At 59.5% G+C, this 55,487-nt stretch carries 54 protein-coding genes, 1 other RNA gene and 1 pseudogene (2 of these 56 only partly in view); 27 read left to right on the forward strand and 29 right to left on the reverse strand.

Features of this window, described 5'->3' with window-relative positions; genetic code table 11:
• The 3 genes from KDX39_RS11625 to KDX39_RS11635 all read left to right on the forward strand — a co-directional run.
• Positions 1-1,509: the 3' portion of an ATP-binding cassette domain-containing protein gene (locus KDX39_RS11625; protein WP_099228921.1), read on the forward strand. The gene continues 402 nt to the left of window position 1, outside the view; the window shows 1,509 of its 1,911 coding nt (coding positions 403-1,911); its start codon lies off the left edge, out of view; its stop codon occupies positions 1,507-1,509.
• Positions 1,509-2,102 (forward strand): mechanosensitive ion channel family protein, encoded by a 594-nt coding sequence (locus tag KDX39_RS11630; protein WP_231660537.1) that lies wholly within the window; start codon positions 1,509-1,511, stop codon positions 2,100-2,102. Before KDX39_RS11625 ends, KDX39_RS11630 begins: the two co-directional genes overlap by 1 nt.
• A 67-nt stretch (positions 2,103-2,169) precedes the next feature.
• Positions 2,170-2,796 carry a LysE family transporter gene (locus tag KDX39_RS11635; protein WP_083183531.1) on the forward strand — a complete coding sequence of 209 codons (627 nt, stop codon included), beginning with the start codon at positions 2,170-2,172 and terminating at the stop codon, positions 2,794-2,796.
• 31 nt (positions 2,797-2,827) lie between these two features.
• On the opposite strand, the gene KDX39_RS11640 is transcribed toward KDX39_RS11635, so the two are convergent.
• From KDX39_RS11640 to KDX39_RS11655, 4 genes are read right to left on the reverse strand one after another with little or no spacing between them, the layout of a single operon-like run.
• Positions 2,828-3,568 (reverse strand): penicillin-binding protein activator LpoB, encoded by a 741-nt coding sequence (locus KDX39_RS11640; protein ID WP_231660465.1) that lies wholly within the window; start codon positions 3,566-3,568, stop codon positions 2,828-2,830.
• A gap of 3 nt (positions 3,569-3,571) precedes the next feature.
• Positions 3,572-4,159, reverse strand: coding sequence for a penicillin-binding protein activator LpoB (gene lpoB / locus KDX39_RS11645; protein ID WP_231660466.1), 588 nt, complete (start codon positions 4,157-4,159; stop codon positions 3,572-3,574).
• Positions 4,160-4,197: 38 nt separating this feature from the next.
• Positions 4,198-4,569 carry a YcfL family protein gene (locus KDX39_RS11650; protein WP_099228863.1) on the reverse strand — a complete coding sequence of 124 codons (372 nt, stop codon included), beginning with the start codon at positions 4,567-4,569 and terminating at the stop codon, positions 4,198-4,200.
• A 13-nt stretch (positions 4,570-4,582) separates the two neighbouring features.
• Positions 4,583-5,980 (reverse strand): COG3014 family protein, encoded by a 1,398-nt coding sequence (locus tag KDX39_RS11655; protein ID WP_231660467.1) that lies wholly within the window; start codon positions 5,978-5,980, stop codon positions 4,583-4,585.
• Between the two features lie 349 nt (positions 5,981-6,329).
• Between KDX39_RS11655 and KDX39_RS11660 the strand changes: the two genes are divergently transcribed.
• Positions 6,330-8,240 (forward strand): cytochrome c/FTR1 family iron permease, encoded by a 1,911-nt coding sequence (locus tag KDX39_RS11660; protein ID WP_231660468.1) that lies wholly within the window; start codon positions 6,330-6,332, stop codon positions 8,238-8,240.
• A 153-nt stretch (positions 8,241-8,393) separates the two neighbouring features.
• Here the strand turns inward: KDX39_RS11660 and elbB are convergent, their stop codons facing one another.
• A complete protein-coding gene (elbB, locus tag KDX39_RS11665) occupies positions 8,394-9,062 on the reverse strand; it encodes an isoprenoid biosynthesis glyoxalase ElbB (protein WP_231660469.1) in 669 nt (222 codons plus the stop codon).
• A gap of 153 nt (positions 9,063-9,215) precedes the next feature.
• Positions 9,216-9,875 carry a DedA family protein gene (locus KDX39_RS11670; protein WP_231660470.1) on the reverse strand — a complete coding sequence of 220 codons (660 nt, stop codon included), beginning with the start codon at positions 9,873-9,875 and terminating at the stop codon, positions 9,216-9,218.
• A gap of 230 nt (positions 9,876-10,105) precedes the next feature.
• Between KDX39_RS11670 and hemB the strand changes: the two genes are divergently transcribed.
• Both hemB and ppk1 read left to right on the forward strand, forming a co-directional pair.
• Complete coding sequence (hemB, locus tag KDX39_RS11675; protein ID WP_004886850.1) at positions 10,106-11,116, forward strand: porphobilinogen synthase; 1,011 nt, start codon at positions 10,106-10,108, stop codon at positions 11,114-11,116.
• A 16-nt stretch (positions 11,117-11,132) separates the two neighbouring features.
• The gene (ppk1, locus tag KDX39_RS11680) at positions 11,133-13,343 is read left to right on the forward strand and encodes a polyphosphate kinase 1 (protein ID WP_442964534.1); all 2,211 of its coding nucleotides are present in this window, start codon (positions 11,133-11,135) and stop codon (positions 13,341-13,343) included.
• On the opposite strand, the gene ppx is transcribed toward ppk1, so the two are convergent.
• The 5 genes from ppx to KDX39_RS11705 all read right to left on the reverse strand — a co-directional run bounded on the left by ppx (position 13,330) and on the right by KDX39_RS11705 (position 17,857).
• On the reverse strand, positions 13,330-14,832 hold the full coding sequence (gene ppx, locus KDX39_RS11685; RefSeq protein WP_099228858.1) for an exopolyphosphatase: 1,503 nt from the start codon (positions 14,830-14,832) through the stop codon (positions 13,330-13,332). The two genes, ppk1 and ppx, sit on opposite strands and share 14 nt — an antisense overlap.
• A gap of 175 nt (positions 14,833-15,007) precedes the next feature.
• The gene (locus KDX39_RS11690) at positions 15,008-15,742 is read right to left on the reverse strand and encodes an amino acid ABC transporter ATP-binding protein (protein ID WP_073170856.1); all 735 of its coding nucleotides are present in this window, start codon (positions 15,740-15,742) and stop codon (positions 15,008-15,010) included.
• The gene (locus tag KDX39_RS11695; protein ID WP_032633167.1) at positions 15,729-16,379 is read right to left on the reverse strand and encodes an amino acid ABC transporter permease; all 651 of its coding nucleotides are present in this window, start codon (positions 16,377-16,379) and stop codon (positions 15,729-15,731) included. The genes KDX39_RS11690 and KDX39_RS11695 overlap by 14 nt, the downstream gene beginning before the upstream one ends.
• Positions 16,376-17,041, reverse strand: a complete 666-nt coding sequence (locus KDX39_RS11700) for an amino acid ABC transporter permease (protein ID WP_231660471.1) — start codon at positions 17,039-17,041, stop codon at positions 16,376-16,378. Before KDX39_RS11700 ends, KDX39_RS11695 begins: the two co-directional genes overlap by 4 nt.
• Positions 17,042-17,071: 30 nt before the next feature.
• Positions 17,072-17,857 carry a transporter substrate-binding domain-containing protein gene (locus tag KDX39_RS11705; protein WP_099228855.1) on the reverse strand — a complete coding sequence of 262 codons (786 nt, stop codon included), beginning with the start codon at positions 17,855-17,857 and terminating at the stop codon, positions 17,072-17,074.
• 251 nt (positions 17,858-18,108) lie between these two features.
• On the opposite strand from KDX39_RS11705, the gene KDX39_RS11710 reads away from it, so the two are divergent.
• The 6 genes from KDX39_RS11710 (at position 18,109) to KDX39_RS11735 (ending at position 24,196) form a co-directional block, all read left to right on the forward strand.
• Complete coding sequence (locus KDX39_RS11710) at positions 18,109-18,813, forward strand: FadR/GntR family transcriptional regulator (RefSeq protein ID WP_099228854.1); 705 nt, start codon at positions 18,109-18,111, stop codon at positions 18,811-18,813.
• Between the two features lie 121 nt (positions 18,814-18,934).
• A complete protein-coding gene (trxA, locus tag KDX39_RS11715) occupies positions 18,935-19,264 on the forward strand; it encodes a thioredoxin TrxA (protein WP_004886824.1) in 330 nt (109 codons plus the stop codon).
• A gap of 231 nt (positions 19,265-19,495) precedes the next feature.
• Positions 19,496-20,755, forward strand: coding sequence for a transcription termination factor Rho (gene rho / locus KDX39_RS11720; protein ID WP_004886821.1), 1,260 nt, complete (start codon positions 19,496-19,498; stop codon positions 20,753-20,755).
• 129 nt (positions 20,756-20,884) lie between these two features.
• Positions 20,885-22,351, forward strand: a complete 1,467-nt coding sequence (gene ubiD / locus KDX39_RS11725; protein WP_210070530.1) for a 4-hydroxy-3-polyprenylbenzoate decarboxylase — start codon at positions 20,885-20,887, stop codon at positions 22,349-22,351.
• Positions 22,351-23,319 (forward strand): CDP-6-deoxy-delta-3,4-glucoseen reductase, encoded by a 969-nt coding sequence (locus tag KDX39_RS11730; protein ID WP_231660472.1) that lies wholly within the window; start codon positions 22,351-22,353, stop codon positions 23,317-23,319. Before ubiD ends, KDX39_RS11730 begins: the two co-directional genes overlap by 1 nt.
• 208 nt (positions 23,320-23,527) lie before the next feature.
• Positions 23,528-24,196, forward strand: a complete 669-nt coding sequence (locus KDX39_RS11735) for a gamma-glutamylcyclotransferase (RefSeq protein WP_099228851.1) — start codon at positions 23,528-23,530, stop codon at positions 24,194-24,196.
• 1 nt (position 24,197) lies between these two features.
• On the opposite strand, the gene glpT is transcribed toward KDX39_RS11735, so the two are convergent.
• On the reverse strand, positions 24,198-25,547 hold the full coding sequence (glpT, locus tag KDX39_RS11740; RefSeq protein ID WP_025996719.1) for a glycerol-3-phosphate transporter: 1,350 nt from the start codon (positions 25,545-25,547) through the stop codon (positions 24,198-24,200).
• A 307-nt stretch (positions 25,548-25,854) separates the two neighbouring features.
• Here glpT and KDX39_RS11745 point away from each other — a divergent pair.
• Positions 25,855-26,343: pseudogene (locus KDX39_RS11745) on the forward strand (energy transducer TonB); the annotation flags it as partial.
• A 253-nt stretch (positions 26,344-26,596) separates the two neighbouring features.
• Here the strand turns inward: KDX39_RS11745 and KDX39_RS11750 are convergent.
• The 5 genes from KDX39_RS11750 to KDX39_RS11765 all read right to left on the reverse strand — a co-directional run bounded on the left by KDX39_RS11750 (position 26,597) and on the right by KDX39_RS11765 (position 30,714).
• Complete coding sequence (locus KDX39_RS11750) at positions 26,597-27,388, reverse strand: hypothetical protein (protein WP_231660473.1); 792 nt, start codon at positions 27,386-27,388, stop codon at positions 26,597-26,599.
• A 66-nt stretch (positions 27,389-27,454) separates the two neighbouring features.
• Positions 27,455-27,733, reverse strand: coding sequence for a bacteriocin immunity protein (locus tag KDX39_RS11755; RefSeq protein ID WP_231660474.1), 279 nt, complete (start codon positions 27,731-27,733; stop codon positions 27,455-27,457).
• On the reverse strand, positions 27,730-28,593 hold the full coding sequence (locus KDX39_RS26425) for an S-type pyocin domain-containing protein (RefSeq protein ID WP_331462077.1): 864 nt from the start codon (positions 28,591-28,593) through the stop codon (positions 27,730-27,732). Before KDX39_RS26425 ends, KDX39_RS11755 begins: the two co-directional genes overlap by 4 nt.
• A gap of 476 nt (positions 28,594-29,069) precedes the next feature.
• Positions 29,070-29,606, reverse strand: a complete 537-nt coding sequence (locus KDX39_RS26430; protein ID WP_331462078.1) for a hypothetical protein — start codon at positions 29,604-29,606, stop codon at positions 29,070-29,072.
• A gap of 121 nt (positions 29,607-29,727) precedes the next feature.
• Complete coding sequence (locus KDX39_RS11765) at positions 29,728-30,714, reverse strand: NADPH:quinone oxidoreductase family protein (RefSeq protein WP_231660475.1); 987 nt, start codon at positions 30,712-30,714, stop codon at positions 29,728-29,730.
• A 142-nt stretch (positions 30,715-30,856) separates the two neighbouring features.
• On the opposite strand from KDX39_RS11765, the gene KDX39_RS11770 reads away from it, so the two are divergent.
• Complete coding sequence (locus KDX39_RS11770; RefSeq protein WP_025996713.1) at positions 30,857-31,261, forward strand: flagellar basal body-associated protein FliL; 405 nt, start codon at positions 30,857-30,859, stop codon at positions 31,259-31,261.
• A gap of 6 nt (positions 31,262-31,267) precedes the next feature.
• Here the strand turns inward: KDX39_RS11770 and KDX39_RS11775 are convergent, their stop codons facing one another.
• On the reverse strand, positions 31,268-31,717 hold the full coding sequence (locus tag KDX39_RS11775) for an EVE domain-containing protein (RefSeq protein WP_231660539.1): 450 nt from the start codon (positions 31,715-31,717) through the stop codon (positions 31,268-31,270).
• Positions 31,718-31,902: 185 nt separating this feature from the next.
• Here KDX39_RS11775 and KDX39_RS11780 point away from each other — a divergent pair, with 185 nt between their 5' ends.
• A complete protein-coding gene (locus KDX39_RS11780; RefSeq protein WP_099228848.1) occupies positions 31,903-32,055 on the forward strand; it encodes a hypothetical protein in 153 nt (50 codons plus the stop codon).
• Positions 32,056-32,119: 64 nt separating this feature from the next.
• On the opposite strand, the gene KDX39_RS11785 is transcribed toward KDX39_RS11780, so the two are convergent.
• From KDX39_RS11785 to KDX39_RS11800, 4 genes are all read right to left on the reverse strand, one after another.
• Positions 32,120-32,731: a 5-formyltetrahydrofolate cyclo-ligase gene (locus KDX39_RS11785; protein WP_231660476.1), complete on the reverse strand. Its 612-nt coding sequence runs from the start codon at positions 32,729-32,731 to the stop codon at positions 32,120-32,122.
• 103 nt (positions 32,732-32,834) lie between these two features.
• Positions 32,835-33,013, reverse strand: a non-coding RNA gene (ssrS, locus tag KDX39_RS11790) — 6S RNA.
• A gap of 30 nt (positions 33,014-33,043) precedes the next feature.
• Positions 33,044-33,373, reverse strand: a complete 330-nt coding sequence (locus tag KDX39_RS11795) for a cell division protein ZapA (RefSeq protein WP_004886792.1) — start codon at positions 33,371-33,373, stop codon at positions 33,044-33,046.
• Positions 33,370-33,579: a TIGR02449 family protein gene (locus tag KDX39_RS11800; protein WP_099228846.1), complete on the reverse strand. Its 210-nt coding sequence runs from the start codon at positions 33,577-33,579 to the stop codon at positions 33,370-33,372. The genes KDX39_RS11795 and KDX39_RS11800 overlap by 4 nt, the downstream gene beginning before the upstream one ends.
• A gap of 149 nt (positions 33,580-33,728) precedes the next feature.
• Between KDX39_RS11800 and KDX39_RS11805 the strand changes: the two genes are divergently transcribed.
• From KDX39_RS11805 to gcvH, 8 genes are all read left to right on the forward strand, one after another.
• The gene (locus tag KDX39_RS11805) at positions 33,729-34,283 is read left to right on the forward strand and encodes a YecA/YgfB family protein (RefSeq protein WP_004886783.1); all 555 of its coding nucleotides are present in this window, start codon (positions 33,729-33,731) and stop codon (positions 34,281-34,283) included.
• A 71-nt stretch (positions 34,284-34,354) separates the two neighbouring features.
• On the forward strand, positions 34,355-35,689 hold the full coding sequence (gene pepP, locus KDX39_RS11810; RefSeq protein ID WP_231660477.1) for a Xaa-Pro aminopeptidase: 1,335 nt from the start codon (positions 34,355-34,357) through the stop codon (positions 35,687-35,689).
• On the forward strand, positions 35,686-36,873 hold the full coding sequence (gene ubiH / locus KDX39_RS11815) for a 2-octaprenyl-6-methoxyphenyl hydroxylase (protein WP_231660478.1): 1,188 nt from the start codon (positions 35,686-35,688) through the stop codon (positions 36,871-36,873). The genes pepP and ubiH overlap by 4 nt, the downstream gene beginning before the upstream one ends.
• 49 nt (positions 36,874-36,922) lie before the next feature.
• Entirely contained in the window at positions 36,923-38,143 is a 1,221-nt protein-coding gene (locus KDX39_RS11820) for a 2-octaprenyl-3-methyl-6-methoxy-1,4-benzoquinol hydroxylase (RefSeq protein ID WP_231660479.1), read from the forward strand.
• A 197-nt stretch (positions 38,144-38,340) separates the two neighbouring features.
• Complete coding sequence (locus tag KDX39_RS11825; protein ID WP_231660480.1) at positions 38,341-39,342, forward strand: extracellular solute-binding protein; 1,002 nt, start codon at positions 38,341-38,343, stop codon at positions 39,340-39,342.
• Positions 39,343-39,481: 139 nt separating this feature from the next.
• Entirely contained in the window at positions 39,482-41,098 is a 1,617-nt protein-coding gene (locus KDX39_RS11830; protein WP_231660481.1) for an ABC transporter permease, read from the forward strand.
• Positions 41,099-41,252: 154 nt separating this feature from the next.
• Entirely contained in the window at positions 41,253-42,335 is a 1,083-nt protein-coding gene (gene gcvT / locus KDX39_RS11835; protein ID WP_231660482.1) for a glycine cleavage system aminomethyltransferase GcvT, read from the forward strand.
• Between the two features lie 47 nt (positions 42,336-42,382).
• Positions 42,383-42,769, forward strand: a complete 387-nt coding sequence (gene gcvH / locus KDX39_RS11840; protein WP_231660483.1) for a glycine cleavage system protein GcvH — start codon at positions 42,383-42,385, stop codon at positions 42,767-42,769.
• Positions 42,770-42,821: 52 nt separating this feature from the next.
• Here the strand turns inward: gcvH and KDX39_RS11845 are convergent, their stop codons facing one another.
• From KDX39_RS11845 to KDX39_RS11855, 3 genes are all read right to left on the reverse strand, one after another.
• The gene (locus KDX39_RS11845; RefSeq protein ID WP_004880598.1) at positions 42,822-43,142 is read right to left on the reverse strand and encodes a DUF2388 domain-containing protein; all 321 of its coding nucleotides are present in this window, start codon (positions 43,140-43,142) and stop codon (positions 42,822-42,824) included.
• 142 nt (positions 43,143-43,284) lie between these two features.
• Positions 43,285-45,069 (reverse strand): GspE/PulE family protein, encoded by a 1,785-nt coding sequence (locus KDX39_RS11850; protein WP_099228839.1) that lies wholly within the window; start codon positions 45,067-45,069, stop codon positions 43,285-43,287.
• Positions 45,070-45,179: 110 nt separating this feature from the next.
• On the reverse strand, positions 45,180-45,527 hold the full coding sequence (locus KDX39_RS11855; RefSeq protein WP_099228838.1) for a hypothetical protein: 348 nt from the start codon (positions 45,525-45,527) through the stop codon (positions 45,180-45,182).
• Positions 45,528-45,654: 127 nt separating this feature from the next.
• Here KDX39_RS11855 and KDX39_RS11860 point away from each other — a divergent pair, with 127 nt between their 5' ends.
• Positions 45,655-46,122 carry an Lrp/AsnC family transcriptional regulator gene (locus tag KDX39_RS11860; protein ID WP_029242932.1) on the forward strand — a complete coding sequence of 156 codons (468 nt, stop codon included), beginning with the start codon at positions 45,655-45,657 and terminating at the stop codon, positions 46,120-46,122.
• A 91-nt stretch (positions 46,123-46,213) separates the two neighbouring features.
• Here the strand turns inward: KDX39_RS11860 and KDX39_RS11865 are convergent, their stop codons facing one another.
• Positions 46,214-47,581, reverse strand: coding sequence for a CYTH domain-containing protein (locus KDX39_RS11865; RefSeq protein ID WP_231660484.1), 1,368 nt, complete (start codon positions 47,579-47,581; stop codon positions 46,214-46,216).
• A gap of 161 nt (positions 47,582-47,742) precedes the next feature.
• Here KDX39_RS11865 and argE point away from each other — a divergent pair, with 161 nt between their 5' ends.
• Positions 47,743-48,891: an acetylornithine deacetylase gene (gene argE / locus KDX39_RS11870; protein ID WP_099228836.1), complete on the forward strand. Its 1,149-nt coding sequence runs from the start codon at positions 47,743-47,745 to the stop codon at positions 48,889-48,891.
• A 120-nt stretch (positions 48,892-49,011) separates the two neighbouring features.
• Entirely contained in the window at positions 49,012-50,310 is a 1,299-nt protein-coding gene (argA, locus tag KDX39_RS11875; protein WP_231660485.1) for an amino-acid N-acetyltransferase, read from the forward strand.
• A 111-nt stretch (positions 50,311-50,421) separates the two neighbouring features.
• On the opposite strand, the gene gshA is transcribed toward argA, so the two are convergent.
• The 3 genes from gshA to KDX39_RS11890 form a co-directional block, all read right to left on the reverse strand.
• Entirely contained in the window at positions 50,422-52,011 is a 1,590-nt protein-coding gene (gene gshA / locus KDX39_RS11880) for a glutamate--cysteine ligase (RefSeq protein ID WP_231660486.1), read from the reverse strand.
• A gap of 245 nt (positions 52,012-52,256) precedes the next feature.
• Positions 52,257-52,640 (reverse strand): PaaI family thioesterase, encoded by a 384-nt coding sequence (locus KDX39_RS11885; RefSeq protein ID WP_231660487.1) that lies wholly within the window; start codon positions 52,638-52,640, stop codon positions 52,257-52,259.
• Entirely contained in the window at positions 52,640-54,961 is a 2,322-nt protein-coding gene (locus KDX39_RS11890; protein ID WP_231660488.1) for a Tex family protein, read from the reverse strand. Before KDX39_RS11890 ends, KDX39_RS11885 begins: the two co-directional genes overlap by 1 nt.
• A gap of 299 nt (positions 54,962-55,260) precedes the next feature.
• Here KDX39_RS11890 and ompR point away from each other — a divergent pair, with 299 nt between their 5' ends.
• Positions 55,261-55,487 carry the 5' portion of an osmolarity response regulator transcription factor OmpR gene (ompR, locus tag KDX39_RS11895; RefSeq protein ID WP_004880573.1) on the forward strand. It continues 514 nt past the right edge of the window, so the window shows 227 of its 741 coding nt (coding positions 1-227); the start codon lies at positions 55,261-55,263; its stop codon lies beyond the right edge, outside the window.

Consider the following 55,487-nt stretch of genomic DNA (forward strand, 5'->3'; position numbering starts at 1 on the left):
GGCCTCGGGTTCACCAACGAACAGATGGAGCGTCAGGTCGGCAGCTTCTCGGGTGGCTGGCGCATGCGCCTGAACCTGGCGCAGGCCCTGATGTGTCCATCGGATCTGCTGCTGCTCGATGAACCGACCAACCACTTGGACCTCGATGCGATCCTGTGGCTCGAAGACTGGCTGAAAAGCTATCCCGGCACGCTGCTGCTGATTTCTCACGACCGGGACTTTCTCGATGCCGTGGTCGATCACATCGCGCATGTCGAGCAACGCAAGATCACGCTCTACCGCGGTGGCTACAGCGCATTCGAGCGCGCCCGTGCGGAGCGTCTGGCCCAGCAGCAACAGGCCTACGAGAAGCAGCAGGTGCAGCGTGCGCACATGGAAAAATACATTGCGCGCTTCAAGGCCCAGGCCACCAAGGCCCGTCAGGCGCAGAGCCGGATCAAGGCGCTGGAGCGCATGGAAGAGCTGTCCGCTGCGCATGTGGATTCGCCTTTCAACTTCGTTTTCCGTGAGTCCGACAAGATCTCCAGCCCATTGCTGGATCTGTCCGAAGCGCGTCTGGGCTACGGCGACAAGACCGTCCTGGAGAAGGTCAAACTGCAACTGACGCCGGGCGCACGTATCGGTCTGCTGGGGCCTAACGGCGCTGGCAAGTCGACGCTGATCAAGAACCTGGCAGGCGAGCTCTCCCCTCAGAGCGGCCGACTGGTCCGTGGCGAGAACCTGACCGTGGGCTACTTTGCCCAGCATCAGCTTGACTCGCTGGACGCCAAAGCCACGCCGTTGCTGCACTTGCAGCGCCTTGCGCCGACCGAGCGTGAGCAGACCCTGCGCGACTTCCTCGGAGGCTTCGACTTCCGGGGCGCGCGTCTGGACGAGCCGGTACTGAATTTTTCGGGTGGCGAAAAGGCGCGTCTGGCGCTGGCCCTTATTGCCTGGGAAAAGCCCAATCTGTTGCTGCTCGACGAACCCACCAACCACCTGGATCTGGAAATGCGTCTGGCGCTGACCATGGCGCTTCAGGAGTTTGGCGGCGCGGTACTGGTGGTTTCCCACGACCGGCACTTGCTCAAGAGCACGACCGACGATTTCCTGCTGGTGGCTGACGGCCGCGTCCAAGAGTTCGATGGCGATCTGGACGACTACACGCGCTGGCTGGCTGACTATCGATTGCGCAATGCGCCGGTCAGCAATACACCGGTCAATGCCGACAAGACCGACAAGAAGGCCCAGCGTCAGCAAGCTGCTGCCCTGCGTCAGCAATTGGCCCCGCATAAGCGCGAGGCCGACAAGCTGGAGCGTGATCTGGGTGCGCTGCACGAGAAGCTTGCCAAGGTCGAAGAGGCCCTGGCCGACAGCGGCAACTACGACGCCGCGAACAAGGACAAGCTGCGCGACCTGCTGGCCGAACAGGCAAAACTGAAAGTGCGTGAGTCCGAGCTGGAAGACGCCTGGATGCAGGCGCTGGAGTTGCTGGAGTCGATGCAGGCCGAACTGGAAGCGCTGTCGTGATGGACATGTTGGGTCTGCCGGTGTCTGCTTACTGGATCGAACCGATTCTGTTGGGGGTGCAGATCCTCCTGATCCTGTTGGCAGGTTATGTACTGCAGCGGGTCGTTGGACGTTTTCTGACTGGTCTGGGTGAGCGTTACCCATTGCCGCCCGAGCTTCTGGTACCGGTACGTGGCGGCCTGCGCTGGCTGATCATGGGCAGTGCGTTCGTCTTCGTGCTGGGCCGGCTCGGTGTGTCGGCGACCGTCTTGTGGACAGCCTTGTCCGGCTTCGTGGCCGTTGCTGCCGTGGCGTTCTTCGCCATGTGGAGCGTGCTCTCCAACCTGCTCTGCGCGATTCTGATCTTTACCATAGGGCCGTTTCGCATCGGTGACCTTGTCGAGCTGGTCGACACGCTGGATAAGCCAGGCGTGAAAGGCCGCGTGGTTGCGATCAACCTGATGTTCACCACGCTGATCGAAACACCCGAGGCTGGCGGTGCGCTGGTTCAAGTGCCCAACAGCCAGTTCTTCCAGAAGTCGGTACGCCGCTGGCGCGGGAGCGAACTGTATCCGCAGACCACGGTTTCTGCCCCGCATGACGAGCAGGATTAGAAATCATTAGTCACGAGACAGATTACCCACTAATTTAGCGGGCATTCGACGGCGCTTGAGGTGTGTGATGACGTTTGAAACGTGGCTGGGCTTTTTTGCCGCTTGCTGGATTATCAGTCTTTCTCCGGGTGCCGGTGCAATTGCCTCGATGTCCTGCGGCCTGCGCTTCGGTTTTCTGCGCGGCTACTGGAATGCATTGGGGCTGCAAGTGGCGCTGGTCACGCAGATCGCGATTGTCGCGGCCGGACTGGGCGCCGTGCTTGCGGCTTCCGAACTGGCGTTCACCCTGATCAAGTGGTTTGGCGTGGCGTATCTGATCTACCTGGGCGTCAAGCAATGGCGGGCGCTGCCGATGGACCTTTCCGATGAGTCGGCGGACCGTCCGGCAGGCACACCGATGGAACTGGCGCTGCGTGGTTTTCTGGTCAACATCAGCAACCCCAAGGCGATGGTATTCATGCTGGCGATCCTGCCTCAGTTCGTCGATCCGGCCGCGCCGATGCTGATGCAGTACGTGATCATTGCGGCGACCATGGTCGTGGTGGACCTGATCGTGATGGCGGGCTATACCGGACTGGCGTCGAAAATTCTGCGTACGTTGAAGACGCCACGCCAGCAGCGTCGTCTGAACCGGACCTTTGCCAGTCTGTTCGTCGGGGCTGCCGGTTTCATTGCGACCCTGCATCGCGCCTGATCAACCCCTTCCCAAGCCCTGAAACCTGCTCTCAGCGCAGGATTTTTGGGGCTTCGTCTCTTGGCAGGCTGTTCTGTGGCGAATGTTGCCCGGTGTATTCCACCTCGCCCCGCAGCTGTTCACGCAACTGACGCGCCACGTCCTCACCAATCGATTTCGAAACGTCGCGGACCACCCTGGGGCGGTTCAGCGAGACTTTGATATCGCGGCTGTTCACCAGCTTGGTGTCCTGGCCCTCACCCATGGCGGTGAAGGCCGAGGTGATTTCGTAAGTGCGCGTGTCGATCAGGCTGAAATCGGCGACCAGGGTCAGCCCCAGCGTGGCCGAGTAGGCGTTGGTGTTGGCGATATCGCCGACGTCCTGCTGGAAGTCGATGTCGGACAGGGTGCCGAACAGCACATAGTCCGCGCCCTTGAAATTGCCGTTCTTGATGCGCTTGATGACGTCGTAGACGTCTTCCTTGGCGCCGGCAGTGTATGGCGTGGCCTGCACCAGCTGGAACATCCCGGACTTGATGATCTCGCCCTTGATGTCGCCGCTGAACTTGCGCAGTTCGCTCTGCTCGATGTAGCTGGTTCGCGACTCGTACTCGTCATAGCTCGACGAGCCGCTGGCGCTGTAGTAGTTGGCCTGCATGTTACTGCGAGACGAAACGGTGTGGATGTACTGCTCCACACGTTCCTGAAAAGCCATGTCTGTCACTGCGATCTTCGGCGCAGCGTGCGCTCCGAAGGCGCAGACGATGCCGATAATGCCGATCCATGCGCGCATCTATTAACGCTCCGTGGTTTTGCGAATTTCTTTCTCGTCCATCCACTCGGCCAGACCGCTTTCGACGTCGACCAGTTGCAGGCTGAATTTGTAAAAGACGTCCTTGTAGTCGCTGCTGCGCTTGACGATGGAGCTGATCGAACCTTCCAGGCGGTATTGGGCGGCGATCATGTTGCCGGTCTTGGCGACGGTGTTTTTCTTGTACAGGCCGCTCTGGTTCTGCAGCTTGAGCTGATCGACCTGATTCTGCATCTGGTTGTCATCGCTGGCGAAACGGGCGGTGCCGCTTTTCATCAGTTGAGTCTTGATGGAGGTGGTGATCTCGCGAGTATCGATGTACTCGCTGGTCTTGTTCTTCACATCATAGACCTGAACCACCGGACGACCCTGCAGAACGCCGGACTGCGCAAGGGAGCGGGTCATGCTTTCGGCGATCATCTGCAGGTCGGTGGAGCCGAACTCATTGGTGATCGTCTCGACAGCCTTGGTGTCGCCGTAGCTGATGTTCTTGCTGCCAAGACCCGGCGAGTTGTTGGCACAGCCGGTGACCAGCAGCGCGACAGCGGCGATGGAACAGAAGCGGGTAAACATAAGAAGGTTCTCCAGAACCGGGCGAAAGAATGGGCCGATCAAGGCGTGTTGATTTCGATACGGAAATCAGTGGCGCGAGGAACCGGCGCGATGGCTGGCAGCACGGTGCTCTGTGAGCCGTACAGCGTCATGCTTTTCCAGCTTTCTTCATCGGCGACAGGGAAGCCGTCATTGCCCAGCCAGGCAAAGCGGTAATACATCATTCGGTTGCGGCTGCTGGTGTTGGTCAATTGCGCCTTGACGGTCAGAAAACCGTTTTCACGCGCCACGCGCATGGCGCCGACTTCGATGTGTTTGATGTCACCCATCGCCACCACTTTGCTGGCAGCGCTGCCCGGAGCGGGCGGTGGTGGCGTTGCGCAGCCGGCCAACACGGCCAGGCTCAGCGCGCCGAGAATCTTCATGCGCATGGAATATCTCCGATCAAGGTTGTTTGACGGTGGCGAGGGCTTGCGGCACGTTCGACGGCATGACCTGAGCGGCCAGACTGCCCGCATAGACCTGACTGCCCAGCGCCCGCAACGGGATCACCTGATAGCGCTGATCGACATTGACCCGTACATGCGAGCCACCCAGTGCGTTGGGCAGAATGATCTGGTGTTCGCCGTGCGTCAGGCGCAGGCGCGCCACCAGTGTGTTGTCGGGCAACGTACGCCATGTACGGGTGTCCGCGCCTTCGGTGATGGCCGAGGCGATACCGACGGCCAGGCCGGCCAGCGGGTTGGTGTCATTGATCTGCTTCTGGGCGACGCCTCGGGTAATGGCTCGCACGGTGGTGCGCAGAATGATGCCGGGCATATCATCGCGCAGGGCGCGGCGGGACATGTCAGTGGTGCTATTGAGTAAGGTCAGGTTCAGCGGTTTCCCGTCCAGGGTAATCTGGTTGAAGGACGGTGTCGTGGTGTCGGGCCTGATGACCGGGAACGACAGCGGCGTGATGACCAGATTGCCGCTGATGGGCAGCGGCAACGGAATGCTCACCGAATCGCGAGCCGGGGCGAAGCCGCTTTGCACAACAATCAGCACGTCACTGTTACCGTCTTTGCTGGCGGCGGCGTCGAGGTCGTCAAGGGCCTGTTCCAGTAACGGCGTATTGGGGCGCAATTCTGCGGCCTTGCGATAGCCGGGCGCTGCGAGGCCTTTTTCCCCGAGGGCTTCGTAGACAAAGCCCGACAGGTAATGGCTGAACGCACTCTGGTAGCTGTTTTTCAGGCTGACCACTTCCGGTGCGTTCAGTGAGGCGACCGGGTAACCGCGCAGGTCCTTGAACTCGGTCTTCACGCCCCGGTTTTCGGCTTCCTGTTCGCTCTTGAGGTATTCCTTGTCACGCAACTCGGCGATCACGGCTTCGCGCTCGTGGGTCTTCTTGATTTCGGTGCGCGCGCCATCGAAATCGTTGCGCGCCAACTGGTTGAGCGCCATCTGGGTGGTCAGCATGACTTTTTCATAGTCATAGCCTTCGTAGCGGCGCACTTTGTCGTTGATCAGGAAGCTGCCGAACTGGGCCAGGTATTTGTCGGTATCGAGGCGGACGGATTCTTCCCACGTGAGGACCACTTGATCAGCCGCGCGCCAGGCCTTCTGGCTGCCGGCAAAGTCACCTTTCGCCCGCAGCAACTCGCCTTTCTCGAAGTAGTAGAGAAGGTCCTTGTCTTCGCCCGTGTTGTTCTTTTCGAGGTTGCCGATCGCTGCGTCGACATTGCCGGTGGCCAGTTGCTGATTGGTTTCCTTCAACTCGTTGTCGTAGCTGCGAAAGGCAGAACAGCCTGCCAATTGCACAGCGGAAATCAGCACGAGCGTAGTCAGGACGCGAGGAGGCATGGACGTTCTATTCCCTTAGATGGCAAGCGAGGCGACAAGGCCTGCCGTGGTCGAACAGGCGCTGTTCGAATCATGAAACCGCTTTGGCTGACTGGATCCAGCAAGCGGGCGCGGGATTATAAGCCTGTAAAACGGTATGACAATGGCTTTTTGATATCGCACGATGATTACAGGCAATTCCTACCTGGCAGGCGGAGCAAGTCTTACCTTGTCTGCGCAAGGGGCCTTCGAATCGCACCAGGCATGGCCGGTTTTGTAAAACGCTGTAACAAAAATGCGTCCGGAGTATTGAGTAGCGTCTGTTTGACGTGAACAATGCAACGCATCGCATTCTTATTGAGATTCACCAATGCACCTGCTCTCTCGTTCACTTGTCCGGCTGCTGGCGTCCGTGCTGTTGCTCTGCAGCTTCGGAGCGCTGGCTGACCCCGTTGAGGGCGCAGCCCAGGCGCTGCATGTGCTGGATTACCTCAGCGCGGACTATCCGGCGACAGTGGTAGATGGCAAGGTCATCGACAGTACCGGGTACCAGAAGCAGATCGACGCGTTGAGTGCACTTCAGAGCCTGATCGCTGCACTGCCTCAGCGAACCGAGCGCGCCGAACTGGAAAAGGGTGCCGCAGACCTCAAGGGCACCGTGGACAAACGACAGGACGGCACGCTCGTGGCTCGTCAGGCCAGACAACTGGGTGCAAGGCTGGCGCTTGCCTATGAAGTCAGTCAGGCACCGGCCATCACCCCGGATCCTGCGCGCGGTGCGCCGCTGTACGCGCAGCACTGTTCGGTTTGCCATGGCGATACGGGGGCCGGTGACGGCCCTGCCGGTATTGGCCTTGAGCCAGCGCCAGGAAACATGCGCGACGCCGCACGACTGGATCGCCTGAGTCTTTACAGCCTTTACAGCGCTACGGGTCTGGGCATTGCGGGCACCGACATGCCAGCCTTCGCCGACCAGCTGGATGACCGCCAGCGCTGGGACATCGCAACCTACATCGCCAGCTTCAGCGCACAACCTGTCGCCAACCCGACCAAGACATTCAATCTGGCAGACCTGGCGCGCCAGACGCCTGCGGAGATTCAGGCAGCCGAAGGCCCTGAAGCTGCGGCCACATTCCGTGCTCAGCGTTCACAGCCACCGCAGGTTCAACGCGGCCCCGCGCAGTTGCTCGACTACACCAGCGCGACCCTGGACAAGAGTCTGGCCGCTTACCGGTCGGGTGATCGCGAGCAGGCTTACGACTTGTCGGTTGCGGCCTATCTGGAAGGCTTCGAACTGGTCGAAAGCTCGCTGGACAACGTCGATGCGGACGTGCGCAAGGACACTGAAAAGAGCCTGATGGCTTATCGTCAGTCGTTGCAGGACGGCCTGCCGGTCGCGCAGGCGGCGCAGAAGCTGGAAGCGGCAAAGGCCAAACTCAAGCAGTCCGCTGACCTGCTGGGCAGCGATGGCCTGAGCCTGTCCCTGAGCTACATTTCCGGTCTGCTGATTCTGCTGCGCGAAGGGCTTGAAGCCATTCTGGTGTTGGCCGCCATTCTGGCGTTTCTACGCAACACCGGACAGCAATCGGCGGTGCGCAGCGTCAACGTAGGCTGGGGCCTGGCGCTGCTGGCAGGCCTTGCGACCTGGGCGCTGGCAGCCTACGTGATCGACGTGAGTGGCGCGCAGCGCGAGCTGCTGGAGGGCGCGACTGCATTGTTCGCCAGTGTGATGGTGCTGTGGCTGGGTGTGTGGATGCATGACCGGCGTCATGCCGCGGCCTGGCAGGATTACGTGAAGAGCAGTCTGGTTGGAGGCGGAGGGCGTTTCGGCTTCGCCGTACTGGCGTTCTTCTCGGTGTACCGCGAACTGTTCGAGGTCATCCTGTTTTACGAGACCCTGTGGCTCCAGGCAGGTCCCGCAGGGCATAACGCGGTGCTGGCGGGCGGCGCAACAGCGCTGGTGTTGCTGGTCGGTCTGGCGTGGATCATCCTGCGCGGCTCGGCGAAACTGCCATTGACGCTGTTCTTCGGTATCAATGCAGCCCTGCTGTGTGCGCTTTCGGTAGTGTTTGCCGGTCATGGCGTCAAAGCCTTGCAGGAGGCCGGCGTGTTCGGCACACGGCCAGTGCCGTTCTTCGAATTCGACTGGCTGGGGATTCATGCCGACGCCTACTCGCTCGGCGCGCAGGCTGTCGCACTGACAGCGATTGCAGTGCTCTATGGCCGCAGTCGTCTGGCGGAAAGGCGCAGGCTTCAAGTGGCTGATCAGAGGCCGGGCTAAAAAGCACAGCACCGTGGGAGGCGGTTGCCGACGATCGCGTCAGGTCAGGTTGCGAAAGGTTGTCTGACAGGTCGTATCGCCGACAAGCCGCCTCATGCAGATGTGCATTCATCCAATGAGGTTTGCATAGAGCGCGGAGTGCAAGAACATCCGTTACGCATCCTGTTCCTGAGTCAGTTCCAGCACGCGATCAACCAGCTTGTTGATGCCGGACGCCGCTTCGCTGATGCTTTTGGCGACCATATAGGCCGGGGTGCTGACCAGTTTTCGCGCCTTGTCTTCCACAATCTCCGACACGTCACAGTCCTGATGCGCACCGCCCATTTTGGTGATCGCGGCTGCTGTCTCCGGGTCATTGCCGATGGTGCAGGTCACGCCCGGACCGTAGATCTTGGCGGCGAGGGCTGGCGTGATGCAGATCAGCCCAACCGGCTTGCTCGCCAGGGCAAAGGCTTCGGCCAGTGCCAGCAGTTCTGCATTCACCTGACACGCCTGGCCCTGTTGTGCAAAGTCCGACAGATTCTTCGCTGAGCCAAAGCCGCCCGGCACGATCAGCGCGTCGAAATCGTTGACGTCAGCCTCACGCAGGTCTTTCACTTCGCCGCGTGCAATGCGTGCCGACTCGACCAGCACGTTACGGGTCTCGGGCATTTCTTTGCCGGTCAGGTGATTGACGACATGGTGCTGCGCGATGTTCGGCGCGAAACACTGCACCTGTGCGCCACGCTGATCGAGGCGCAGCAGGGTCAGGACGCTTTCGTGGATTTCGGCACCGTCATAGACGCCGCAGCCGGACAGGATCACAGCCACTTTCTTTTGCATGATTTCGACTCCCTGGTCATGACGCATCTACCAATGGAACACATTGAGCGCCATCTGTTCAGTGTCGCGTCATGTCGAGGCGTTAACAGGCAGGGAGGGACGGATCACTCGGGCGAGGTGTTCTGGCCTGCGCCCGGAGAAATCGAGAGGTATTCAGTCGTCGGATTTTTTCTTCAGGTCCAGCGGGACCTCGACCGGCATGTCCAGATCGGAAGCCGCTGACGATGCGCAGCATTGTCGCTCTGCACGGGCCTCGCGAGCGATGCGGGCATTCTTGACGCGGCGACGCAGCCACAGACCCAGGCCGAGAAGAATCAGGGCGCCGAGCACCCAGAGTTCGTACTTCTTGACGTTACCCAGCAGGCCTTCCAGCACCGCGCCGAAATGGTACGCCGCCGAGCCCAGCGCTGCGGCCCAGACTGCCGCGCCGATGCCGTTGAGCAGCAGATAGCGTCCTGGCGGGTAGCCGGACAAGCCGATGGCCACCGGCATGACGGTTCGCAGTCCGTAGACGAAGCGGAAGCTCAGCACCCAGATGTCGGGGTGTTTGCGCACGAGCCTCAGCGCCTTGTCGCCCATGAGCTGCCAGCGAGGTTTTCGGGCAAGCAGTTTGCGACCGTGCTTGCGCCCCATGAAGTACCACAGCTGATCGCCCGCGTAGCTTCCGCAGAAGGCCACGAGGATGACGATGTTGAGATCCATGTATCCACGGAAAGCCAGAAATCCGGCAAGAACCAGAATGGTCTCGCCTTCAAAGAAGGTGCCGAGGAAGAGGGCGAAGTAGCCGAACTCATTCAAGAAATTCTGGAGCATTGTCTGGATGCTGGCGAAATGAACGCGCAGCCTAACGCGCCCAACGCAAGGATGAAAGTGTCCATATGTGTCTCGACGTTAAAGATTCTTGCAGTGACAATGATCCTTTCTCTCCAGTTGCGCCGCTGCGGCCTGCAGTCGCAGGTCGAACCATGACTGTCACACATTGGTCATAATGGCGGCTTATAACTGTCGCGCTTGCCCGCGTAAGCGGGCTCAGGAGTCTCGCCGTGAGCTTTACCCCCGCTAACCGCCTGTTTCCTCTCACTCGTCTGCGCCGTAATCGCCGCGACGACTTTTCCCGTCGGCTGGTCCGCGAAAACGTTGTCACCGTCGACGACCTGATTCTTCCCGTATTTGTACTCGATGGTGAAAACCGTCGTGAAACCGTGGCCTCGATGCCAGGCGTCGAGCGTCTGAGTGTCGACCTTCTGCTCAAGGAAGCCGAAAGCTGGGTCGCGCTGGGCATTCCTGCGCTGGCGCTGTTTCCGGTGACGCCGCCTGAAAAGAAATCCCTGGATGGCGCTGAAGCCTGGAACCCGGAAGGCATTGCCCAGCGTGCGACCCGCGCCCTGCGTGACCGCTTTCCCGAGCTGGGCGTCATCACTGACGTGGCGCTTGATCCGTTTACCACGCACGGGCAGGACGGCATTCTCGACGAAGAAGGCTACGTGCAGAACGACATTACGGTTGACGCGCTGGTCAAGCAGGCCTTGTCCCATGCCGATGCCGGCGCGCAGGTGGTTGCCCCGTCCGACATGATGGATGGCCGTATCCAGGCAATTCGTGAAGCGTTGGAACTGGCCGGGCACGTCAATGTACGGATCATGGCCTACTCGGCGAAATACGCCAGCGCCTATTACGGTCCGTTCCGCGATGCGGTAGGTTCTTCACTGAACCTGGGCAAGGCCAACAAGGCGTCCTATCAGATGGACCCGGCCAACAGCAATGAAGCGCTGCATGAAGTGGCGGCGGATCTGTCCGAGGGCGCGGACATGGTGATGGTCAAACCGGGTATGCCGTACCTGGACATCCTTCATCGGGTCAAGGATGAGTTCAAGGTGCCGACCTTTGTGTATCAGGTCAGTGGCGAATATGCCATGCACATGGCTGCAATCCAGAACGGCTGGCTGAGTGAAGGGGTGATTCTGGAATCCCTCACCGCCTTCAAACGCGCAGGAGCTGACGGCATTCTCACGTATTTTGCCGTACGCGCTGCTCAACTGCTGAAAGGGCAATAGCCTCACAGGAACATTCATGAATACCGAAGGACTCATCGAAGCCGCTGTTGAAGTCGATATTCAGGAGACTGCACCCATGGTTGACCCTGATATCGAGGTAGTACCGACCATCGAGCCTCCGGCTGCCGTGGTGCCCGCCGTTGTCGCGCCGAACCTGGACGACAGCAGCCTGTATATTCATCGCGAACTGTCCCAGTTGCAGTTCAACATACGGGTTCTGGAGCAGGCGCTCGATGAGTCCTACCCGTTGCTGGAGCGGCTGAAGTTTTTGCTGATCTTCTCCAGCAACCTCGATGAGTTCTTCGAGATTCGTGTCGCGGGCCTCAAGAAGCAGATTACCTTTGCTCGCGAACAGGCCGGTGCCGACGGCTTGCAGCCGCACCAGGCGCTGGCCCGTATCAGCGAATTGGTTCACGGTCATGTCGACCGCCAGTACGCGATCCTCAACGATATTCTTCTGCCGGAACTGGAGAAACACCAGGTCCGCTTCATTCGTCGCCGTCATTGGACTGCCAAGCTGAAGACCTGGGTTCGTCGTTATTTCCGCGACGAGATTGCACCGATCATCACCCCGATCGGGCTGGACCCGACGCACCCGTTTCCTTTGCTGGTCAACAAGAGCCTGAACTTCATCGTCGAGCTCGAAGGTATCGATGCGTTCGGTCGCGATTCGGGTCTGGCGATCATCCCGGCGCCTCGTCTGCTGCCGCGCATCATCAAGGTGCCGGAAGAGGTCTGCGGGCCGGGCGACAATTTCGTGTTCCTGTCGTCGATGATTCACGCTCACGCTGATGACCTGTTCCAGGGCATGAAGGTCAAGGGCTGCTACCAGTTCCGACTGACCCGTAACGCCGACCTGGCACTGGATTCGGAAGACGTGGAGGACCTTGCGCGTGCCCTGCGCGGCGAACTGTTCTCGCGTCGTTATGGCGACGCGGTGCGTCTGGAGGTGGCGGACACCTGTCCCAAGCACCTGTCCGACTACCTGCTCAAGCAGTTCAATCTGACCGAGTCCGAGCTGTATCAGGTCAATGGCCCGGTCAACCTGACGCGTCTGTTCAGCATCACCGGTCTGGATAGCCATCCGGAGCTGCAGTACTTGCCGTTCACTCCGGCGATTCCCAAGCTGCTGCAGAACAGCGAAAACATCTTCAGCGTGATCAGCAAGCAGGACATTCTCTTGCTGCACCCTTTCGAGTCCTTCACGCCGGTCGTGGATTTGCTGCGTCAGGCCGCGAAAGACCCGCATGTGCTGGCCGTGCGTCAGACGCTGTATCGCAGCGGCGCGAACTCGGAAATCGTCGATGCGCTGGTCGATGCGGCGCGTAACGGCAAGGAAGTCACGGCGGTGATCGAGTTGCGTGCCCGCTTCGACGAAGAATCCAACCTGCAACTGGCCAGCCGTCTGCAGGCTGCCGGCGCGGTAGTGATCTACGGTGTGGTCGGTTTCAAGACCCACGCCAAGATGATGCTGATCCTGCGTCGCGAGGCGGGCGAAATCGTGCGTTACGCGCACCTGGGTACCGGCAACTATCACGCTGGTAACGCCCGTCTGTACACCGACTACAGCCTGCTGACCTCTGATGATGCGCTATGCGAGGACGTTGGCAAGCTGTTCAGCCAACTGATCGGCATGGGCAAGACGCTGCGCATGAAAAAGCTGCTGCACGCGCCGTTCACGCTCAAGAAAGGCATGCTCGACATGATTGCCCGCGAAACGCAGTTCGCGGTCGATGGCAAGCCTGCGCACATCATTGCCAAGTTCAATTCGTTGACCGATCCGAAGATCATCCGCGCGTTATACAAGGCCAGTCAGTCAGGGGTGCGTATCGATCTGGTGGTGCGCGGCATGTGCTGCCTGCGTCCGGGCATCGCCGGGGTCTCGCACAACATTCATGTGCGCTCGATCATCGGACGTTTTCTGGAGCACACGCGGGTCTTCTACTTCCTCAATGGCGGCGACGAGCAAATGTTCCTGTCGAGTGCCGACTGGATGGAGCGCAACCTCGACAAGCGCGTCGAGACCTGCTTCCCGGTGGAGGGCAAGAAGTTGATCCTGCGGGTGAAGAAGGAGCTGGAAAGCTACCTGACCGACAACACCCACAGCTGGCTGTTGCAGTCCGACGGCCGTTACGTGCGCAGCACGCCGACCGGTAACCAGAACGCTCGAAGCGCCCAGGCGACCCTGCTGGAACGCCTGAGCAACCCGGTCCTCAGCGTACGCTGAAGACGATGCCGACTCGGGTCAGCCACTCCGCTTCCAGCGCGAAGTCGGCCTGAGTCAGCTGGTTGTTTTCCAGCCAGCCGTCCGGGAACTCTGCATCCAGATTCGGACCGTCGGCGCGTAGCACCACACGTGGCATCTCCTGGGTGCCGCGAATGTGGTGGAACAGAATCGCGAAGCGCAGCAGCACGCACAGGCGAATCAGCTTGATGCCTTCATCGCCGAATTCGGCGAACTTGTCCTTGGGAATGTTACGGCGGTGACCGCGCACCAGCAGCGCGAGCATTTGCTGGTCTTCGCGTGAGAAACCGGCCAGGTCAGAGTGCTCGATCAGGTAGGCGCCATGCTTGTGGTAATGATAGTGGGCGATGTCCAGCCCCACTTCATGCACCTTGGCGGCCCAGCTCAACAGCTCGGCATAACTCTCGTGCTGCAGGTCCCAACTGTCGGCGACCTGCTCCAGCGCATGCAACGCCTTGGCTTCGACGCGAGCGGCCTGCTCCATGTCGACGTGATAGCGCTCCATCAGCGACGTCAGCGTGCGTTCGCGCACGTCTTCGTGGTGATGGCGACCCATCAGGTCATACAGCACACCTTCACGCAGCGCACCTTCGCAGTGGTCCATGCGCTTGAGTTCGAGGGCGTCGAAGATCGCTTCCAGAATCGCCAGACCGGCCGGGAAAATCGCACGGCGGTCGGGCTTGATGCCGTCAAAGTCGATCTTCTCGACGTCGCCCAGCTTGAACAGTTTGCGCTTGAGCCAGGCCAGCCCTTCGGCGTTGACCTCGCCTGCGCCATAGCCATTGGTCTTGAGCGCCACGCCAATTGCGCGAATGGTGCCGGACGAGCCGATGGCTTCATCCCACTTCAGGCGATGCAGCGCGTGCTCGATGCTCATGATTTCCAGTCGGGCGGCGGTGTAGGCCTGCGCGTAGCGGGCCGGCGTCACCTTGCCGTCGCGGAAGTAGCGCTGAGTGAAACTCACGCAGCCCATCTGCAGGCTTTCGCGTAGCAGCGGTTCGAAACGCTGGCCGATGATGAACTCGGTACTGCCACCGCCGATATCGGCGACGAGGCGTTTGCCTGGGGTGTCTGCCAGTGTGTGGGAGACGCCCAGATAAATGAGGCGTGCTTCTTCACGACCGGAGATGACTTCCACCGGATGGCCGAGGATCTCTTCGGCGCGGTGAATGAATTCGTTGCGGTTGCGGGCTTCGCGCAGGGCGTTGGTGCCCACGATGCGCACGGCGCCGAGCGGCAGGCCGTTGATCAGTTGGGCGAAGCGCTTGAGGCAGTCGAGGCCCCGCTGCATCGATTCTTCAGTGAGCTGGCGCTCTTCGGTAATTCCGGCTGCCAACTGCACCTTCTCGCCCAGGCGCTCAAGAATGCGAATTTCGCCCTGATTGGCTTTTGCCACAACCATATGGAAGCTGTTGGAGCCCAGGTCGATAGCGGCGATCAGTGAAAGATTCTTGGGTTTAGAGTGCGGCATGGTCTGGCAATCCCGTTCGATAACCGCGCCATCGTGCCACGATCCACCTCTGCCGCCAACGCGAAGCTGTCCGGGCGGCGGAAATACCCGGTATTACTTCGTTCTGTGGTCACACACCCACTTCGCGTGCGCCCCTTGATGTGATGCGCGATCAGCAAGGGGCTGGTGAGGTGTATCACGCCTGTTCCACAGTACCTATGAAGTTGGCCAGTTCCGGCGTCTTCGGGTTGGCGAACAGTTCTTTCGGGTCGCCCACTTCATGCACCTTGCCCTGGTGCATGAACACCAGTTTGTCGCCCACTTCCCGGGCGAAGCGCATTTCATGGGTGACCATGATCAGGGTCATGCCATCGGCCGCCAACTGGCGCACGACGCTGAGCACCTCGTTGACCAATTCCGGGTCCAGCGCCGAAGTGATCTCGTCGCACAGCAGCACCTTCGGCGACATGGCCAGCGCACGGGCTATCGCTACGCGTTGCTGTTGTCCGCCCGAAAGACGATCCGGGAATGCATCGAACTTCTCACCCAGCCCGACGCGTTCCAGCATCTGCCTCGCCAGCTTCGCAGCTTCTGCCTTGGGCACTTTCTGCACGACCTGTGGCGCGAGCATCACGTTTTCGCCCACGCTCAGGTGGGGGAACAGGTTGAACTGCTGGAACACCATGCCGACCTTCTGCCGCAACGTACGCAAATCGGCGCGGGCGGCGTCCAGATATTCGCCATCGACTTCGATCACGCCGTCGTTGATCGACTCCAGCCCGTTCAGCGTGCGCAGCAGCGTGCTCTTGCCCGAGCCGCTGCGACCGATGATCGCCACCACCTGGCCTTCTTCCACGGAGAGGTCGATGCCTTTGAGAACGTGATGGTCGCCGTAGTATTTGTGCAGGGCGGAAATTCTAAGCAGAGGCATGCAGTCTCCTTTCCAGATGGCGCGCGCAGAGCGACAACGGATAGCAAAGGATGAAATAGCCCAGGGCAACGAAGCCATAGACCATGAAAGGTTCGAAGGTGGCATTGGCCAGCATGCTGCCGGTCTTGGTCAGTTCGGTGAAGCCGATGATCGAGGTCACGGCCGTACCTTTGACCACCTGCACCGAGAAGCCGACCGTTGGCGCAATGGCAATACGCAGCGCCTGTGGCAGGATCACGTAGCGCATCTGCTCGAACGGGGTCAGGGCCAGGCTGGCCGACGCTTCCCACTGACCCTTGGAAATCGATTCGACGCACCCGCGCCAGATTTCAGCCAGATAGGCGCTGGTGAACAGCGTCAGTGCCAGAGCGGCTGCGGCCCACGGGGAAATGTCCATCCCCATCAGCGCAACGCCGAAGAACACCAGAAACAGCTGCATCAAAAGCGGTGTGCCTTGAAACAGCTCTATATATAAGCTGGCTGCCACACGCGGCCCGGATTTCTCCGAGGTGCGCATGCCCATTACCAGCAGGCCGATCAGCCCGCCACCGATAAAAGCCACCAGCGACAGGGCTACCGTCCATTGCAGACCGGTCAATAGATTGCGCAGGATGTCCCAGAGGGTAAAGTCCATCAGCTGCTCCTCGAGATGTAGCGACGCCCGATCCAGGCCAGCAACTGACGAATCAGCAGCGCCATGCCCAGATAGATCAGCGTGGTCACGATGTAGGTCTCGAACGAGCGGAAGTTGCGTGACTGGATGAAGTTGGCGAAAAAGCTCAGCTCCTCCGTCGCGATCTGCGAGCAGACCGCCGAGCCCAGCATCACAATGATGATCTGGCTGCTCAGCGCGGGCCATACCTTGCGCAAGGCCGGAACCAGCACCACATAGCGAAAGGTCTCGTAGCGACTCATTGCCAGGGCTGCCGAGGCTTCAAGCTGTCCTTTCGGGATCGCCTGGATGCCTGCGCGGATGATTTCCGTCGAGTAGGCCCCCAGATTGATCACCATCGCCAGCACGGCGGCCTGCCATTCCGATATCTGCATGCCCAGCGAGGGCAGGCCGAAAAAGATGAAGAACAGCTGGACCAGAAACGGTGTATTGCGGATCAGCTCCACGTACACCGCAAAGATCGTCGCAAAGGGCTGGATCTTCCAAGCCCTCACGACTGCACCGACGATCCCCAGGCTGACGCCGAGCACGGTGCCAATGGCCGTCAATTCCAGTGTGAATAATGCGCCGCGCAACAGCAGATCAATGTTCTGCAGAACCGGTGCAAAGTCGAAGTGATAAGCCATTGGCAAACCCTGTGAATCAGAAAACGGTGATCAGAGATCGGCTGGCAGTGGCTGCTTCAGCCAGGTGGTGGAAGCCTTTTCCAGCGTGCCGTCAGCCTTGGCGGCGTTCAGGATCTCGTTGACCTTGCCCAGCAGTTCCGGCTGACCCTTGTTCACGCCGACATAGACAGGCGAGTCCTTGAGTTTCACTTTCAGCGCCGGGATGCGTTTGGGGTTGCGCTCGCTGATGGCGACCATCACCACGTTGCCGCTGGCGATCAGGTCGGTCTGGCCGGCCAGGTAGGCGGCGATGGTGGAGTTGTTGTCTTCAAAACGCTTGATGGTCGCGCCCTGTGGAGCAACAGCCGACAACTCGATGTCTTCGATTGCGCCGCGAGTGACGCTGATGGTCTTGCCGTTCAGGTCGGCGATTTCCTTGACCGGCGAATCAGGCGGACCGAACACAGCCAGATAGAACGGCGCATAGGCGCGGGAGAAGTCGATGACTTTCTCGCGGTCCGGGTTCTTGCCCAGGCTCGAAATCACCAGATCGACCTTGCCGGTGGTCAGGAACGGAATGCGGTTGGTGCTGTTGACCGGCGTCAGCTCAAGCTTGACCTTCAGCTTGTCGGCCAGCAATTGGGCAGTGTCGATGTCCAGGCCGCGAGGCTTCATGTCTGGGCCGACCGAACCGAATGGCGGGAAGTCCTGCGGAACGGCAACTTTCAGAGTGCCGCGCGCTACGACGTCTTCCAGGCCATTGGCATGGGCTGGCGCCTGGCTCAGCATCAGGCTGGCAAACAAGGCAGTAAGCAGGGCGCTGTAACGCTTGGTCATGAGAACTCTCCGGACGGAACGAAAGATGTTGGCCGTTCACCCAGTGCACAGCCCATGCCACCCACTCCTTTCACGCCGTAACTCAAGGTGTTCAGCCTGTTTTTGGTCTTACTGGTCTGAACAGTTGACAGGCGGCGCGCCCCGCTTTGGAGCGCCTGAAAGCCGCGCCGCCCCAGTGCTGGGCGTCGCTTGCCGAATGATCGGGATGACGCTAAAAGGGATTTTTACTGGACTGACTGGCCTGAACAGTGATGCCGCAAAATTCGCTCGCCGTACCGGAATCAGCCCTCAGGGCCATCCGCAAGCTGATTGACGAACAAGGCTATAAGCCTGGCGACAGCCTGCCGTCGCAGCGCGACCTGGCGGCATTGCTGGGTGTCAGCCGTGCTTCGCTGCGCGAGGCGCTGTCATCGCTCAGCGCGCTGGGCGTGGTCAGCGTGCAGCCCGGCAAGGGTGTATTCGTGCAGTCGTTTTCTGAACCAGAACGGCGCACGAGCGGATTTTCCTGGCCTTTCGATGCACAGGTTTCTCCGGCTGATACGTTTCAACTGCGCTATGCGCTGGAGGGGTTTGCTGCCGGTCTGGCCGCTGTGACGTTGACTGCCGACGAGCGGGACGTGCTGGAAGATAATGTCGAGGCCATGCGTCTGGAGTTGCGTGCCGGCGATTTTGAAGCGGCCGCACGTCTGGATTTCGAGTTCCACCGGCATATTCTGGTGGCCAGCGGAAATCAGGCCATGCTGGGAATCGTGACGGCAGGTGCCGATATCTTTCTGGAAAGCCAGAAGATGCCGTTCATAAGGGCTGCAAGGGTGATGGAAACCTGGCAGGAGCACCGCAAGATCCTTCGAGCGCTGGCCCGACATGCTTCAGGACCTGCGCAAAAGGCCATGCAGGAACACATCAGAGGTGCTGCCTTGCGCACCGGCATCGTTTTCGTTTCGCCTTCGAACTAGTGATGAGCTATAACCTGACTCATAAACCGTCATAGCCAGACTCAATGATCCTTTGCTTCCTGAATGTCATAAGGCCCGCTATGATGAGCGTCGTTTTTAGCCTACGAACTCGGAGACATCCATGAGTAGCGACAAGATCAAACACGTCACCGACGCCAGCTTCGAAGCCGATGTACTGAAGGCTCAGGGCCCTGTACTGGTCGACTACTGGGCTGAGTGGTGTGGCCCTTGCAAGATGATTGCCCCGGTTCTGGACGAAATTGCCAGCACTTACGAAGGCAAACTGACCGTCGCCAAACTGAACATCGACGAAAATCAGGAAACCCCGGCCAAGCACGGCGTTCGCGGTATCCCGACTCTGATGCTGTTCAAGAATGGCAACGTCGAGGCCACTAAAGTGGGCGCTCTTTCGAAGTCGCAGCTTGCTGCGTTTCTCGACGCCAACATCTGAAGTGTTCCAAAGCCCTGCGAATAGCGGGGCTTTTTTTGATATGCCGTACTAGACTCCTTCAAAATCGAGTGGTACATTCGGCCCCGCAACGGCTTCTCCGTTGCCCCCTGCTAGCCGTCGCCGACGCTCTCCTTTCGATTTAGTACGCGATCCTGTCGCCTTCTCTGCGGCGCGGCCTCATTAAGCCAAAAGCTTAATTTCCCCCTCCATACACGATTACGTCATTCCCATATGAATCTGACTGAACTCAAGCAAAAGCCGATTACCGATCTGCTCGAAATGGCCGAACAGGCTGGCATAGAAAATATGGCCCGTTCGCGCAAGCAGGATGTGATTTTCTCCCTGCTCAAAAGGCACGCTAAAAGTGGCGAGGAAATTTCCGGTGATGGCGTGCTGGAGATCCTCCAGGACGGCTTCGGCTTCCTGCGCTCTGCAGACGCTTCCTACCTGGCCGGTCCGGACGACATCTATGTCTCCCCGAGCCAGATTCGCCGCTTCAACCTGCGTACCGGCGACACCATCGTTGGCAAGATCCGTCCTCCGAAAGAAGGTGAGCGTTATTTCGCTCTGCTCAAGGTCGACACGATCAACTACGACCGCCCGGAAAACGCCAAGAACAAGATTCTGTTCGAAAACCTGACGCCGCTGTTCCCGAACGTGCGCATGAAGATGGAAGCCGGTAACGGTTCCACCGAAGATCTCACCGGTCGTGTCATCGACCTGTGCGCACCGATCGGTAAAGGTCAGCGTGGTCTGATCGTTGCGCCGCCGAAGGCGGGCAAGACCATCATGCTGCAGAACATCGCGTCGAACATCACGCGTAACAATCCGGAAGTGCACTTGATCGTTCTGCTGATCGACGAGCGTCCGGAAGAAGTGACCGAAATGCAGCGCACCGTGCGTGGCGAAGTGGTTGCCTCGACATTCGACGAACCGCCAACCCGTCACGTACAGGTTGCCGAAATGGTGATCGAAAAGGCCAAGCGCCTGGTCGAGCACAAGAAAGACGTCGTTATTCTGCTGGACTCCATCACCCGTCTGGCTCGTGCCTACAACACCGTCATCCCGAGCTCCGGCAAGGTACTGACCGGTGGTGTCGATGCGCACGCCCTGGAGAAGCCAAAGCGTTTCTTCGGTGCTGCACGTAACATCGAAGAAGGCGGCTCGCTGACAATCATCGCCACCGCGCTGGTTGAAACCGGCTCGAAGATGGATGAAGTCATCTACGAAGAGTTCAAGGGTACAGGCAACATGGAGCTGCCTCTGGATCGCAAGATCGCCGAGAAGCGCGTGTTCCCGGCCATCAACATCAACCGCTCCGGCACACGCCGCGAAGAGCTGTTGACCGCTGATGACGAGCTGCAGCGCATGTGGATCCTGCGCAAGCTGCTGCACCCGATGGACGAGGTCGCCGCTATCGAGTTCCTGATCGACAAGCTCAAGCAGACCAAGACCAACGATGAATTCTTCCTGTCGATGAAACGCAAGTAACAGACGGGTCGTTTCAAGAAATGGCATCCTTCGGGGTGCCATTTTTTTTGGCCGCCGTTTGGCTCATTAGCTGCCTTGAAAGCTCAGAGCAGGTACGATGTGCGTCTATTTGGATAAATGGCCGGGTTAATGAAATTCAAAGATCTAAGGGATTTCGTACAGCAACTTGAGCAGCGCGGAGAGCTGAAACGCATTCAGATGCCGATTTCGCCCGTGCTGGAAATGACCGAGATCTGTGATCGCACCTTGCGCGCCAAAGGCCCTGCCCTGCTGTTCGAAAAGCCGGTTGGCTTCGACATCCCGGTGTTGGGCAACCTGTTCGGCACGCCAGAGCGCGTCGCCATGGGCATGGGCGCCGAGGCGGTCAGCGAACTGCGTGAGATCGGCAAACTGCTGGCTTTCCTCAAGGAGCCCGAGCCGCCCAAGGGTTTGAAAGACGCCTGGTCCAAGCTGCCGATCTTCCGCAAGGTCATCGCGATGGCGCCCAAGGTCTTGAAAGACGCGCCCTGCCAGGAAGTGGTCATCGAAGGCGATGATGTCGACCTCGGCATGCTGCCGGTCCAGACCTGCTGGCCGGGCGACGTTGCCCCGCTGATCACCTGGGGTTTGACCGTTACCAAAGGCCCGAACAAGGAACGTCAGAACCTGGGCATCTATCGCCAGCAGGTTATCGGTCGTAACAAGATCATCATGCGCTGGCTCAGCCATCGTGGCGGCGCGCTGGATTTCCGTGAGTGGTGCGCCAGGCATCCGGGCGAGCCTTATCCGGTCGCCGTCGCGTTGGGTGCTGATCCGGCCACCATCCTGGGTGCCGTGACCCCGGTGCCGGACAGTCTCTCCGAATACGCCTTCGCAGGTCTGTTGCGCGGCTCGCGCACTGAACTGATCAAGTGCCGAGGCAGCAACCTGCAAGTGCCCGCCAGCGCCGAAATCGTGCTTGAAGGTGTTATCCATCCGGGCGAGATGGCGGATGAAGGTCCCTATGGGGACCACACTGGCTATTACAACGAAGTGGACAGCTTTCCGGTACTGACCGTCGAGCGCATCACGCACCGTATCAAGCCGATTTACCACAGCACCTACACCGGCCGTCCGCCGGATGAGCCCGCGATTCTGGGCGTTGCCCTGAACGAAGTGTTTGTGCCGATCCTGCAGAAACAGTTTCCGGAAATCGTCGATTTCTACCTGCCGCCTGAAGGCTGCTCGTACCGCATGGCCGTTGTGACCATCAAGAAACAGTATCCCGGCCATGCCAAGCGCGTGATGCTGGGCGTCTGGTCGTTCCTGCGGCAGTTCATGTACACCAAGTTCGTGATCGTCACCGACGACGACATCAATGCCCGCGACTGGAACGACGTGATCTGGGCGATCACCACCCGCATGGACCCCAAGCGTGACACGGTGATGATCGACAACACGCCAATCGATTACCTGGACTTTGCATCGCCCGTATCAGGTCTGGGCTCCAAGATGGGCCTGGATGCGACCAACAAGTGGCCTGGCGAAACCAGTCGGGAGTGGGGAAGGGCTATCGTCAAGGATGAAGCCACAACACGTCGGGTCGACGAGATCTGGGATCAGTTGGGAATCAAGTGATGCGCGTAACCTTGCAGCCCTCCGGGGCCGTGCTGGAAGCCTTGCCGGGTGAACGGATTCTCGACGCTGCACAGCGTCTGGGCTATGAGTGCCCGCAGAGCTGTCGCAATGGCAATTGTCACGTCTGCTCGGCGCTGCTGGTCGAAGGGCGTGTCGTGCAGTCGGGTCAGGAGCACGATCACGGCGAGATCTACACCTGCCTTGCCGAACCTCTTGAGGACTGCGTGGTGCTGTGGGATGGCGTGCTGGCCAAAGGCGAGCTGCCGGTGCGCAGCTTTGCCTGCCAACTGAGTGAGTGTGTAGAGGTGGGCGGCGATGTCTGGCGTGTGGGGCTGCGGGCTCCGGCCGGCAAGGTACCGCGCTACCACGCCGGACAATACTTGATGATCGAGCGTGAGAACGGCGAGAAGTCAGCGTTCTCCATTGCTTCGGCGCCTCATCGAGGGCGCGATCTGGAACTGCACGTTCTGGTGCGCGAAGACAGCGCGCGCAGCCTTATCGAACAATTGCAGCGCAACGCGATGGCTCGTGTCGAACTGCCATTTGGTGACACGCACCTGGCCGAGCTGCCTGACGGGCCACTGGTTCTGATCGCCGCAGGCACAGGCATGGCGCAAATGAGCAGCCTCATCGAACATTGCCGCGTCACCGGCTTCAGCCACCCGGTGCACCTGTACTGGGGCGTGCGACGTCCCGAGGACTTCTACGAAATCAGCCATTGGGATGAATGGGCGAAGCTGCCCAACCTGTTCCTGCACAAGGTCGTCAGTGACCTGTGCAACTGGGAAGGGCGCTGCGGCATGCTGCACGAGGCCGTCTGCTACGACATCAAGGATCTTTCGGCGGTGCACGTCTACGGCAGCGGCTCGCCTGCGATGATCTACGGCACCCTCGACGCGCTGGTCAGCGCCGGCATGGACGCTCATCAGATGCGTGCGGACGTGTTTGCCTACGCGCCACGTCCCTGATACCTGACTGACGGTGGTCCGGCTGGATTGTAAATTGCTTGGATCACCCTTATAGCGTCTGGCGATGTCAAATCGTCGCCAGATTCTTTTCGGCACAAAGGCCACTGGCCTGCAGCGAAGAACGTACCACGACACCCTGATGCCGCTCGCCCGTGAGCGATTCAGCGGGGCTCGGCAAAGACTGGCAGTCAGACTGTCAGGGAGGCAAATGGAGAACCCAATCAACGAACTGGCCGTAGCTGTACACGACGGTCTGGGCCTGACGTATCCACCTGTCATCGATCTGGGCCCGCAACTCACTCGCGAGCAGTTGCTCGCATCCATGGACGCCACGATGAAGCGTCACAAGGGTGGTCCGGTCTGGCTGTTCGCCTACGGCTCACTGATCTGGCGACCTGAATGCACCGCCGTCGAGCGTCAACGCGGACGCGTGCATGGATACCATCGCGGTTTGTACCTATGGTCCCACGAACACCGCGGCACGCCGGAGGTTCCGGGACTGGTGTTTGGTCTGGACCGTGGCGGTTCCTGCACCGGCTTTGCCTATCGGCTGCCGGACGAGTGCCTCGAAGACTCGTTGCTGGCTCTCTGGCAACGCGAGATGCCTTATCCCTCCTATCGCCCACACTGGCTCAGCTGCCGTCTCGAAGATGGCAGGCAGGTTCAGGCGTTGGGGTTCGTGCTGGAACGGCATTTGCCGAGCTATGCCGGCAACCTGCCGGACAGTGTGCTGAGCCAGGTGCTGGCCAGCGCAAGCGGGCGGTACGGAACCACCCGCGATTACGTCGAGCAGACCGCCATCGCCCTGCGCAGCCACGCCATGCCGGATCGGCATCTGGAGGCGCGGCTCAAGCGATGCCAGTCAGCGACGGCCTGAATCAGGCCTTGGCTTCACGCGAGGTGCTGGCGACCTGTTTGTGACGCAGCGTCGGGGCCAGGAAAACCATGGCCAGAATGCACGCGCCGATCAACAGCACGAAGCCGCCGTCCCAGCCGAAGTGGTCCACGGTATAGCCCATCGCCGCACTCGCTGCGACCGAGCCGCCCAGATAACCGAACAGTCCGGTAAAGCCTGCCGCCGTTCCTGCCGCCTTCTTGGGCGCCAGTTCCAGCGCCTGCAGACCGATCAGCATCACCGGGCCGTAGATCAGGAAGCCGATGGACACCAGCGCGATCATGTCGACCGTCGGGTTGCCTTCCGGATTCAGCCAGTACACCAGCGTGGCGATGGTCACCAGGAACATGAACACCATGCCGGTCAGGCCGCGATTGCCCTTGAAGATTTTGTCCGACATCCAGCCGCACAGCAGCGTGCCCGGAATGCCCGCCCACTCGTACAGGAAATAGGCCCACGAGGTCTTGTCGACCGTGAAGTGCTTGGCTTCCTTGAGGTAGGTCGGCGCCCAGTCCAGTACGCCGTAGCGCAGCAGATAGACGAACACGTTGGCCATGGCGATGTACCAGAGGAATTTGTTGCGCAGCACGTATTTGACGAAGATTTCCTTGGCGCTGAATTCTTCTTCATGGCTGGCATCGTAGCCTTCCGGGTAGTCGTTCTTGTAGTGCTCGATAGGCGGCAGGCCCACCGATTGCGGTGTGTCGCGCATTGTTGCAAACGCGAACACGGCAACCAGCAAAGCCACTGCCGCCGGGACGTAGAATGCAGCGTGCCAGTCGTTGGTCCAGCCCATGCCCAGCAGGAACAGCGGACCGATCAGGCCGCCACCGACGTTGTGCGCCACGTTCCACACCGACACCACGCCGCCGCGCTCTTTCTGCGACCACCAGTGCACCATCGTCCGTCCGCTCGGCGGCCAGCCCATGCCTTGTGCCCAGCCGTTGATGAACAGCAGCACGAACATGATCGTGACACTGGACGTCGCCCACGGCGCGAAACCGAAGATGAACATGATCCCGGCCGACACCAGCAGGCCGAAGGGCAGGAAATAGCGCGGGTTGGAACGGTCGGAGATGATTCCCATCAAGAACTTCGACAGACCGTAGGCAATCGCAATCGCCGACATCGCCACGCCCAACTGACCGCGTGTATAACCCTCTTCAATCAGATAAGGCATCGCCAGCGAGAAGTTCTTGCGCAGCAGGTAATAACCCGCGTAACCAATGAAAATACCCGCGAATATCTGCCAGCGCAGACGACGATACGTGCTGTCGACTTTTTCTTCGGGAAGGGGTGCCTTGTGCCTGGCAGGGCGGAAAAACGCAAACATAGAGACTCTCCGGGTTCTTATTTTTTTTGCGAAAGCGAATATTACATTTTCGTTACAGAAAAAAGCACTGCCTTTTGACCGAAAACCCGCGGGAAATGGGAGGTTACGCATGTTGTTTTGTGAACGTCAGAGAGGTTTAACGATTCAGTAACCGAAAAGGACAGGTCCTACGGCTGTCTAAGAAATGGTGTACTTATATGTTTACAGAGGCCCCTTTTAGTATCGCGACATGAATGCCATGCAGGCAGTTATGTCGCGACGAGCAGGGGCTTTGATGAAGTAGATTGTGGTTATTCTTGTGGTTTCAATGGCGTTGATGGCGCTGCCGATTTACGCAGCAGAAGCGTTTCTGGTGCCGATGTACACGCCCATGCCAACGTTTTCCGCCGAACGTGTGAAGGCCCGCTATGCCGGAAAGGTGCGTGCTCAGATGGTTATCAAATCCGACGGCTCAGTGCATGAAGCAAAGGCGATTGAAAGTGGGCATCCGCTCATGACTTCGTCGGTCGAGCAAACGCTCAGGCAATGGCGCTATAAACCCTGGATCGGAACTGTTGGTGCGCCGCCTTTCACCAGCATCACCGTGCCGGTGATTTTTGGTTCCCACGGGTACCGACGTTTCAATACCGAGGTCAGTTTAGGGTTGGGCGACATTCGCTGCGGCTACCTCAATCACGAAGTGCAGTTCGTCCGGCAGGACTCCCCCGACGAATCGTTAAGCAACGTTGATGTGTTCTGGTACACCGGCCAAGTGCTGTTCAGCAGCCATGTTGCGCAAGGCCTCCCCCATCCTGAAAGCTAAAACGTAACCGTGACCTATCAGTTCGCTGGAACGGCGCTTTTTCGTCCTCCGCTGGACGAACGCGATGCGTTGGTGGGCGATTTGTTTCAGGCGGTGCCGACGGTAATCGCGAGTTCTCGGGATAATCTTGGGCAGCGATAGGTGAGCTATTCGCCGGAGCGTGTTCGGCAGTCATCTTAAAGGCCGCTGCTGGAACCTGACGCCAGTTCGGACGACGACATCTCGAACTGGCGTCTACGGCTGTCAGCTAGTCAAATACGTTCATTTTTCCTATGGCTTCAAAATGCTCAGTATTGGACACGCCTTGAGCGCTCAGTGCGTTTGAGCATTCTGTCACCGCAAACTCAATGGCATTTTTGAGTGCGTTCAGGGCAACACCTATTTCCTTTGTTGCCTCAGGCCCCAGCATCGCTTCCGCTGTACGTGCTGATTCTGATGCCAGCCTTAGGGCTTCCTCGGCTTTTCTACGTGTAACTTCGCGCGCTGCCTCTTCAATCTGGCGTTGCGCGAGCTGCAGTGCTGCCTCTCGGGCACGCTGCTGCGCGGCGTGCTCTTCTGCCATGCGCCGGGCGGCTTCTTCCGCCTGCATTCGTGCCCGAGCAGCATCTTCGGCTGCGCGGCGTGCGGCTTCTTGAGCGACAAGCACGGCGTGCTGGTGTTGCTGCTCTTTAAGCCTGCCGTGTAACGATTCGAGGCCAACTTTGAACTCGTTTAGAAAGCGAATGCTCTGCAGATGAAAATCAGCATCGACCGTCATGGAGTAGAAGTCAGTCTGACCACCCCCCGGCAAGCTGCGCAACAAGGCTTTGTTTTCCATGTCGAGCTTTGTAGCGCGTACATCACCCCACATGAAACGTACATTATCGATGTGTGCTTGCTGCAACGGTGCTCGTTTGCTGTTAATAAGATGATAGGCCGTGTGTATGTATCGTTCGGTAATCCCTGTGTATTCAAGTCCGCTCAAGTTGCCAATGTGAGCGGCAAGTTCTGCCTGCAAAAAAATGGGCAGTTGTTGCAGGTGATGATTTAGCTCTTCCATGGTTTAAATCCTTTTAGATTGTTATGATTGCTGAAAAATAATAGTGGATAAGCGTGCGGCATTGGTTTAGTCGGGCTGCTTGAATCCCGGCTTGCCACTCTGCGCTATCCATGCCTTGATTTCCTGCATGACCCCTTTGGCGCTGTCTTCTCGATCTGCGGGTGGATAACAGAGGAGGCCTGATTTCTCGGGGTGCTCGGTCACGCCAGCTATGTGGTCGATAAGGTCAGTTATATACTGTTCCTCTTGATCTTCAGGCACATCAACCGGACCGTCGAAAAGCTCGCTAAGAATTTCAAAGAACTCGGGTTCTGTGTATTCGCTCAGCGTTGATTTAAATTTCATGTGCGTGTTTTCCTGTGGGTCTGAATATGCTCTTTGGGAGTCATTATAGTGAGGTTGTCGAGGTCGTAGACGGCTCCCCCATTGCTGATCCAGTGTTTGTGATGGATCTCTAGTTTTACACGGCTGCCTATTCTGTCTTCCGGCAGAGCATAGGGTGCGCGTTTCTTTGAAACCTCTCTATTATTAATAAAGCTGAAGTGCCTACTCAACTCAGGATCTTTAGACGCCGCTAACCAAATTGCCTCTCTCAGCCCATCAAAGCTGTTGAATTTCTGACCTCTGAGCTGCTCCGCGATACTCGATGGAATGGGTGCTCCCTGACTCTTCGCAGAGTTTTTCAGCCAGTTTGCGTCAACCGTTGCTCCATACCCGCTCGCTACCCCAGGAATCGACCTCGGGTCCTTGAATAGCAGATAGGTGTCTGGCAGCCCTGAATCAATCGGCGATACGAGAATGTAGTCATCAGGATCGTTTCGATCGATTGCCGGGTACGTCTCCAGCTCGGGAGCGACCGGAGCCACGGTGTTGCCTGGATCAGCAGGCAGCGCTGGTGGCCTCAGGGGCGAGACAGTCGAGCTGTCAGCCGGTCGTGCTATTGGAGTCCAGATCAGTGACGGTGTGGATTCGCCATCTCGGATAAATTCGTAGGTATTGTTCTGGGCGTTGTAGGTGAATGTTCGTACACGAACCTTCGTGCCGAGTTTTATTCCATCGGTTGCCGTCCACTGCGCGAGCGAGCGTTCACCATCGGTGGATTCGACCAGTCGATGAGGTACATCAATGGCACCGCCCACACTGGCGACGTAAGCCAGGTCCAGTGTTTCAGGCAGATTGAGCTGTGAAAGGGGCGTGCCGACCACGGGCGAGGGCCGTTCGGCATCGCCCAGGATCGGCGCATAAGCGGCTAGCGCGAGACCTGCATTGCGTGTGAGTGCCTTTGAAGCGATTCGAAAAAAATATTCCTTCGCCAGATGGGCCGTCTTTGTCTGTGCCGTTTCGATCCCCGCAGTGGTTGCCGACAGCGCAGGAGGTGCTACGGCATTCCATAGAGTGTTGACGTGCTTCGTGGAGACGGACTCTTCTGTCTCCCTGGCCGATCTGAAAGTGTGCGATAACTCGGCATGCTGTGTGGAGAGTTGGGTAGATCGTTCTTCGAGTAGTGAGATGGCTTGTGAAAGAAGTTGCGACTCTTGTGTATGCGTATAGGCATCTATCCAGCGTCGATGAAGCTGATGTGACAGATTTGCATCACCGTTGCTATGGGCTTCAAGAAAATGTTTGTACTGGCTTGGATCTGGATTGCCTACGCCTGTACCACTTGCAGTAAGTGCATTATTTAATGCGTCCCGATCAACGCTTTCATGGCGATCAAGTAGTTGATCTGCACTTTTTCTTGAAGGATGAGATCAAGTGCCTGCTGCGCGGTATGCGGAACCTGTTGCGAATCAATGAAGCCAATTTCCTGCGCTATCGACTCGGATAAGCTGGCAGACTTCGCTGTGTAGTGTCGTGCTATATCCTGACTTTCAGTTCGAAAAGACTCGGTCAACGAGTTGATAGTGTGTCGGTATGCTTGTTCTTTCTCGGCCTGGGCACGTGCAGTAGCTTCTGTCTGCGCTCTCGCTGTTGCTTCGGCTTTTACTCGCTGTTCACGTTCGTGTTGCGCTTTGGCCAGACTCTGCGCATGTTCCTGAGCCTGCCGCTCGGCCTGTGCGATGGCTTCGGCTTCAGCTATTGCTTGAGCAGCCTGCTGTGCGCGGGCATGCAGTCGCCTGCGTCGTCTTTTTCGGCTGGAGGAACCCGTATTGGTGAAACTGCTCCCGAAAAAGCCTGTATTTTGCGGTTTTGATGAGCCGCCGTGACTAATATTCACAGTCCCGGTGGTTGTGTCCTTTAATAAGTTGGTCTGTCTTTTTTTCTGATAGCCATACAGTTCTCCTTTCTGTATGGCTATGTTGTTTGATTTTTATGCACGCCCGATCTATATAAATATTTTAAATTGGTTTTTCTATACTGATCACTACCTTCCCCACCGCCCTCCTTTCCCCCAACGCATCAATCGCCTCCCCAGCGCGCTCCAGCGGATAGACCTGCGACACCAGCGGCTTCAACTTTCCCTCTTCAAACCACGCAAACAGCTGCTTGAAGTTTGCGGCGTTATCTTGCGGCTGACGCTGTGCAAAAGAACCCCAGAACACCCCCACCACCGAGGCGCCTTTGAGCAAGGCCAGGTTGACCGGCAATTCGGGGATGCGGCCGCTGGCGAAACCGACGACCAGCAGGCGTCCGTTCCAGGCGATGGAGCGGATGGCCTGGTCGAAGAGGTCGCCGCCGACCGGGTCGTAGATCACGTCGACGCCGTTGCCATTGGTAAGGCGTTTGATTTCGTCCTTGAGGTTTGTGTCGGTGTAGTTGATGAGTTCGTCGGCGCCTGCGTTTTTGGCGACGTCAAGTTTCTCTGCCGAACTTGCGGCGGCGATGACGTGGGCGCCCAGGGCCTTGCCGATTTCCACCGCAGCCAGACCGACGCCACCGGATGCACCAAGCACCAGCAAGGTTTCGCCGGGCTGCAGGTTGGCGCGTTGCTTGAGGGCGTGCATCGAGGTGCCGTAGGTCATGCTGAAGGCGGCTGCGACGGTGAAGTCCATGCTTTCTGGAATGGGCAGCACGTTGTAGTTCGGCACGGCGACCTGCTCGGCGAAGCTGCCCCAGCCGGTGAGGGCCATGACACGGTCACCGGTTTTCAGGTGAGCGACCTTTTCCCCGATGGCCGAGATCACACCCGCTGCTTCTCCACCCGGTGAGAAGGGGAAGGGCGGCTTGAACTGGTATTTACCTTCTATGATGAGGGTGTCTGGAAAGTTGACCCCTGCGGCGCGAACGTCGAGCAGGATTTCGTTCTTCTTGACGTCAGGAGCGGGGATGTCTTCAAGCACCAGCGTACTGGCGGGGCCGAAGGCTTTGCACAAGAGGGCTTTCATCGGGGCTATTCCTTTTCCAGAGATGGCCGATAAAGTCAGTTAAGCGGGTGTACGGGTCAATGAGCATGACTCGGCCTGATAAGTACACATAAGCTATATCCGCTGTATAAGCTATGCGGCGAACCGTATTAAGGAGTGGACTGTGAAAGCGTGGATTCTGATGTTACTGGCCTTGTCGTTGCCCGTCATGGCGCAGGAAGAAGCCAAGGAAGAAGGTCCGCCCAAGGCGGCCTATGTGTCTCTGACACCACCGTTCGTGGGCAATTACGCGCTGGATGGCGGCCCGAAGCTGCGCGTCTACAAGGCCGACATCGCCCTGCGTGTCACCGGTGCCGACGCTGAAGCGGCCGTGAAGCGTAACGATGCGCTGATTCGTAACCAGTTGGTGTCGCTGTTCACGCAGCAGACGGTGGACAGCATGAGCAGCGCCGAAGCGAAAGAGAACATTCGTCAGGAAGCGCTCAAGCAGGTCCAGCGCGTCATGAATGATGAAGAGGGCAAGCCGGTCGTTGAAGACCTGCTGTTCAACAACTTCATCGTCCAGTAAGCCCGATCAGCGTAGCGCCAGAATCGCCGCCCATTGTTCGGCGGTGACCGGCATGACCGAAAGTCGGCTGCCCTTTTGCACCAGAGGGAGTTGCTCCAGCTGACTTTGCTGTTTCAGGTAGCCGAGGCTGAGCACGTTGCCAAAGTGTTCCACGAACTCCACGTCGATGGCGCTCCAGGGATTCTTTTCGGGCGTGGCTTTGGTGTCGTGGTAATGACTGTCAGGGTCCAGCGCGGTAGGGTCCGGGTAAGCGGCTTCAGTGATCTTCGCGATCCCCGCGATGCCGGGCTCGGGGCAGCTGGAATGATAGAAAAAGAATTCGTCGCCCGCCGCCATGGACCTGATGAAGTTGCGTGCCTGATAGTTGCGTACGCCGTCCCAGCGGGTCTTGCCCAGGCGTTGCAAATCGCTGATCGAGAGCTCGTCGGGCTCGGACTTCATCAGCCAGTAGGCCATTGCGGGTTGCTCCTCAAGTAATAAGTTCATGTGAGTTTGATGACAAACCGACAGTCGGTTGGCGTCAGCATTTGCGTACTGGTTCACGTTATCGCAGAATGCCGCCATTTCAAGCACCACGCTGCTGCACGGCTCGTAGAAAACCGCTGCTGACACCGTATTGATTTGCCTAAGGAGGGCAGTCAATGAAACGCAAGCCTGATTTACTCTGGATTCTGGTCGTATTGTTTGGCTTGGGTGTCGTGACAACCGGTTATGCGCAGAGCCTGTGGACAAGCAAGGCAGACATGCCTGTCGAGATCACCCAGCAACAGCAGAAAGTCCCCGGTCGGCCTTGAGCTGACACCGAATGTCCTTCTTTGGCTCTGACCGTCTTCATGCTTTCGCAAGAAATCTGACTGGTCAGAGTGCCTTGGCCAGATACCAGCGTCTGTCCGATACCGTACCCTGCAACGGGACGTCCCAGCTGGCCTGCGCCAATCGCTCCACCTTCTGACACTCATGAGCCAGCCCGAGCAGCACCGGCTTGCGCCATGTGCTTCTGCGCGCCCGGTAAGCGAGGCTGCGGTCATAGAAGCCGCCACCCATGCCCAAGCGTCCGCCTTCGTCATCGAACCCCACCAGCGGCATCAGCACCAGATCAAGTGCCCAGATCCTGCGCTGCTTTGCGCGGTTGATACGCGGCTCGGGAATGCGAAAGCGGTTGGCTCTGAATGTCTCGCCGGGGCGCACGCGCTGAAAAACCATGCGGGTTCTTGGCCAGGCATTGAGAACAGGCAGGTAAGTCGCCTTGCCGCGACGCTGTGCCGCACGCAGCAGCAGGCGCGGATCGATCTCGCCGTCCATGGGCAGGTACAGCGAGACATGTCGGGCGCGTCTGAACAGGGGATGCTGCGCCAGTTGCCGATAGAGGCCGCGGGCGGCTTCACGCTGCTGGCTGCGGGTCAGGGATCGACGAGCCTTGCGCAACTGGCGGCGCAGTTGCGGGCGTGAGAGCGAAGGTGCGCTGGTCATGAGCAAGCGATCATGCAGGCTGATCCGGAAGATGGGTCCTTGAGGTGAGTATCAAGGCAGGATCGTCATTGCCAGACAACTGAGCTGGCAATGGATTGAATGAGGACTCCCCGACGAACCGCTGTCGGTGTAGCCCTTGAACCCGAAAGTTCAAGGTGGAGATTGCAGGAGGTTTTAAGGCTTTCCGTCGAGCGGACATGCACACCAACCCCAACGTGCAACCCCCGTGGTTGTGCGTATCGGCTCAGGGACATGACCGACTGGCAAGCACTCCAGGGAGCGGCGCAAGTATACAGAAACGCCCCGAAATAATCAGCCCCGTGTGGAATCCGGTGTTCCAGGCGTGTCGGTGGCCAGTACCAGATCGACCTTGTCGAGGAGGTCACGGACCTGTTCACGGGTCGATCCGCTGGCCTGTACGTCAGGCAGATCCTGCTTGTGCAGCAGATCGTGGGTGATATTCAGAGCGGCCATTACCGCAATGCGATCGGCGCCGATGACTTTGCCGCTGCTACGGATTTCACGCATCTTCCCATCCAGGTAGCGGGCAGCGCTGACCAGATTCGTGCGCTCCTCCTGAGGGCAGATGATGGAGTATTCCTTGTCGAGGATCTGAACGGTCACGCTGTTGCCATTACTCATGAGTCTTGCTCCAAAGCTTTGAGGCGCGAAATCATTGACTCGACCTTCTGCCGGGCGATTTCGTTCTTTTCAATGAGGTGGGCGCGTTCCTCGCGCCAGGACTTTTCCTGAGCTAATAGGAGTGCATTTTGGGATTTAAGTTGCTCGGCGTGCTTGAGCAGCAGCTCCACTCGTTTCATCAGCGCTTGCAGGTCGGTGTCTTCCATTGTTTTCCACTGAGTACTTTCTGATGAATGGCAGGGGTGTCATGTTCACGCTCAAGCCCAAACCGTCGCGTTGATGATCTTGGCGCGCGGATAGTCTAGGATACAAGGCCTTCATTCTAGACATTGCGCCGTTTGGCGACTAGCTACCCATGCCCATTCAGAATTCTCCGTACAAAGCATTCGCCACCCTGCTCAACGGCAGTGGCCATCCGGTTTCTCCCGCCGAACTTCATGGCCTGCTCCTGGGCCGCAGCTGCGCGGGGGCCGGCTTCGACAACGAAGGCTGGTTTGCCGATGCCTCAGTGCTGCTGGAAACCGAGCCAGAGGACAATGTTCGCCAGGCGCTGATCGGCCTGCAGGAGATGGTCAAGGGCGAACTCACCAGCGACGACATGACCGTTGTGCTGTTGCTGCCGGGCGATGACGAGCCGCTGGCTGACCGGGCTGCTGCGCTGGGTCAGTGGTGCCAGGGATTCCTCTCGGGCTTCGGCCTGGCGGCGGGTGACAAGGTGCTGAGCATCGAGGCAACCGAAGTTTTGCAGGATCTGGCGGCCATCGCCCAGGTTCAGGACGCGCTGGAAGAGTCCGAAGACGGCGAAACCGATTACATGGAAGTCATGGAATACCTGCGCGTTGCGCCGCTGCTGCTGTTCACCGAGTGCAACAAGCCCGCCACGCCGGAACCCAAGCCTTCCCTGCACTGATTGCCCATCATTGCGTATCGGTCGATGCCCGGATTTTCGACCGATGCGCGCCATCAGGACATACGTTGCCGATGATCCATATACCCAAGGCCGAATACGCCCGCCGACGCAAAGCCCTGATGGTCCAGATGGAGCCCAACAGCATTGCGATTCTGCCGGCTGCGGCTGTGGCGATTCGCAATCGTGATGTGGAGCACGTCTATCGTCAGGACAGCGATTTTCAGTACCTGAGTGGCTTTCCCGAGCCGGAAGCGGTGGTCGTGCTGATTCCGGGCCGGGAGTATGGCGAGTACGTGCTGTTCTGCCGCGAACGCAATGCCGAGCGCGAGCTGTGGGAAGGTCTGCGTGCCGGACAGGAAGGTGCGATTCGTGATTTCGGCGCGGACGATGCGTTTCCGATCAGCGATATCGACGACATCCTGCCAGGCCTGATTGAAGGCCGCGACCGTGTTTACTCGGCCATGGGCAGCAACCCTGAATTCGATCGCCACCTGATGGAGTGGATCAACGTCATCCGCTCCAAGGCGCATCTGGGTGCCCAGCCGCCCAACGAATTTGTCGCGCTGGATCACCTGCTGCATGACATGCGTCTGTACAAGTCAGCAGCCGAGATCAAGGTGATGCGCGGCGCTGCACAGATCTCTGCGCGTGCGCACGTGCGGGCGATGCAGGCCTGCCGGGCCGGGCTGCATGAGTTCAGCCTTGAAGCCGAGCTGGATTACGAATTCCGCAAGGGCGGCGCAAAGATGCCTGCTTATGGCTCCATCGTCGCTTCGGGGCGCAATGCCTGCATCCTGCATTACCAGCAGAACGACGCCGCACTCAAGGACGGCGATCTGGTGCTGATCGACGCGGGTTGCGAAATCGACTGCTACGCCAGCGACATTACCCGTACGTTCCCGGTCAGCGGCACCTTCTCACCTGAACAGAAGGCTATTTACGAGCTGGTGCTTGAATCCCAGCACGCGGCTTTCGAGGCCATCGGTCCGGGCAAACACTGGAACCAGGCGCATGAAGCGACGGTCCAGGTAATTACCGCCGGGCTTGTCAAGCTGGGGCTGTTGCAGGGCGATGTGAACCAGCTGATCGAAGACGAAGCCTACAAAGCGTTTTACATGCACCGTGCCGGACACTGGCTGGGCATGGATGTGCATGATGTCGGCGAATACAAGGTCGGCGGAGAATGGCGCGTGCTGGAAATCGGCATGGCGCTGACCGTGGAGCCCGGCATTTATGTGTCTCCCGACAATCTGAATGTCGCAAAGAAATGGCGAGGTATCGGCGTGCGTATCGAGGACGACGTGGTGGTAACCAAGAAAGGCTGTGAAGTGCTTTCCAGCGACGTGCCCAAAACCGTGGCCGAGATCGAAGCACTGATGGCCGCCTCACGGGTTCAGGCAGCATGAGCCGTTTCAACATAGCCATCGTTGGTGGTGGACTGGTCGGCGCGAGCCTTGCGCTTGCGTTGCAGGCAGGGGCCAAGGCGCGTGGCTGGAAAATCGTTCTGATCGAGCCGTTCGCGCCGGGCGAAACTTATCAGCCCAGCTACGATGCGCGCTCTTCAGCATTGTCGTTTGGCGCGCGTCGGATTTACGAGCGGCTGGGTGTCTGGCAACAGATCTCGCGCCGGGCCGAGCCGATTCTGCAGATTCAGGTGTCCGACCGCGGTCGCTTCGGCGCGACGCGTCTTTCGGCTATCGAGGAAGGCGTGCCTGCGCTCGGTTACGTGGTTGAAAACGCCTGGCTGGGGCAGTGCCTGTGGGCCGGGCTGGATCGAGACGTCGTCAGTTGGCGCGTGCCCGCCGAGGTGCGCAGCATGCAGCCGCTGGCGGAGGGGTATCGCCTGACGCTGGCCGACGAAACCGAGCTGGAGTGCGATCTTGCTGTGCTGGCTGACGGCGGCCGCTCCAGTCTGCGCGAGCAATTGGGCATTGGTGTTCGGCAAACGCCTTACGATCAGAGCGCATTGATCGCCAACATCACACCGAGCGAGGCCCATTGCGGCCAGGCGTTCGAACGCTTTACCGATGATGGGCCGATGGCCCTGCTGCCGTTGCCGGACAATCGCTGTGCATTGGTCTGGACGCGTCGTGGTAATGACACCCAACGCCTTGCCGAGCTGGACGACCGCAGTTTTCTTGAGGAACTGCAAGGTGTGTTCGGCTATCGCCTTGGCACCTTGCGTCAGGTCGGCGCGCGTCATGTCTATCCGCTGGCGCTGGTCGAAGCCGACGAGCAGGTGCGTTCACATCTTGTGATTCTTGGCAATGCTGCGCACAGCCTGCATCCGATTGCCGGGCAGGGCTTCAATCTGTCGCTGCGCGATGCCGATGCTCTCGCCGAAACATTGCTCGACAGCGACGCGGCGCTGGGTGATCTGACGACGCTGCAGGTTTATCGCGAGCGTCAGCGTGCCGATCAGCAACTGACTGTGGGTTTCTCCGACAAGGTGACACGCCTGTTCGGCAGCACGCAGTCGGCGGTGACCACAGGGCGCAATATCGGTTTGCTGGGGCTGGATCTGCTGCCCACTGCCAAGCGCTGGTTTGCCCGTCAGGCAATGGGGCTGGGGACACGAACCGATGTCTGAATCAGGCACTTTCAACACGGCTGCGGCCGCAAGCGGGAACGGTTTGAACATGGAAACGCGTGCAGATGTGCTGATCGTCGGTGCCGGCATGGTCGGCAGCGCCCTTGCGCTGGCTCTGCAAGGCAGCGGCCTGGAGGTCATCGTGGTCGACGGCGGAGCGTTGAGCGTCAAGCCGTTCGATGTGGCCTGCGCGTTCGAACCGCGTGTCAGCGCCCTGTCGGCGGCCAGCCAGCGGATTCTGCAGCGCCTCGATGTGTGGGAAGGCATCGTCGGGCGGCGCGTCAGCCCTTACAGCCACATGCATGTGTGGGACGGCAGCGGCACCGGGCATATTCACTTCTCCGCCTCCAGCGTACATGCCGATGTGCTCGGTCATATCGTCGAAAACCGGGTGGTCCAGGATGCGCTGCTTGACCGCCTGCATGACAGTGACATCGGTCTGTTGGCCAACGCGCGGCTGGAGCAGATGCGCTATTCAGGCGATGACTGGCTGCTGACCCTGTCTGATGGCCGCAAGCTTCGCGCGCCGCTGGTAGTGGCTGCCGATGGCGCGAACTCTGCGGTGCGCCGTCTGACCGCTACGCCGACCCGCGAATGGGATTACCTGCACAACGCAATCGTGACCAGCGTGCGCACGGCCGAACCGAACAGGAAAACCGCCTGGCAGCGTTTCACTGACGAGGGGCCGCTGGCCTTTCTGCCGCTTGATCGCGATGGCGAGCATTGGAGCTCGATTGTCTGGTCGGTGACGCCTGCCGAGTCCGAGCGGCTGATGGCGGTGGACGATGACGTCTTCTGCAAAGAGCTTGAGCAGGCGTTTGAAGGGCGTTTGGGGCAGGTGCTGGCCGTCGATGCGCGCTTGTGCGTCCCGCTGCGTCAGCGCCACGCCAAGCGCTACGTTGCCAAGGGGCTGGCTCTGATCGGCGATGCGGCGCACACCATTCACCCGCTGGCCGGGCAGGGCGTGAACCTCGGGTTTCTCGATGCCGCCGTGCTGGCCGAAGTGCTGACTCATGCAGCGGCACGTGGCGAGTTGCTGTCGGACGTGCGCGTGCTGGGTCGCTACGAGCGTCGTCGTATGCCGCACAACCTGGCGCTGATGGCGGCGATGGAAGGCTTTGAACGTCTGTTTCAGGCCGATCCATTGCCGCTGCGCTGGCTGCGTAACACCGGCCTCAAGGTGGTCAACAAGCTGCCGGAAGCCAAGGCGCTGTTCGTTCGCGAGGCGCTGGGGCTGTCGGGGGACCTGCCGGAACTGGCAAGGTTGTAATGGCTCGGCGTATCGTTCCCACGCTCCTGCGTGGTAACGCCGCTCAGAGCACATGCCCGCGCGCAGTAATGGGCGCGATCAGTTTTCTGGGCTCCTCCTTTCTGCAACATCCAGTAACGCCTCCAGCGCCTCTTCGATTGAGATAGCAAATGGGATTCACTACCATTTCGCCTCATTTGCGAACGCGAGATACCTTCATGCAGGCAAGCAAGCGTCTTCTGGCTGCTTTGACACTGACTCTGCTGGGCGGCACCGCCCAGGCAGCCGACGAAGTGGTGGTGTATTCCTCCCGGATCGATGAGCTGATCAAGCCGGTGTTCGACGCATACACGGCCAAAACCGGCGTGAAGATCAAATTCATTACCGACAAGGAAGCGCCGCTGATGCAGCGCATCAAGGCCGAGGGTGAGAACGCGACCGCCGACCTGCTGCTGACCGTCGATGCGGGCAACCTCTGGCAGGCCGAGCAGATGGGCATCCTACAGCCGTTCACCTCGCCGGTCATCGAAGCCAACATTCCACCGCAATATCGCTCGTCCACCCATGGATGGACGGGTTTGAGTTTGCGGGCGCGGACCATCGCCTACTCGACCGACCGTGTGAAGCCCGCTGAACTGACGACCTATGAAGCCCTTGCCGACAAGAACTGGGAAGGCCGTCTGTGTCTGCGCACCGCCAAGAAGGTCTACAACCAGTCGCTGACCGCCACGCTGATAGAGACGCACGGTGCCGAAGCGTCCGAGAAAATTCTCAAAGGCTGGGTCAATAATCTCTCTACCGACGTGTTCTCCGACGACATCGCCGTGCTTGAGGCCATCAACGCCGGGCAGTGCGACGTTGGGATCGTCAACACCTACTACTACGGCCGTCTGCACAAGCAGAACCCGGATCTGGCGGTAAAGCTGTTCTGGCCGAACCAGGCCGACCGTGGCGTGCATGTCAACCTGTCGGGTATTGGTCTGACCAGATACGCGCCGCACCCGGACGCCGCCAAGGCGCTGGTTGAATGGATGACCGGCCCTGAGGCTCAGAAGATCTTCTCCAGCGTCAACCAGGAATTCCCGGCCAACCCTAAGGTGGCTCCATCCGACGAAGTGGCGAGCTGGGGTGAGTTCAAGGCCGATACCATTCCGGTCGAAGTGGCAGGCAAGCGTCAGGCGGAAGCCATTCGCATGATGGATCGCGCGGGCTGGAATTGATTTAATACGCGGCAGCGCAGAGTTCCCACGCTCTGCGCGCAGTAACCCGCTCAGGACGCTCCGCGTCCGCTCTCGAATGTGACGCGGAGCGTGGGCACGATCACAAGATCACGATTCCTTTACCGACTTCGAGAATCTCTTGGCCCATCCTGTCCAACGCCGTTGGTACCCACTGGTCTTTACCATCGCCGCGCTGGTGCTTTTGCCGCTAAGCGTGTTGCTGCTTTCCTGGCAAAGCATCGATCAGCAGATCTGGTCGCACCTGCTCGAAACCCAGATGACGCGCCTGCTGGGCAACACGTTGATTCTGGTGGTCGGCGTCGGTGTGGGCGTCACGCTGCTGGGGGTGAGCCTGGCGTGGCTGACCAGCCTGTGTGAGTTTCCCGGACGGCGTTGGCTGGACTGGGCGCTGATGCTGCCTTTTGCGATTCCGGCCTACGTGCTCGCATTCGTCTTTGTCGGGCTGCTGGATTTTTCCGGCCCGGTGCAAACGCTGATGCGCGAATGGTTTGGCAGCGGCCTTCGACTTCCCCGGGTGCGCTCCACGGGCGGGGTGATCATCGTTCTGGTGCTGGTGTTCTATCCCTACGTTTACCTGCTGGCACGCACCGCATTTCTGGCTCAGGGCAAAGGCCTGATGGAAGCGGCCCGTGTGCTTGGGCAATCGCCGTTGCAGGCTTTCTGGCGCGTGGCCTTGCCGATGGCACGCCCGGCCATCGGTGCGGGTGTGGCGCTCGCGCTGATGGAGACGCTGGCGGATTTCGGTGCCGTGTCAGTGTTCAATTTCGACACCTTCACCACTGCCATTTACAAGACCTGGTACGGGTTCTTCAGCCTCTCCAGCGCGGCGCAACTGGCCAGTCTGTTGCTGTTGGCGGTGCTGATTCTGCTTTATGGCGAACGTCGTGCCAGAGGCGCTAGCCGCGCGACCAACGAGCGGCCACGAGGCAAGGCGCTTTATCACCTGCGGGGCCTCAAGGCCGTGGCTGCGACCCTCTGGTGCGGGCTGGTGTTTCTCTGTGCGTTTGTCGTGCCTGTGCTGCAACTGGTGGTCTGGGTCTGGCAGCGGGGTCGCTTCGATCTGGATGAGCGTTACACTGGCTTGATTCTGCACACCCTGTACCTGGGCGGCATGGCTGCGTTGATTACCGTCAGCGCCGCGCTGGTGCTGGCTTTCGCACGGCGCATGGCGCCCACTCCTGCGATCCGTTCGGGCGTGAGCCTGGCCAATCTCGGCTACGCGTTGCCGGGGTCGGTACTGGCAGTGTCAATCATGCTGGCGTTCAGTTACCTGGACCGGGAACTGGTCATCCCCTTGTCGGGCTGGCTCGGCGGAGCGGGCAAGCCACTGCTGCTGGGCAGCCTGTCCGCCTTGTTGCTGGCGTATCTGGTGCGTTTCATCGCTGTGGCGTTCGGTCCGCTGGAAAACAGTCTCTCGCGTATCCGTCCTTCGCTGCCTGAAGCAGCACGCAGTCTGGGCGTCAGCGGACCGAAGTTGTTTCTCGACGTGTATCTACCGTTGCTGGTTCCCGGCGCCTTGAGTGCCGCGTTACTGGTGTTCGTCGACGTGCTCAAGGAAATGCCGGCAACCCTTCTGATGCGCCCATTTGGCTGGGACACGCTGGCCGTGCGCGTTTTCGAAATGACCAGTGAAGGCGAGTGGGCGCGAGCTGCATTGCCCGCCCTGACGCTGGTGCTGGTGGGTCTGTTGCCCGTCATCGGGCTGATTCGCCGCTCTGCCCGTCAGATTAGCTAGGTGCGGGGCCACCACCTTGCGGCTACAATGCGCCGCAATTGGTGCGGTCTGTCAGACAATTCGACACGCTTTATTGGTCGCAAACCCTGACTCAGCGGGGGGCTTGCCGTGATATGTCTGCCCGCACCTTCGCCACGCCCGGAAGGAGAAACCCATGGGACAGCGTACCCCACTCTTTGACCTGCACCTCGCGCTCGGCGCGAAGATGGTCGATTTTGGTGGCTGGGACATGCCGTTGCATTACGGATCGCAGGTCGAGGAGCACCATCAGGTGCGTCGCGACTGTGGGGTCTTCGATGTCTCGCACATGAACGTGATCGATGTGGTCGGCAGTCAGGCCAAGGCCTGGCTGCGTTACCTGCTGGCCAATGACGTCGACAGGCTCAAAACGCCTGGTCGCGCGCTATACAGCGCCATGCTCGACAGTCAGGGCGGCATCATCGACGACATGATCGTCTATCTCACGACCAGTGGTTATCGGCTGGTCGTCAATGCGGCGACCGGTGCCAAGGACTTCGCCTGGATGCAGTCACGGCTGGAAGGGTTCGACGTACAGCTGGTCGAGCGCAGTGAGATGGCCATGCTGGCGATTCAGGGGCCGCAGGCCCGAAACAGAGTCGCCGAGCTGGTCTCCAGTGCCCGTGCCGATCTGATTCGCCAGCTCAAACCTTTCGAAGGCCATGACAACGCCGACTGGTTCATCGCCCGCACCGGTTATACCGGCGAAGACGGTCTGGAAATCATGTTGCCGGCCGAACAGGCCCCCGGCTTCTTCAATGATCTGGTCGGTGCCGGTATTTCCCCGATCGGCCTTGGCGCGCGCGACACGCTTCGTCTGGAGGCGGGCATGAACCTCTATGGGCAGGACATCGACGAAAACGCGTCGCCGCTGGTGTCGAACATGGACTGGAGTATTGCCTGGGAGCCTGCCGAACGTGATTTCATCGGACGTCGGGCGCTAGAGGCCGAGCGAGCCGAGGGCGTCGCCTTCAAGCTGGTCGGGCTGGTGCTTGAAGAACGCGGTGTATTGCGCGCTCGGCAAGTGGTACGCATCGCAGAAATTGGCGAAGGTGAGATCACCAGTGGTAGTTTCTCTCCTACGCTGAGCAAGTCGATTGCTCTGGCACGCGTTCCGATGGCCACCGCTGACCGCGCCGAGGTCGAAATCCGCGGCAAGTGGTACCCGGTGAGGGTCGTGCAGCCAGCGTTTGTGCGTCATGGCAAAGCCCTGATCTAACCTAATCTGGCGGGTTTTCCGCTGACCCCGATGTTGAGGATGACTAAATGAGCAATATTCCCGCCGAACTGCGTTTCGCCGAAAGCCATGAATGGGCGCGTCTGGAAGCTGATGGCAGCGTAACGGTCGGTATCTCGGACCACGCACAGGACGCGTTGGGCGATGTCGTTTTCGTCGAGCTGCCGGAAATCGGCAAAACCTTCGCGGCTGGTGATGCTGCAAGCGTTGTCGAGTCGGTCAAGGCCGCTTCGGACATTTACGCGCCGGTTGCTGGCGAAGTGATTGCTGTCAATGATGAGCTGCAAGGTGCGCCTGAAGGTCTCAACAGCGAGCCCTACGGCGCCTGGATTTTCAAGCTCAAGCCGGTCGACGCGACAGGCGATCTGGCCAAACTGCTGGATGCTGCGGGTTACAAAAGCGCGATCGGCGAGTAAACGCCGGACAAAAAAATGCCGCTCAACCGAGCGGCATTTTTTATCACGGCAATTACTGGTTTTCGGCAACCAGATTCTTGTCCAGAATCGCGTTGGCCAGTTCCATGTCGGTAGCCTTCAGGCCTGGGTTGTCCTGACGAACCTGCTGGATGGCAGCTTCCAGGAACGGGCCACGGATACCACCGTCGCTGGCAACGAAGCTGCCTGCGTCGTCCTGAGCGGCAACGATCAGTTTGTGATCCTTGAAGGTCAGGTAAGTCGAGCCAGTGGTGGCACCCGAGGAAATCACGTTACGCCAAAAGGTGTCAGCCATCGCTGAACCCATCGGGATGGAAAGCAAGGCAACGGTGGCGACAGCAAACTTGAGACGCATGGTGAGGTACTCCAACTGTGGTTGTTCTGACGGGTTGGATAGCCAAAGCCACGTACTAGTTCAATCAATGTGTACCAGCCTGTTCATTTTAGCTGCCGCGTGGCCCTGCCAGTCCTGCCCCAAGCGTTATGGCTTCACGCTTTCACCGCTGTTCGCTTTGCGGCGTCACGCGCAGCACCTCTTCAATGGTAGTCAATCCGGCAGACACTTTCTGGGCACCGGACAGACGCAAGCTGCGTGTTCCCTCTTTGAAGGCCTGTCTGCGCATGGCAGTGAGGTCCAGATCCGCGCTGATCAGCGACTTGACTGCGTCTGACATCAGCATGATCTCGTACACCCCGGCGCGGCCTCTGTAGCCGGTTTCGCGGCATTCCACGCAACCGACGGCCTGATGCGCGCCGGATGGCACAGGCGCCTGCCAAGGGCGTGTCAGGGTCTGCCAGTCGGTTTCGTTCAGGTTGATGGGGGCCTTGCAGTGCGGGCACAACGTACGTACCAGACGCTGGGCCATGACTCCCAGGATCGTGGCCTTGAGCAAGTAATGCGGCACGCCGAGTTCCAGCATCCGGCTGATGGCGCTGGGCGCGTCATTGGTGTGCAGGGTCGATAGCACCAAGTGGCCGGTCAGCGCCGCCTGAATCGCCATTTCAGCCGTTTCCAGGTCGCGGATCTCGCCGATCATGATGATATCCGGGTCCTGCCTCATCAGCGCGCGCACGCCGCTGGCAAATGTCAGGTCGATGTTGTGCTGCACCTGCATCTGATTGAAGGCAGGCTCGACCATCTCGATCGGATCTTCGATGGTGCAGAGGTTGACCTCCGAGGTCGCCAGTTTCTTGAGCGTGGTGTACAGCGTCGTGGTCTTGCCGGAGCCGGTCGGCCCGGTCACCAGAATGATGCCGTTCGGCTGGCGGGTCATTTCCTGCCAGCGCCGCAGGTCATCGCTGGAGAAACCCAACTGGTCGAAATCCTTGAGCAGCACCTCAGGGTCGAAAATCCGCATCACCATCTTTTCGCCGAACGCCGTGGGCAGCGTCGACAGACGCAATTCCACTTCGCCACCTTCCGGTGTCGTGGTCTTCACCCGGCCATCCTGCGGCTTACGCTTTTCGGCAACGTTCATGCGTCCCAGGCTTTTCAGGCGGCTGACTATCGCCATGACCACTTGCGGCGGAAACTGGTAGACGTTGTGCAGCACGCCGTCGATGCGAAAGCGCACCGTGCCTTGTTCGCGCCGGGGTTCGATATGGATATCGCTGGCGCGCTGCTGGAACGCGTACTGGAACAGCCAGTCGACGATGTTGACGATGTGCGCGTCGTTGGCATCGGGTTCCTGATCGCTGGCACCGAGCTTGAGCAACTGTTCGAAATTGCCCATGTTGCTGACTTTCTGTTCGGTAGCGCTGGCGCCACTGACCGATTTTGCCAGCCTGAAGAACTCCACCCCGACGCGCTGGATGTCTACCGGGTTGGCGACGACGCGTTTGATCGGCAGCTTCAGCACATGCTCCAGATCGGCTTCCCAGGCGCGTACGTAAGGTTGTGAGCTGGCGATGGTGACCGATTCGCGGTCAACGGCCACAGCCAGAATCTTGTGGCGCTGCGCGAAGGCGTAGGACATCAGCGGCGTGACCGCTGCGACGTTGATCTTCAGCGGGTCGATGCGCATGTAGGGCTGGCCACAGGCGTTGGCCAGCCAGGCGGTCAACGTTTCGAGGTCGAGCTTCTTGCCGGGACGTTTCAGGTCATCGAACTGCTGGCTGGCCAGAAAGGCGAGCGGGTGCAGTTGGATGTTCGCGGCGCTGCGCCGTTGGGTGACCGCAGTTTCTGCGTCGTCCTGACTGAGCAGGCCTTGAGCGACCAGATCACGGAGTACATCGTTCAGATCGAGCCAGCGATCCTGTGAAGACGGGGCCAGGGATGCCATGCACGCTCCTTGAGGCAGTTCATCATCGGAAGATGAACAAGACTAGCTGCCAAGCGTGCCAGTGTTGGGCCTTCTATGCGACCGGGAATTTCCAAAAAGCCTTCGGGGATTCAGCCAGCAGCCAGCGCGACGAAGGTTTCTGCGGGATGCAGCGATTCGCTATGCGTCAGTTCAACCGAGCATACATCGATCAGATTGCGCATTTTTTCACCGATGACACCGGCCCGATGCCAGCTCAACCCGTCCACCTGCACATCGATGGCCAGCAGTCCGTTCTCTCGCGTTGCCTCGATATGGCAGGGCGTCAGGTACTGCATCGCGAACAGGTTCAAGACCTGGCACAACAGCGCCGGCTCCGCTTCGGCAAGGATCTGATAGCGCACACAGCAGGTGTGGCTGGCGGACGACCAACTGTCGGGGCGGTGTGCAGGGGTTAGGACGGTTTCGAGAGCAGGCATGCCGGTTTCTCCTATGCAAGTGAGAGAAATTCTTGCACGCGGAAAAAGAAATATCTGGTCGATGATGGAATGAATTACGCTTGATTCGACTTGTTAATGCGTCATCGATGGTTCAGGAGAATTGTTTATGTCTGTCGAGCTGGATGCCTATGATCGCAGGATTCTGGCCTTGCTTCAGGAGGACGCGTCGCTGTCCAGTGCGCAGATCGCCGAGCAGGTCGGTCTGTCACAGTCGCCTTGCTGGCGGCGGATTCAGCGGCTCAAGGATGAAGGCGTGATTCGACGGCAAGTCTCTTTGCTGGATCGCAAGAAGATCGGTCTGAACACACAGATATTTGCCGAGGTGAAACTCAACGCCCACGGTCGCTCCAACTTCACGGAATTCACCGACTCTATTCGCGGTTTTCCTGAGGTACTGGAGTGCTATGTGCTGATGGGGTCAGTGGACTTTCTGCTGCGCATCGTGACGCCCGACATCGAAGCCTACGAGCGGTTTTTCTTCGAAAAACTATCGCTGGTGCCGGGGATTCAGGAAGTGAATTCAACCGTTGCGCTATCGGAAATCAAATCCACCACGAGTTTGCCGTTGCGCTGAACACGACGTCCGCGAAGCTCTGCGTTCCCACGCAAGAGCGTGGGAACGATATCCGGCCGCTGACTGAATGCATACCCCGTGGGAGGCGCTGTTACAAACGCAACAACGTCTTCCATGCGCGACCCTGGAATACGGTCAGTGCTTGATGTACGCGAGCGTCCAGCACTTCATCGCTGATGTCCTGATGGGCCAGCTCTTCCAGCTTTCTCAGCTCGCCATACAGGCGATCAAGGTCCGGCAGGTCCAGTGCATCGCGTGCCCAGTGCAGCCAGGACTGGATACGCTCGATACGTGGCAGCTGTTCGGCCAGATCTTCCGGCTGCTGCTGATAACGACCCAATTGCAGCGCGGTGGCTTCATCGGCCAGTAAACGCGGCAGCCAGCTGGCCAGCAGTGCAGCGCCCTGACGATTGCCACGGTTGTTGCGCTCCGCCGTCCAGCTGCGCTCCAGCAACCAGCGCGACGTGTTCAGCGAGAACTCGCCCCAGCGGGTGTCCTGCAACTCTTCAAGAAACTGCTCGTGAGCGGCAGCACGCACGTCGCCGTCTTCCTGACCGGCAAGAACCAGCGGCCGCCAGTCTTCCAGCAAAGCGTCCAGCGCAGTACGCAATTGAGCGGTCGATGCGCGTGGTGCGGCCTGACCCAGGCTGCTGGTCAGTGCGCGCAGTTCGGCAAGCAATTCGACCCAGTCCTGCAGCAGACGCCAGTGACCATTGAAGCGGTATTGCTCGGCCAGACGCTGGCTGCTGCCCAACAGATGCCAGGCCAGTGCCGAGTAAGCGTCGTCCAGCGGCGTCTCGGCCGTCAGTTCAGGCGCCGCGAGACTCAGCGAGTAGCTGCTGGCGTCGAGCAGGCGGTAGCCGCGCTCGGCCTTACTGATGTCGCAGGGCATCAATGGCAGGGTTGCTGCCAGTTCGGCGGCCAGTTCCAGCAGCGCGGCAGGCTCGCCTTCGCGCAGCTCAAGCTCCAGCTCGCAGATTTCTTCCTTTTGCTTGCCTGCCACCACCTGACCCAAGTCCAGTGCAGCCTCGATCACGACCTTGGCCTTGCCACGGCCCCAGGCGATTTCGGCTTTCTCACGCACGAAATCGGTGGTGAACAGTGGCTTGATGGTTTTCTTGTCCAGCTCGGCCAGTTGCTCGGGCCAGCAGTCGCCTTCCAGCTTCTTGAGGTCCAGCTTGGCTTTGGGCAGGTCCCAGTTGTACTCGTTGCGCTCGGACAGACCGGCCACGCTCTGACCACGCGTCTTCATGGTCTGAATGATCTGGTCACCGTCGCGGCGGATGCGCAGGGCAACCTTGGCATGGGCCAGCTCACGCTCGGGCGTATCGAAATACTGGTTCGACAGATCAAGGCGCTCCCAGCCACTTTTGTTGCGCTTCTTGAGCAACGGGTGTTCGCGCAGTGCAGCGAGGGTCTCGCGGCTGACGCGGAGTTTGATTTCTGTTTCTTTTTGCATGGCCGGGGGAATCCAAACGCTTAAGCTGATATCGGGAGCGCAGCCCGTGACTGAATGGCTGCTGAGGGCGGCAGTGTACAGGACATGGCCCGTAACGGTTTATTCCTGGGTCGTTATGACCCTATGATGGACGTGTTTCGACCCGAATACAGGAAGCGCCCATGCCCTTGCCGTCCATGAAAGACCAGTTTGCAGCCTTGATCGCTGCGCCGTCGGTAAGCTGCACCCAGCCCTCCCTGGACCAGTCCAATCGCCCGGTCATCGACCTGCTGGCCGGATGGCTCGGCGATCTGGGATTTGCCTGCGACATTCAACAAGTGTCGCCCGGCAAGTTCAACCTGCTGGCGACCTTCGGCACCGGCCCCGGCGGTCTGGTACTGGCCGGGCACAGCGACACAGTCCCCTTCGACGAGGCCTTGTGGAAAACCGATCCCTTGAAGCTCACCGAAGTGGACGGGCGCTGGGTCGGTCTGGGCAGTTGCGACATGAAGGGTTTTTTCGCGCTGGTGATCGAAGCGGTGCGCGGCCTGCTGGATCAGCCGTTCAAGCAGCCGCTGCTGATCCTCGCCACGTGCGATGAAGAAAGCTCCATGGCTGGCGCAAGAGCGCTGGCCGACGCCGGACGTCCGTTGGGTCGCGCTGCAGTCATCGGCGAGCCGACCGGGCTCAAACCGATCCGCATGCATAAAGGCGTGATGATGGAGCGCATCGATATTCTCGGGCGCAGCGGTCACTCGTCCGACCCGAGCCTGGGCCACAGCGCACTGGAGGCCATGCATGACGCAATCAGCGAACTCAAGGGGCTGCGCAAGCAATGGCAGCTCGAATACCGCAATCCCCAGTTCACCGTTCCGCAGCCCACGCTGAACCTGGGCTGCATCCACGGCGGCGACAACCCGAACCGTATTTGCGGCCAGTGCTCGCTGGAATTTGACCTGCGTCCGTTGCCGGGCATGGACCCGGATGTACTGCGCGCGGCGATCCGGCAGAAGCTGCAACCGCTCGCCGAAATGCATCAGGTGAAAATCGATTACGCGCCGCTGTTCCCGGAATGCGCTCCGTTTGAACAGCTGGCCGACGCTGAACTGGTGCGTGTAGCTGAACGACTGACCGGTCATACGGCGGCTGCGGTAGCATTTGGCACCGAAGCGCCTTATCTTCAGCGCCTTGGCTGCGAGACGCTGGTGCTGGGACCGGGCGATATCGCCTGTGCGCACCAGCCGGGGGAGTACCTTGAAATGTCACGCCTGGAGCCTACAGTGCTTCTGCTACGCCAGTTGATCGAACATTATTGCCTGACCCCGCAGTGAGGCGGGTCGGAAACCTTGAAAAGGAGAGTGCGCGTGTTGCCAAGCCTGTTCCGACGATAACCGCCCAGCGTTGTGCGTGTTTCTGCCCTTCGTCCATTTTTTCTACAGGCTCTTGCTGTCATGCCCGAATACGTTAACTGGCTTCGCCATGCGTCTCCCTATATCAACGCCCACCGCGATTGCACCTTCGTCGTCATGCTGCCCGGTGACGGCGTCGCGCACCCCAACTTCGGCAACATCGTCCACGACCTCGTGTTGCTGCACAGCCTGGGTGTGCGGCTGGTGCTGGTCCACGGCTCGCGTCCGCAGATCGAAAGCCGTCTGGCGCAGCGCGGCATCACCCCGCGCTTCCATCGCGACATGCGTATCACCGATACCGAAACCCTGGAATGCGTGATCGACGCTGTCGGTCAGTTGCGCATCGCCATCGAGGCGCGCCTTTCGATGGACATGGCCGCTTCGCCGATGCAGGGCTCGCGTCTGCGGGTGACCAGCGGCAACGTGGTGACGGCGCGGCCGATCGGCGTGCTGGAAGGTGTCGATTACCAGCACACCGGCGAAGTGCGCCGGGTCGACCGCAAGGGTATCAACCGCCTGCTGGATGAGCGCCATATCGTCCTGCTGTCGCCACTGGGTTATTCGCCCACAGGCGAGATCTTCAATCTGGCCTGTGAAGATGTCGCCACTCGCGCTGCCATCGATCTGGCGGCCGACAAGCTGCTGCTGTTCGGCGCCGAAACCGGTTTGCTGGACGAGCAGGGCCGTCTGGTGCGCGAATTGCGTCCTCAGCAGGTGCCCGCGCACTTACAGCGCCTGGGCAGCAACTATCAGGCGGAATTGCTCGATGCCGCGGCCGAGGCCTGTCGTGGCGGCGTGGGTCGCAGTCATATCGTCAGCTACGCCGAAAACGGCTCGCTGCTGACCGAACTGTTCACCCGCGACGGTGGCGGTACGCTGGTGGCTCAGGAGCAGTTCGAACTGGTGCGTGAGGCGGCGATTGAAGACGTGGGCGGGTTGATGGATCTGATCACGCCGCTGGAAGAGCAGGGCATTCTGGTGCGTCGTTCACGCGAAGTGCTGGAACGCGAGATCACTCAGTTCAGCGTGGTCGAGCGCGAAGGTCTGATCATTGCCTGTGCGGCGCTGTATCCGATTGCCGATTCCCAGGCGGGCGAACTGGCGTGCCTGGCGGTCAATCCCGAATATCGTCATGGCGGTCGTGGTGACGAGTTGCTCGAACGCATCGAAAACCGCGCCCGCTCGCTGGGGCTCAAGACGTTGTTCGTGCTGACGACGCGTACAGCACACTGGTTCCGCGAGCGTGGTTTCGAGCCAAGCAGCGTCGACCGCCTGCCAAGCGCCCGTGCGTCGTTGTATAACTACCAGCGTAATTCGAAGATATTCGAGAAGGCGATCTGATCGACGTCTGACGTAAAAACCGTGGGAGGCGGCCTGCTGGCGATGGCGTCAGTTCAGTCGCTGATGGAACGGCCGAGAAGCCGCCTCCCCCGGTAGTGCGTATTCCAGCCCTCAGTTACTGATCGCCAGAATACTCGCCTGATACGACCCGACGAAGGTGTCGAAATCCACCACTTCTTCAGTCGCTTCCAGTTCTGCCTGTTCGGCAATCGAGGTTTTCGCCAGTTCTTCGAAGTGCGCCTGCTCTTCAGCCGTCAGAGGGTGATCGCGGAAGTATTCGGCATGCAGCTGGCTCTGGCGCAACGAGAACCCGGTAAAGCCTTCGTTGTGCGCTCTCATGCTTTCCAGCACCTGCGCCGAAGGCGTCAGTGATGCATCGGCAACCTTCGCATGCTGCACAGCCATCGATTTCAGATGCTCGTCTGTGCCTTGAGCTTCGTCGAGCAACTGCGCGATCGGCGTGATTTTCTGCAGCAGTTCGTTGGCCCAGTCCTTCAGTTTGATCGGGTCGTTGTTGCGCAGCAGTTCCAGTTCCGGGCGACGCCCTTCCTTGACCACCGTCAGGAAGTTTGAGCCTGCGTTCGAGCACTCGTGGCCGGCCAGTTGCGGGCTTTCTTCAAGTGCGCAATACAGCACGAAGGCATCAATGAAGCGCGACTGCTCCAGGCTGATGCCGGTCGGCAGAAACGGGTTGATGTCCAGGCAGCGGACTTCGACGTACTGCACGCCCCGCGACATCAGTGCCTGAATCGGACGCTCGCCGGTGTAGGTCACCCGCTTGGGACGGATGTTGGAGTAGTACTCGTTCTCGATTTGCAGCACGTTGGTGTTGAGCTGCACCCATTCGCCGTTGGCGTCGTGAGTGCCGGTTTCGACATAAGGCGCATAGGGCGTGGCGACGGCCTTGCGCAGGCTGTCGGTGTAGCTGACCAGATCGTTGTAGCACGGCGTCAGATCGGCCTGAGCGTTGCTCTGGTAACCCAGGTCGCTCATGCGCAGGCTGGTCGCATACGGCAGGTAAAGCGTATCGCCATCGAACTGCTCGAGCATGTGCGGTTGCCCGCGCAGGAAGCCTGCATCCAGCGCCGGTGAGGCGCCGAACAGGTACATCAGCAGCCAGCTGTAGCGGCGGAAGTTACGAATCAGCGCGATGTAGGAGTGCGACTGGTAGTCGCGCGCGTCACCGGCAAAATCTTCGGTCTGCTTCAAGAGTGCCCAGGCCTCTTCAGGCAGCGAAAAGTTGTAATGAATACCGGCGATGCACTGCATGGTCTTGCCGTAGCGCAGGGCCAGGCCTTTGCGGTACACATACTTGAGCTTGCCGATATTCGATGTGCCGTAATAGGCAATCGGTATATGTTCTTCGTCCGGCAGCGGGCAGGGCATGGACGGGCTCCACAGCAGCTCGCGGTCCAGCTTGCTGTAGGCGAAGCGATGGATCTTGTCCAGGCTGTCGAGTGTCTGCACCGGGTCTTTGAGCGCCGGGGTGATGAACTCCAGCAGCGACTCTGAATAGTCGGTGGTGATCAGTCCATTGGTCAAAGCCGCGCCCAGAGCGGTCGGATGAGGCGTCTGCGCCAAGTGTGCCTGTTCGGTCACACGCAGGCATTCACGCTCGATACCGTGCAGGCACTGCTCGAGCAGAGAGAGGTTGTTGCGCTCGCCGAGCAAAGCCAGACGACGGTTTAAAAGTTCGCTCAAGGTGGAATCCTTCACGCATCGGTCGCCCCGATATGGGGGTGGACATGACGGTCTACAAGGGTGAAGAAAGGAACTGGCGTTTTCGCCTGGTTGGGGTCTTTGGACACCTGTTCGCAATCACGGCTCTTCGTCGTACCACCAAATGGACTCGGCACCACGCTAATGGTGCCGAAATTAACCCAAATCGGTTGCCTACAGCTAGATTCCGTTCTCAACGATCACGCTCGTTCCGTGTTCATTGAAGTCTAGATGACTGCGAAAGTACCTTGAGCCTTGGCTACAAGTTTGTCGCCCTGAACGACCTCTGCCTCCACAACCAGCGTGCGGCGTCCGGCATGCAGCACCTTGGCGATGCACAGCACCTCGCCTTCGGACACACCGCGTACGTAGTTGATCTTGCATTCGATGGTCACGCTGCGCTGGTCAAAACCGTGGGAGCTGGAACAGGCCAGCCCCATGCTGATATCGACCAGGCTGAAGATTGCCCCGCCGTGCATCACATTGCCACGGTTGCGCAAGTGCGCCTCCAGCGGCAATGCGACTTCGGCGACGCCCTCGTCCAGACGTCGCAGCTCACAGCCCAGCAGTTTGAAAAAAGCGCTGTGGGTCAGGTCTTCAGGAATATCCATCAGCGCTTCTTCAACTGCTTGGCGTTGGCGAACAGAGAAGCCATGGCGTTGTTGGCGGGCGCAGCGGTGGTGGTTTCCTTGCGTGGTGCATTGTTCTGCTGACGCGGCGACGAGCCAGGGCGTGCACCACGGGCACCATCGATTTTCTCGCCCGGCGTGTCGCTCATGCGCATCGACAGGCCGACGCGTTTGCGCGGGATGTCGACTTCCATGACCTTCACTTTCACCACGTCGCCGGCCTTTACCGCTTCACGCGGGTCCTTGATGAACTTCTCCGACAGCGCGGAAATGTGCACCAGGCCGTCCTGATGCACGCCGATGTCGACGAATGCACCGAAATTGGTGACGTTGGTGACCACGCCTTCGAGGATCATGCCCAGTTGCAGGTCCTTGAGGTCTTCGACGCCTTCCTGGAACTCGGCAGTTTTGAACTCGGGGCGCGGGTCACGACCCGGCTTTTCAAGCTCCTGCAGAATGTCGGTCACGGTCGGTAAACCGAAGGTCTCGTCGGTGAATTTCTTCGGATCCAGACGCTTGAGGAAGCTGGCATCGCCGATCAGCGAACGGATGTCACGGTCGGTTTCCGCCGCGATGCGCTGCACCAACGGGTAGGCTTCCGGGTGAACGGCTGAGGAGTCCAGCGGGTTGTCGCCGCTCATGACGCGCAGGAAGCCTGCGGCCTGTTCGAACGTCTTCTCGCCGAGACGGGCCACTTTCTTGAGCGCCGCGCGGGTTTTGAACGCGCCGTTTTCGTCGCGGTGAGCAACGATGTTTTGCGCCAGCGTCGTGTTCAGGCCGGAAATACGCGCCAGCAGAGCGACGGACGCGGTATTCACGTCCACACCCACAGCGTTCACACAGTCTTCCACCACCGCATCCAGACCGCGTGCCAGTTTCAACTGCGAAACGTCATGCTGGTACTGGCCGACGCCGATGGATTTCGGGTCGATCTTCACCAGTTCTGCCAGCGGATCCTGGAGGCGACGGGCGATGGACACTGCGCCACGAATCGACACGTCCAGATCCGGGAATTCCTTGGCCGCCAGCTCCGATGCCGAATAAACGGATGCGCCGGCTTCGGAAACCATGACCTTGGTCATTTTCAGACCTGGGTATTTCTTGATCAGGTCGGCCGCCAGTTTGTCGGTTTCGCGGCTGGCAGTGCCGTTGCCGATGGCGATCAGATCGACCGAATGCTTGGCGCACAAGGCTGCCAGCACGGCGATGGTCTGGTCCCACTGGTTCTTGGGGACGTGCGGGTAAACAGTGGCGTAGTCGAGCAGCTTGCCGGTGGCGTCTACTACCGCAACCTTGCAACCGGTCCGCAGGCCAGGATCAAGGCCCAGCGTGGCGCGCTGACCGGCCGGTGCGGCCAGCAGCAGGTCGTGCAGGTTATGCGCGAACACATTGATCGCCTCGGTCTCGGCACCGTCGCGCAGTTCGCCCAGCAGATCGGTTTCCAGATGGCTGTAGAGCTTGACCTTCCAGGTCCAGCGCACCACTTCGGCCAGCCACTTGTCCGCGGGGCGGCTCTGGTTCTGGATGCCGAAACGCTCGCCGATCATCAGTTCGCACGGGTGCATGGTGCCGGGGAGTTCTTCGCCGACTTTCAGAGCTGAACTGAGAAAGCCTTCGTTGCGGCCACGGAAAATCGCCAGGGCGCGGTGCGACGGCATGCTCTTGAGCGGCTCGTCGTGTTCGAAATAATCGCGGAACTTGGCGCCTTCTTCTTCCTTCCCGGGTACAACGCGCGCGCTGATCACGGCTTCCTGTTTGAGGAAGCTGCGCAGCTTGTCGAGCAGGGATGCGTCTTCGGCGAAGCGCTCCATCAGAATGTATTTGGCACCTTCCAGCGCAGCCTTTACGTCCGCGACGCCTTTTTCAGCGTCGACGAAGCGAGCGGCTTCTGCTTCAGGTGTGAGGCTCGGGTCGTTGAACAGGCCGTCGGCCAGCTCGCCCAGACCGGCTTCCAGCGCGATCTGGCCCTTGGTGCGGCGTTTCTGCTTGTACGGCAGGTACAAATCTTCAAGACGGGTTTTTGTGTCGGCCAGCTTGATATCGCGGGCCAGTTCCGGGGTCAGTTTGCCCTGCTCTTCGATGCTGGCAAGGATGCTGACACGCCGGTCGTCCAGCTCGCGCAGGTAGCGCAGGCGCTCTTCCAGATGACGCAGTTGCGTGTCATCGAGGCTGCCGGTCACTTCCTTGCGGTAGCGGGAAATGAAGGGCACTGTCGAGCCTTCATCCAGTAGTGCTACGGCCGCTGCGACCTGTTGTGGGCGTACGCCGAGTTCTTCGGCGATGCGGCTGTTGATGCTGTCCATAAGACCACCTGGAGTTGTGAGCAAAAAACTGGGCTTTTACGGTTTGCCTTGCCAGCGCCTGGCGCGTCGAGGTTTATTTATACGACTGGCGAACTGCCATAAGTCTGGTGTTGCCTGACTTTGAGGGCGGCGCATTATACCCGGCGACGCCGGATTAGGGGATTGGCCGACGAGCGCGACCTTTTTGCCTGCCGTTGAGCACGCTTGAGTGTGGCCCCCAGTAAAATCTGCTAACAATGCACACGGTGCGCATCACCGCAGCTACGCCATAATGCGCCCCGAGATCAAAGGAGCATCCGATGAGCAGCACCGCACAAAATGCTGAAGGCGAAAAAATCCTGATCGTCGATGACGATCCCGGGCTGAGCAGCCTCCTGGAACGTTTCTTCACCAGCAAGGGCTATCGTGCCCGCGCCGTGGCGAACGTGGAGCAAATGGACCGACTGCTGTCCCGCGAGGTATTCAATCTTGTGGTTCTGGACTTGATGCTGCCTGGGGAAGATGGCCTTTCCGCTTGCCGTCGTTT

Source organism: Pseudomonas sp. CDFA 610, assembly GCF_021147865.1.
Taxonomy (GTDB): domain Bacteria; phylum Pseudomonadota; class Gammaproteobacteria; order Pseudomonadales; family Pseudomonadaceae; genus Aquipseudomonas; species Aquipseudomonas alliivorans.

Excerpts from the sequence above, each read along its gene's own strand:
- KDX39_RS11655 (WP_231660467.1), bottom strand. The coding sequence starts at position 5,980 with ATGCCTCCTCGCGTCCTGACTACGCTCGTGCTGATTTCCGCTGTGCAA.
- KDX39_RS11700 (WP_231660471.1), bottom strand. The coding sequence starts at position 17,041 with ATGGCTTATCACTTCGACTTTGCACCGGTTCTGCAGAACATTGATCTG.
- KDX39_RS11775 (WP_231660539.1), bottom strand. The coding sequence starts at position 31,717 with ATGGCCTACTGGCTGATGAAGTCCGAGCCCGACGAGCTCTCGATCAGC.
- KDX39_RS11650 (WP_099228863.1), bottom strand. The coding sequence starts at position 4,569 with ATGCGCATGAAGATTCTCGGCGCGCTGAGCCTGGCCGTGTTGGCCGGC.
- KDX39_RS11765 (WP_231660475.1), bottom strand. The coding sequence starts at position 30,714 with ATGAAAGCCCTCTTGTGCAAAGCCTTCGGCCCCGCCAGTACGCTGGTG.
- KDX39_RS11750 (WP_231660473.1), bottom strand. The coding sequence starts at position 27,388 with ATGGAAGAGCTAAATCATCACCTGCAACAACTGCCCATTTTTTTGCAG.
- ppx (WP_099228858.1), bottom strand. The coding sequence starts at position 14,832 with ATGCCGCACTCTAAACCCAAGAATCTTTCACTGATCGCCGCTATCGAC.
- glpT (WP_025996719.1), bottom strand. The coding sequence starts at position 25,547 with ATGTTTGCGTTTTTCCGCCCTGCCAGGCACAAGGCACCCCTTCCCGAA.
- KDX39_RS11640 (WP_231660465.1), bottom strand. The coding sequence starts at position 3,568 with ATGCGCGCATGGATCGGCATTATCGGCATCGTCTGCGCCTTCGGAGCG.
- ppk1 (WP_442964534.1), top strand. The coding sequence starts at position 11,133 with ATGAATACCGAAGGACTCATCGAAGCCGCTGTTGAAGTCGATATTCAG.
- KDX39_RS11670 (WP_231660470.1), bottom strand. The coding sequence starts at position 9,875 with ATGCTCCAGAATTTCTTGAATGAGTTCGGCTACTTCGCCCTCTTCCTC.
- KDX39_RS11805 (WP_004886783.1), top strand. The coding sequence starts at position 33,729 with ATGCCCATTCAGAATTCTCCGTACAAAGCATTCGCCACCCTGCTCAAC.
- KDX39_RS11630 (WP_231660537.1), top strand. The coding sequence starts at position 1,509 with ATGGACATGTTGGGTCTGCCGGTGTCTGCTTACTGGATCGAACCGATT.
- ubiH (WP_231660478.1), top strand. The coding sequence starts at position 35,686 with ATGAGCCGTTTCAACATAGCCATCGTTGGTGGTGGACTGGTCGGCGCG.
- KDX39_RS11855 (WP_099228838.1), bottom strand. The coding sequence starts at position 45,527 with ATGCCTGCTCTCGAAACCGTCCTAACCCCTGCACACCGCCCCGACAGT.
- rho (WP_004886821.1), top strand. The coding sequence starts at position 19,496 with ATGAATCTGACTGAACTCAAGCAAAAGCCGATTACCGATCTGCTCGAA.
- elbB (WP_231660469.1), bottom strand. The coding sequence starts at position 9,062 with ATGCAAAAGAAAGTGGCTGTGATCCTGTCCGGCTGCGGCGTCTATGAC.
- KDX39_RS11755 (WP_231660474.1), bottom strand. The coding sequence starts at position 27,733 with ATGAAATTTAAATCAACGCTGAGCGAATACACAGAACCCGAGTTCTTT.
- KDX39_RS11690 (WP_073170856.1), bottom strand. The coding sequence starts at position 15,742 with ATGCCTCTGCTTAGAATTTCCGCCCTGCACAAATACTACGGCGACCAT.
- KDX39_RS11735 (WP_099228851.1), top strand. The coding sequence starts at position 23,528 with ATGGAGAACCCAATCAACGAACTGGCCGTAGCTGTACACGACGGTCTG.
- lpoB (WP_231660466.1), bottom strand. The coding sequence starts at position 4,159 with ATGTTTACCCGCTTCTGTTCCATCGCCGCTGTCGCGCTGCTGGTCACC.
- gcvT (WP_231660482.1), top strand. The coding sequence starts at position 41,253 with ATGGGACAGCGTACCCCACTCTTTGACCTGCACCTCGCGCTCGGCGCG.
- KDX39_RS11890 (WP_231660488.1), bottom strand. The coding sequence starts at position 54,961 with ATGGACAGCATCAACAGCCGCATCGCCGAAGAACTCGGCGTACGCCCA.
- trxA (WP_004886824.1), top strand. The coding sequence starts at position 18,935 with ATGAGTAGCGACAAGATCAAACACGTCACCGACGCCAGCTTCGAAGCC.
- KDX39_RS11885 (WP_231660487.1), bottom strand. The coding sequence starts at position 52,640 with ATGGATATTCCTGAAGACCTGACCCACAGCGCTTTTTTCAAACTGCTG.
- KDX39_RS11795 (WP_004886792.1), bottom strand. The coding sequence starts at position 33,373 with ATGAGTAATGGCAACAGCGTGACCGTTCAGATCCTCGACAAGGAATAC.
- KDX39_RS11710 (WP_099228854.1), top strand. The coding sequence starts at position 18,109 with ATGCCGCAAAATTCGCTCGCCGTACCGGAATCAGCCCTCAGGGCCATC.
- KDX39_RS11820 (WP_231660479.1), top strand. The coding sequence starts at position 36,923 with ATGGAAACGCGTGCAGATGTGCTGATCGTCGGTGCCGGCATGGTCGGC.
- KDX39_RS11705 (WP_099228855.1), bottom strand. The coding sequence starts at position 17,857 with ATGACCAAGCGTTACAGCGCCCTGCTTACTGCCTTGTTTGCCAGCCTG.
- KDX39_RS11865 (WP_231660484.1), bottom strand. The coding sequence starts at position 47,581 with ATGCAAAAAGAAACAGAAATCAAACTCCGCGTCAGCCGCGAGACCCTC.
- ubiD (WP_210070530.1), top strand. The coding sequence starts at position 20,885 with ATGAAATTCAAAGATCTAAGGGATTTCGTACAGCAACTTGAGCAGCGC.
- KDX39_RS11825 (WP_231660480.1), top strand. The coding sequence starts at position 38,341 with ATGCAGGCAAGCAAGCGTCTTCTGGCTGCTTTGACACTGACTCTGCTG.
- KDX39_RS11800 (WP_099228846.1), bottom strand. The coding sequence starts at position 33,579 with ATGGAAGACACCGACCTGCAAGCGCTGATGAAACGAGTGGAGCTGCTG.
- pepP (WP_231660477.1), top strand. The coding sequence starts at position 34,355 with ATGATCCATATACCCAAGGCCGAATACGCCCGCCGACGCAAAGCCCTG.
- KDX39_RS11780 (WP_099228848.1), top strand. The coding sequence starts at position 31,903 with ATGAAACGCAAGCCTGATTTACTCTGGATTCTGGTCGTATTGTTTGGC.
- KDX39_RS11845 (WP_004880598.1), bottom strand. The coding sequence starts at position 43,142 with ATGCGTCTCAAGTTTGCTGTCGCCACCGTTGCCTTGCTTTCCATCCCG.
- KDX39_RS11850 (WP_099228839.1), bottom strand. The coding sequence starts at position 45,069 with ATGGCATCCCTGGCCCCGTCTTCACAGGATCGCTGGCTCGATCTGAAC.
- KDX39_RS11635 (WP_083183531.1), top strand. The coding sequence starts at position 2,170 with ATGACGTTTGAAACGTGGCTGGGCTTTTTTGCCGCTTGCTGGATTATC.
- argA (WP_231660485.1), top strand. The coding sequence starts at position 49,012 with ATGCCCGAATACGTTAACTGGCTTCGCCATGCGTCTCCCTATATCAAC.
- KDX39_RS11785 (WP_231660476.1), bottom strand. The coding sequence starts at position 32,731 with ATGACCAGCGCACCTTCGCTCTCACGCCCGCAACTGCGCCGCCAGTTG.
- KDX39_RS11730 (WP_231660472.1), top strand. The coding sequence starts at position 22,351 with ATGCGCGTAACCTTGCAGCCCTCCGGGGCCGTGCTGGAAGCCTTGCCG.
- gcvH (WP_231660483.1), top strand. The coding sequence starts at position 42,383 with ATGAGCAATATTCCCGCCGAACTGCGTTTCGCCGAAAGCCATGAATGG.
- KDX39_RS11660 (WP_231660468.1), top strand. The coding sequence starts at position 6,330 with ATGCACCTGCTCTCTCGTTCACTTGTCCGGCTGCTGGCGTCCGTGCTG.
- argE (WP_099228836.1), top strand. The coding sequence starts at position 47,743 with ATGCCCTTGCCGTCCATGAAAGACCAGTTTGCAGCCTTGATCGCTGCG.
- KDX39_RS11860 (WP_029242932.1), top strand. The coding sequence starts at position 45,655 with ATGTCTGTCGAGCTGGATGCCTATGATCGCAGGATTCTGGCCTTGCTT.